General features: G+C 37.1%; 37 protein-coding genes, 1 tRNA gene and 1 pseudogene (1 of these 39 only partly in view). 20 read left to right on the forward strand and 19 right to left on the reverse strand.

The window, feature by feature from the left end:
* The 3 genes in view from ACFINY_RS02460 to ACFINY_RS02470 are tightly spaced (at most 31 nt apart) and all read right to left on the reverse strand, a layout consistent with a single transcriptional unit that may run on beyond the window.
* Positions 1-294: the start of a DUF6421 family protein gene (locus ACFINY_RS02460; protein ID WP_375611509.1), read on the reverse strand. 324 nt of this gene lie to the left of the window's left edge; only the first 294 of its 618 coding nucleotides appear in the window; it begins with the start codon at positions 292-294; its stop codon lies off the left edge, out of view.
* Positions 295-325: 31 nt separating this feature from the next.
* A complete protein-coding gene (locus tag ACFINY_RS02465; protein WP_375611510.1) occupies positions 326-883 on the reverse strand; it encodes a DUF6421 family protein in 558 nt (185 codons plus the stop codon).
* Positions 870-1,181: a prephenate dehydratase domain-containing protein gene (locus ACFINY_RS02470; RefSeq protein ID WP_375611511.1), complete on the reverse strand. Its 312-nt coding sequence runs from the start codon at positions 1,179-1,181 to the stop codon at positions 870-872. The genes ACFINY_RS02465 and ACFINY_RS02470 overlap by 14 nt, the downstream gene beginning before the upstream one ends.
* An 894-nt stretch (positions 1,182-2,075) precedes the next feature.
* Between ACFINY_RS02470 and ACFINY_RS02475 the strand changes: the two genes are divergently transcribed.
* A complete protein-coding gene (locus ACFINY_RS02475) occupies positions 2,076-2,858 on the forward strand; it encodes an ATP12 family chaperone protein (protein WP_375611512.1) in 783 nt (260 codons plus the stop codon).
* A gap of 34 nt (positions 2,859-2,892) precedes the next feature.
* On the opposite strand, the gene ACFINY_RS02480 is transcribed toward ACFINY_RS02475, so the two are convergent.
* The 4 genes from ACFINY_RS02480 to uvrA form a co-directional block, all read right to left on the reverse strand.
* Entirely contained in the window at positions 2,893-3,438 is a 546-nt protein-coding gene (locus ACFINY_RS02480) for a hypothetical protein (protein ID WP_375611513.1), read from the reverse strand.
* Positions 3,439-3,594: 156 nt separating this feature from the next.
* Entirely contained in the window at positions 3,595-5,004 is a 1,410-nt protein-coding gene (gene glnA, locus ACFINY_RS02485; RefSeq protein WP_375611514.1) for a type I glutamate--ammonia ligase, read from the reverse strand.
* Between the two features lie 59 nt (positions 5,005-5,063).
* Entirely contained in the window at positions 5,064-5,402 is a 339-nt protein-coding gene (locus ACFINY_RS02490) for a P-II family nitrogen regulator (RefSeq protein ID WP_015856528.1), read from the reverse strand.
* Positions 5,403-6,466: 1,064 nt separating this feature from the next.
* Complete coding sequence (gene uvrA, locus ACFINY_RS02495) at positions 6,467-9,382, reverse strand: excinuclease ABC subunit UvrA (protein WP_375700794.1); 2,916 nt, start codon at positions 9,380-9,382, stop codon at positions 6,467-6,469.
* Positions 9,383-9,712: 330 nt separating this feature from the next.
* On the opposite strand from uvrA, the gene ssb reads away from it, so the two are divergent.
* From ssb to ACFINY_RS02530, 7 genes are all read left to right on the forward strand, one after another.
* A complete protein-coding gene (ssb, locus tag ACFINY_RS02500) occupies positions 9,713-10,219 on the forward strand; it encodes a single-stranded DNA-binding protein (protein WP_375611516.1) in 507 nt (168 codons plus the stop codon).
* A gap of 230 nt (positions 10,220-10,449) precedes the next feature.
* Positions 10,450-13,233 (forward strand): DNA gyrase subunit A, encoded by a 2,784-nt coding sequence (gyrA, locus tag ACFINY_RS02505; protein ID WP_375629047.1) that lies wholly within the window; start codon positions 10,450-10,452, stop codon positions 13,231-13,233.
* Positions 13,234-13,257: 24 nt separating this feature from the next.
* Positions 13,258-13,764 (forward strand): pantetheine-phosphate adenylyltransferase, encoded by a 507-nt coding sequence (gene coaD / locus ACFINY_RS02510; protein ID WP_375700795.1) that lies wholly within the window; start codon positions 13,258-13,260, stop codon positions 13,762-13,764.
* A 2-nt stretch (positions 13,765-13,766) separates the two neighbouring features.
* Positions 13,767-14,360, forward strand: coding sequence for a peptidylprolyl isomerase (locus ACFINY_RS02515; RefSeq protein ID WP_375621402.1), 594 nt, complete (start codon positions 13,767-13,769; stop codon positions 14,358-14,360).
* Positions 14,361-14,378: 18 nt separating this feature from the next.
* Complete coding sequence (locus tag ACFINY_RS02520) at positions 14,379-14,891, forward strand: peptidylprolyl isomerase (protein ID WP_375700796.1); 513 nt, start codon at positions 14,379-14,381, stop codon at positions 14,889-14,891.
* A gap of 1,451 nt (positions 14,892-16,342) precedes the next feature.
* Positions 16,343-17,461 carry a tRNA guanosine(34) transglycosylase Tgt gene (gene tgt, locus ACFINY_RS02525; protein ID WP_375611521.1) on the forward strand — a complete coding sequence of 373 codons (1,119 nt, stop codon included), beginning with the start codon at positions 16,343-16,345 and terminating at the stop codon, positions 17,459-17,461.
* A gap of 1,289 nt (positions 17,462-18,750) precedes the next feature.
* Positions 18,751-19,950, forward strand: coding sequence for an MFS transporter (locus ACFINY_RS02530; RefSeq protein ID WP_375700797.1), 1,200 nt, complete (start codon positions 18,751-18,753; stop codon positions 19,948-19,950).
* A 44-nt stretch (positions 19,951-19,994) separates the two neighbouring features.
* Here ACFINY_RS02530 and ACFINY_RS02535 read toward each other — a convergent pair whose 3' ends face one another.
* From ACFINY_RS02535 to ACFINY_RS02545, 3 genes are all read right to left on the reverse strand, one after another.
* Positions 19,995-21,422 carry an MFS transporter gene (locus ACFINY_RS02535; RefSeq protein ID WP_375629058.1) on the reverse strand — a complete coding sequence of 476 codons (1,428 nt, stop codon included), beginning with the start codon at positions 21,420-21,422 and terminating at the stop codon, positions 19,995-19,997.
* A gap of 118 nt (positions 21,423-21,540) precedes the next feature.
* Positions 21,541-22,755 (reverse strand): NADP-dependent isocitrate dehydrogenase, encoded by a 1,215-nt coding sequence (locus tag ACFINY_RS02540; protein WP_375611524.1) that lies wholly within the window; start codon positions 22,753-22,755, stop codon positions 21,541-21,543.
* Between the two features lie 792 nt (positions 22,756-23,547).
* A tRNA-Glu gene (locus tag ACFINY_RS02545) sits at positions 23,548-23,622 on the reverse strand.
* 1,336 nt (positions 23,623-24,958) lie between these two features.
* Here ACFINY_RS02545 and ACFINY_RS02550 point away from each other — a divergent pair.
* Positions 24,959-26,275 carry a homoserine dehydrogenase gene (locus ACFINY_RS02550; RefSeq protein ID WP_375611525.1) on the forward strand — a complete coding sequence of 439 codons (1,317 nt, stop codon included), beginning with the start codon at positions 24,959-24,961 and terminating at the stop codon, positions 26,273-26,275.
* A 144-nt stretch (positions 26,276-26,419) separates the two neighbouring features.
* Positions 26,420-27,406, forward strand: coding sequence for a class II fructose-bisphosphatase (gene glpX, locus ACFINY_RS02555; protein ID WP_375611526.1), 987 nt, complete (start codon positions 26,420-26,422; stop codon positions 27,404-27,406).
* A 105-nt stretch (positions 27,407-27,511) separates the two neighbouring features.
* On the opposite strand, the gene ACFINY_RS02560 is transcribed toward glpX, so the two are convergent.
* Positions 27,512-28,618, reverse strand: coding sequence for a branched-chain amino acid aminotransferase (locus tag ACFINY_RS02560; RefSeq protein ID WP_375700798.1), 1,107 nt, complete (start codon positions 28,616-28,618; stop codon positions 27,512-27,514).
* 310 nt (positions 28,619-28,928) lie between these two features.
* Between ACFINY_RS02560 and ACFINY_RS02565 the strand changes: the two genes are divergently transcribed.
* Positions 28,929-29,204, forward strand: a complete 276-nt coding sequence (locus ACFINY_RS02565) for a hypothetical protein (protein WP_375611528.1) — start codon at positions 28,929-28,931, stop codon at positions 29,202-29,204.
* Positions 29,205-29,381: 177 nt separating this feature from the next.
* Here the strand turns inward: ACFINY_RS02565 and ACFINY_RS02570 are convergent, their stop codons facing one another.
* The 3 genes from ACFINY_RS02570 to ACFINY_RS02580 form a co-directional block, all read right to left on the reverse strand.
* A complete protein-coding gene (locus tag ACFINY_RS02570) occupies positions 29,382-31,898 on the reverse strand; it encodes an SPOR domain-containing protein (RefSeq protein WP_375700799.1) in 2,517 nt (838 codons plus the stop codon).
* 151 nt (positions 31,899-32,049) lie between these two features.
* Positions 32,050-33,807 carry an arginine--tRNA ligase gene (gene argS / locus ACFINY_RS02575; protein ID WP_375611530.1) on the reverse strand — a complete coding sequence of 586 codons (1,758 nt, stop codon included), beginning with the start codon at positions 33,805-33,807 and terminating at the stop codon, positions 32,050-32,052.
* Between the two features lie 30 nt (positions 33,808-33,837).
* Positions 33,838-35,040 carry a deoxyguanosinetriphosphate triphosphohydrolase gene (locus ACFINY_RS02580; RefSeq protein WP_375611531.1) on the reverse strand — a complete coding sequence of 401 codons (1,203 nt, stop codon included), beginning with the start codon at positions 35,038-35,040 and terminating at the stop codon, positions 33,838-33,840.
* A gap of 108 nt (positions 35,041-35,148) precedes the next feature.
* On the opposite strand from ACFINY_RS02580, the gene ACFINY_RS02585 reads away from it, so the two are divergent.
* From ACFINY_RS02585 to glmS, 5 genes are all read left to right on the forward strand, one after another.
* On the forward strand, positions 35,149-35,472 hold the full coding sequence (locus ACFINY_RS02585; protein ID WP_375606652.1) for a HesB/IscA family protein: 324 nt from the start codon (positions 35,149-35,151) through the stop codon (positions 35,470-35,472).
* 39 nt (positions 35,473-35,511) lie between these two features.
* Positions 35,512-36,501, forward strand: coding sequence for a carboxypeptidase regulatory-like domain-containing protein (locus ACFINY_RS02590; RefSeq protein ID WP_375611584.1), 990 nt, complete (start codon positions 35,512-35,514; stop codon positions 36,499-36,501).
* A gap of 44 nt (positions 36,502-36,545) precedes the next feature.
* Positions 36,546-37,334, forward strand: coding sequence for a cytochrome c biogenesis CcdA family protein (locus tag ACFINY_RS02595; RefSeq protein WP_375611585.1), 789 nt, complete (start codon positions 36,546-36,548; stop codon positions 37,332-37,334).
* A 14-nt stretch (positions 37,335-37,348) separates the two neighbouring features.
* Positions 37,349-38,698 (forward strand): bifunctional UDP-N-acetylglucosamine diphosphorylase/glucosamine-1-phosphate N-acetyltransferase GlmU, encoded by a 1,350-nt coding sequence (glmU, locus tag ACFINY_RS02600; RefSeq protein WP_375611532.1) that lies wholly within the window; start codon positions 37,349-37,351, stop codon positions 38,696-38,698.
* Between the two features lie 173 nt (positions 38,699-38,871).
* The gene (glmS, locus tag ACFINY_RS02605) at positions 38,872-40,695 is read left to right on the forward strand and encodes a glutamine--fructose-6-phosphate transaminase (isomerizing) (RefSeq protein WP_375611533.1); all 1,824 of its coding nucleotides are present in this window, start codon (positions 38,872-38,874) and stop codon (positions 40,693-40,695) included.
* 356 nt (positions 40,696-41,051) lie between these two features.
* On the opposite strand, the gene recG is transcribed toward glmS, so the two are convergent.
* Complete coding sequence (recG, locus tag ACFINY_RS02610; protein ID WP_375650537.1) at positions 41,052-43,160, reverse strand: ATP-dependent DNA helicase RecG; 2,109 nt, start codon at positions 43,158-43,160, stop codon at positions 41,052-41,054.
* Between the two features lie 402 nt (positions 43,161-43,562).
* On the opposite strand from recG, the gene dnaE reads away from it, so the two are divergent.
* On the forward strand, positions 43,563-47,030 hold the full coding sequence (gene dnaE, locus ACFINY_RS02615) for a DNA polymerase III subunit alpha (RefSeq protein WP_375611586.1): 3,468 nt from the start codon (positions 43,563-43,565) through the stop codon (positions 47,028-47,030).
* A gap of 191 nt (positions 47,031-47,221) precedes the next feature.
* Here dnaE and ACFINY_RS02620 read toward each other — a convergent pair whose 3' ends face one another.
* A complete protein-coding gene (locus ACFINY_RS02620) occupies positions 47,222-48,469 on the reverse strand; it encodes an FAD-binding protein (protein WP_375700800.1) in 1,248 nt (415 codons plus the stop codon).
* A gap of 52 nt (positions 48,470-48,521) precedes the next feature.
* Positions 48,522-48,770, reverse strand: a complete 249-nt coding sequence (locus ACFINY_RS02625; RefSeq protein ID WP_375611536.1) for a zinc-finger domain-containing protein — start codon at positions 48,768-48,770, stop codon at positions 48,522-48,524.
* A 325-nt stretch (positions 48,771-49,095) separates the two neighbouring features.
* On the opposite strand from ACFINY_RS02625, the gene ACFINY_RS02630 reads away from it, so the two are divergent.
* Entirely contained in the window at positions 49,096-51,276 is a 2,181-nt protein-coding gene (locus ACFINY_RS02630) for an RNA degradosome polyphosphate kinase (protein ID WP_375611537.1), read from the forward strand.
* Between the two features lie 6 nt (positions 51,277-51,282).
* Positions 51,283-52,800 carry an exopolyphosphatase gene (gene ppx / locus ACFINY_RS02635; protein WP_375611538.1) on the forward strand — a complete coding sequence of 506 codons (1,518 nt, stop codon included), beginning with the start codon at positions 51,283-51,285 and terminating at the stop codon, positions 52,798-52,800.
* A 273-nt stretch (positions 52,801-53,073) separates the two neighbouring features.
* On the opposite strand, the pseudogene ACFINY_RS02640 reads toward ppx, so the two are convergent.
* Positions 53,074-53,259 (reverse strand): annotated as a pseudogene (locus tag ACFINY_RS02640) (helix-turn-helix transcriptional regulator).
* 643 nt (positions 53,260-53,902) lie between these two features.
* Positions 53,903-55,057: a ribonuclease D gene (gene rnd, locus ACFINY_RS02645; RefSeq protein WP_375611539.1), complete on the reverse strand. Its 1,155-nt coding sequence runs from the start codon at positions 55,055-55,057 to the stop codon at positions 53,903-53,905.
* 132 nt (positions 55,058-55,189) lie between these two features.
* On the opposite strand from rnd, the gene aspS reads away from it, so the two are divergent.
* Positions 55,190-56,983 carry an aspartate--tRNA ligase gene (gene aspS / locus ACFINY_RS02650; protein ID WP_375611540.1) on the forward strand — a complete coding sequence of 598 codons (1,794 nt, stop codon included), beginning with the start codon at positions 55,190-55,192 and terminating at the stop codon, positions 56,981-56,983.
* Positions 56,984-57,671: the final 688 nt, after the last annotated feature.

The following is a 57,671-nucleotide window of genomic DNA, read 5'->3' on the forward strand; positions in this document are numbered from 1 at the left end:
TATGCGTTCTAATAGGATAAATTCAGTTATTTCTTTCCAAAATTTTGGATGATTTTGTAGCATAATACGCACTGTAATTAAATCAACTTTAGTTTCTTCTAGAAGACCTGTAAACCAATTTAATTTTATATACAGATTTTTATCCAATGGCCGCGGTCCGGTATGATGTGCATAGTCATGATAATAGCCCCACAAACAGCGAGCATCGTAAATGTCTTCTTTAGATAAGTTACGACTATGCAATTGACCGAACAGGAATTTACTATCTCGACCGAGTAAACGTTCAGCTTCCACAATTGTTTGCTTGTTGTAAATATCAAAGAATTTACTGAAAAAAAAACAAAGCAAATGCTTGCTTATCAATTTTTTGAGCAGCTGCTACAGATTCTGGGAATAGAACAATGCAATTGCCTTCTAAAAAACCTCTTGATGCTATTCCCATTTTTATACATTGAAATGGTGATACATAATTATTTGTATATTTTGAGGCGTCAGCAAGATAGGCCGTTTCATGACGATATCCTGTAACTAATTCCAGCCGGAATCCTTCTGGATCAGGTCCATTTTTTGCACGCATTGGAGCCAAGAAAAACAAGGGCGCATCTGGTAATGGGGCTTTGAAAGCAGCCAAAGTGTTATCAAATTTAGGAGGGGTCGTTAAACCGCTGATCATCCACTGATGAAGATCATCAGAAGTGGTCGCTAAAAGTTTTGGAGATAATCCGTCAAGAATATTGGCATGGTGGTTCAGCAGAGTGATCAATTCATTGATCATATTATTATCTGCTGAAGTTGGTTCTTTAATGCTCCCATCTCGTTCTTGGCGCATACGGAATTTGTCAACCAAGTTAACAATGGAAAGAAGCGCTTCAGATTTTTTCATGATGAGTTGACTTTAGTGAGTGGAGCAAAAAGGCCATTGGCACTTGTCCAAAATTTTCGACAATACTCAGCCTATAGCGATTTGCCGCAACCGATGTTGTGATACAAGCATCTGCTTTTTCAGCCTTACAAAGAACGGCTGCATCAGCATTGCTGTTGGCAAATACTTTGTCATATTGATGAGCTACCAGAGATTGCGGGGCAGGATGAGACGCTATGGTTTTAATTTCATCAGCGTTATTGCGTTTAGCTAAAACCATAGAGTGAGTAGGCATGATAAAGCTGTCAAATAATTGCATATCACCTAAACGGGTAAATATGAGTGTATGCAAATCAGGGTAAGCAGCACAACTTAAGAGATAAGCATCTTTTTTTTGAGCAAGTTCATTAAATGCTTCTTCAAGAGTTGCGTATTATATAATACGGGATCTCGAGTCAGTGGACAAAATATTTTTATTGTGATTGTCAAGCCACCACTGTGTTGCTGCTGCACAGTTAGTATCTGCAGGGCCAAGTGTATAGATAAATGTATTATTTTCAGATTGCATGATCTCTATTCTTTATAATTATATGCCTAAATTTAAACTAGTGTAATATGTAGAGTATATCAAGCACAATGCGTTAAGTAATTTAGTGCTTTATAAAATAATGTATATGTGAAAAAATTTAAGATATAATTTTGTTTGTTCATTATTCTATCATGCCGTAAAACATCGTCGTTTAGGGGAGTGATTGAGCAGGAAAGTTCTATGCAGGGTATTTATTGGATATGTTAGAGAATTATTGGAATGGTTAAACAAAGGTAAATGATACGTAAAGCACACTGCTCTATCATTTTTTAGATGATCAGCGTTTTTGAATCTATTCATATTGATAATACTATTATAGGTGAATAATAAGCAAATTGGTAAGGCATGAACATCTTTGCCATAAAACTCAATATGTTTAATTTCTTAATTAAGATAATACTTTTAGAAATTGTTTTACTATTATGATTGTATTAAATATATAAAAGGCAATCATCATTGTCTTGTTTGTAAAAGAAACATGAAATATAACTCTTAAGTTAGATTGAGATTGGCAAGATTTTTTTCTTCTTTGGAATCGTTAAGAAGGTCAGATTAAACCTTATTCAAGCTACAGAACCTAAAGAAACAGTCGTTTTTTTTTGAAAAGATCAGAGGTAAACAAATATGCGTGAGATTTTGGATCATGTTGATATGCCATTGAATAAGAAGAGTTCTATTCAAAAGGTTCAAAATCTTTCATTCCAATCACACCCAAAACGGTTTTATAAGCAAGTGAAGATCGCTTGTGAGGAGGGCGGCTTTACGATTTTGTTGGATGAATGTCCTGTAAAAACGCCCGCAAGGCGTCATTTTCATGTGCCAACAGAAGTGTTTGCTGAATATGTTGCTCAGGAATTTGAGAACCAAAAGCACGTTGTTGATCCTGCAAAAATGCCGATGACGCGTTTGGTTAATACTGTTATTGATGGTATCGCTGATGATATGCAGGCGGTTTTTGAAGATTTATTGCGTTTCGTTGCATGTGATATGATCTTTTATCGTGCACAAACACCTAAAGAGTTGGTGCAAAAACAATCTGAACAATGGGATCCTTTATTAGATTGGGCTGAAAAAAAGCTAGGTGCAAGGTTTTATTTGACAGAAGGGCTGATGCATGTGGAACAATCACCAGAAGCACTTCAAGCTGTGAGTCATTATTTACGTAGCGTTGAGTCTGCTTATATGCTTGCTGCACTTCATATGATGACAACCTTAACGGGATCTGCTCTCATTGCTCTTGCTGTTGCTGCGGGAAACATTGATGCTGATCATGCTTGGTCTATTGCCCATTTAGATGAAGATTGGATGATGGAACAATGGGGAACGGATAAAGAAACAATAGCACGCCGTTCTCATAAAAAAGTTGAATTTAAGGCTGCTGCTACAATTGTTACAACTTGTTTATAGGGGAAAATCTTTTATTTACGTGCATTCTTTTCGCTCAGAGTATTTTTGTGACTTTTTGAGGATTGGTTTTTACTTTATCAAGTCCAGGAAATAGTTCATTGGTTATGGTTAAGAGCGCTTCGTCATTACCACGGATAAAATACCATTGGTTATCGTGAAGTAGGGCAATAATTTCAGTTTGAATAGAGCATTTTTTTCCAGCATTTGTTGTGGTTACAAGCTCCACGGGTATAACAAAATAAGGGGTACCATTATCAAGGGTACCTTCACGTTTTTGTTTTTGATCAATGTTGATCGTTTCAATCTTGTAACTTTCTGCCAACCGTTCTATTTGGCTTTTCATGATTTGTAGAAATTGCGATTGATTAAGATTTTTTTTGGCGGTTAAGCGGTTGATGACTTGGGGAGGAATAGCATTTAAGATGGCATTTGCATCGGCATTTTTAAGTGCTTTACTATAAGCAGATGTTGCTTTCTCAAGAGTTGTAAGTTTTTGGTTGGTTATTGTATGTGCTTTAGTTGTTGATGTGATAAAGACAATGCATAAAAGAACGGAAACGAGAAAACAAATTCGCGGCATTAGAAACCTTTGTTAATTCATTTGAAGAGATTCAACACATTATAAAGGAAAAGCGGATGAGCAAAAAGCCTCTTGCGCTTTTGCATGAGAAGAATATCCACAAAAATGGAAGCTTTTGCCTCCATTTTCAAAATCAAAAGAATGCGTATTGATTGTTTAAACAGAATAGTACATATCAAATTCAACAGGATGTGGTGTTGTTTCGTAACGCAAGACTTCTTGCATCTTTACTTGAATGAAGGAATTAATCTGATCATCATCAAAAACGTCGCCAGCTTTAAGAAAGCCACGATCTTTGTCAAGTGCTTCAAGCGCTTCACGCAGGCTTCCTGAAACAGTAGGGATTTCTTTAAGTTCCTTTAAGGGAAGATCATAAAGATCTTTATCCATAGCATGTCCGGGATGAATTTTGTTTTTGATACCGTCAAGACCAGCCATTAAAAGGGCTGCAAATGCCAAATAGGGATTTGCTGTTGGGTCTGGAAAACGAACTTCTACGCGTTTTGAATTTGGTGAGGAGCTCATAGGAATACGGCAAGATGCAGAACGATTACGTGCTGAATAGGCAAGAAGAACAGGAGCTTCATAACCAGGAACCAAACGTTTATAGGAGTTTGTGGATGGGTTGGTAAAAGCATTTATTGCTTTTGCGTGCTTAATAACACCACCGATAAAAAACAGACAGGTTTCTGATAGTCCAGCATATTCATTTCCTGCAAAAATGGGTTTGCCATCTTTCCAAATGGAAATGTGGACATGCATTCCAGAGCCGTTATCACCAAAAACTGGTTTTGGCATGAAGGTTGCTGTTTTCCCATAACTGTTTGCTATTTGATGTACAACATATTTAAAAATTTGCATCTTGTCAGCCTCGCGAACAAGTGTATCAAAACGAATACCCAATTCATGTTGGCCTGCTGCTACTTCGTGATGGTGTTTTTCGACCTGTACGCCCATATCCTTGAGTGCTGTGAGCATTTCAGAACGCATATCTTGGCAGGAATCAATCGGCGGAACAGGAAGGTAGCCTCCCTTTATTCGTGGGCGATGCCCTAGATTTCCTGTTTCATATTCCGTATCATCATTAGAGGGAAGTTCACTTGAATCGAGTTTAAACCCTGTGTTGTAAGGGTCCGTTTTATAGCGCACATCATCAAAGATAAAAAACTCTGCTTCTGGACCCACATTGATTGTATCTCCAATGTTTAAAGATTTCATATACACCTCAGCCCTTTTGGCGATAGAACGAGGATCTCTACGATAAAACTCACCAGAGACAGGGTCAAGTACATCACAAAATATGACCAAAGTAGATTGAGCAAAAAAAGGATCAATATGTGCTGTTGCTGGATCTGGCATTAAAACCATGTCAGATTCATTAATTGTTTTCCAACCAGCAATTGAAGAACCATCAAACATGACACCATCACTAAAAGTATCCTCGCTGATCTCTGCGATATCCATTGTAATGTGATGCAATTTTCCTCGTGGATCAGTAAAACGTAAATCAACAAAACGGATTTCGTTGTCTGTAATCTGTTTGATAATATCTGATGCGGTTGTCATATTCAATTTCCTTAATATGGCGTTGAGGTGGATAAAAAAGTGAATTTTCTCGTTATTTATTAAAGGGCATCGATACCGGTTTCGTCCGTGCCTATACGAATTGCATCATCAATGGAAAAGACAAATATCTTTCCATCCCCTATATGTTTGGTTTGAGCTGCTTTACGTATTGCATCAACAGTTTGTTCCAGTTTTTCATCGGACACAACAATTTCAATCTTTACTTTAGGTAGAAAGTCAACAACATATTTCGTACCACGATAAAGTTCTGTATGTTCCCTTTGACGACCAAAACCTTTCGCTTCTGTTACTGTAATACCATGTAACCCAATTTTTTGAAGCGCTTCTTTCACTTCATCAAGTTTGAAAGGTTTTATAATGGCTTCAATTTTTTTCATGCTGAAATTATCTCCAACGTTATTTTGTCTTTTTAGACTGCATCACATTATATTGACAACTGTAAGATGTCCAACAGATACTTTGTGCACAAAAAGTCGAAAATAATGACACTCTATGCTCTGTTAGGAGAGTTTCTTTTGTAGAATACAGCCAAATACTGTTTTTTGGGAAAAAAACTTACAATTCTTATACAGAATTCAAATAATATAATAAAAGAGTTTTGTTTCTTTTTTATTAGATAATATCTTGACTTATAAGGATAATTAGACGCTCTCCACATTGAATGAGAAACTCTAATAGCGTAAGATTTTCTCATTTTAGATCTTTTTATCGTCAATCAATCAAAACGATACTTTTATATATCATAAATAGTTATGAGTGTGTGGATAACAACATTTGAAAAAAGAAATAAAATGCTTTTTATGAAAGCTTTCGATAATTAAAGGCTTTACAATATTAGGGAGTAGGGAAGACAAATATTGGAAAAGAGTGTGATGATGCCGATTCATAAATGTAAAGATGGTGGTGTACAATAATGAGTTTATCATTATAGCATTCATAGGAGCCGTTGTGAAATGGGCTTGAGAGCATTGAGAAATGTTTCTTTAAAACAGATGTGGGAATTGGCAACGCAAATATATTCCGTTTGGGGCGTTTTGTTCCTTCGTGAGGAATGTGATCTTCATTAAGGAACGCGATAAATAAAAGTGTGAAGCAATGGCAATCTTCATTATAAGATATTGCTGTGGATGCCTTGGAAAATCATAAAGATAAATTAAAAGGAAATGGAAATATAGAAATTTATTTATACCCTTAAAACTTCATATTCTTCCCAGTTTAGGTTGTCTGGTCGTTTCAGGTATAAACAAAACAGAGAATAAATACGCAATTATGTGCGCGTTCCTATTTGGCAATACGACAACTGAAACAGCTTATAAAGCGCTAAATTGTTTTTAGTCTTTGCTTCAAACGTGTTGCACCACTGGAATTAGGTGTTGGTTTACAGGTAATAATAAAAGTACAGGCTTTGTTAGTATGCTGTATTTTACAATAGAAAGCGTTTCTAAGAATTGGAATTATAGAGAGATGGGCGCAGTAAAACATGTTTTAGAAATTTTCCCGTATAGGAAGCGGGAACCTTAATGATGTCTTCAGGGCGTCCAATTGCAACAATTTCACCACCGCGATCTCCACCTTCTGGTCCTAAATCAATAATCCAGTCGGCTGTCTTTATAACATCAAGGTTATGTTCAATGACTATAACTGTGTTGCCTTGCTCGACTAGTTCGTGAAGCACTTCAAGAAGTTTGGAAATATCATGAAAATGTAAACCTGTTGTCGGTTCATCCAAAATATAGAGTGTACGTCCCGTTGTTTTACGAGAAAGTTCTTTCGCAAGTTTTACACGTTGTGCTTCCCCACCAGAAAGTGTGGTTGCTTGCTGTCCTACTTTTATGTAACCCAATCCTACTTTAATGAGAGTTTCCATTTTATTATGAATAGCGGGAATAGCTTGGAAAAATTCCTCTGCCTTTTCAATTGTCATATCCAAAATATCGGCTATAGACTGTCCTTTGAATTTTATTTCTAGTGTTTCTCGGTTATAGCGTTTTCCTTTACAGACATCGCAAGTAACATAGACATCAGGTAAAAAGTGCATTTCAATTTTGATGACTCCATCACCTTGACATGCTTCGCACCGTCCTCCTTTAACATTAAATGAAAAACGCCCAGCTTTGTAACCGCGGGCTTTTGATTCTGGAAGATCGGCAAACCACTCACGAATCGGTGTAAAAGCACCTGTATAGGTTGCGGGATTAGAGCGTGGGGTGCGTCCAATAGGAGACTGGTTGATATCGATGACTTTATCAAGAAATTCTAATCCTTTAATTTTGTCATAGCTGGCAGGGCTGTGATGAGAGCCCATGATATGATGTGATGCTGCTTTGAAAAGCGTTTCAATAAGAAATGTTGATTTTCCTCCTCCAGAAACACCAGTTATGCATGTGAAGGTTCCAAGAGGAATATTCGCATTGATATTTTTGAGGTTATTGCCTTTGGCGCCGATGATTTTAAGTGTTTTCGTTTTTGATATTTTGCGTCGCTCTGTCGGCATTTTAACAGCCATTTTTCCTGAAAGGTATTGGCCTGTGAGAGAGGCTGAATTTTCTATAATTTCCTGCGGTGTTCCTTGCGCTATGATTTCTCCACCATGAACGCCTGCGGCAGGCCCCATATCGACAACATAGTCTGCTGTGAGAATAGCATCTTCATCATGTTCAACAACAATAACTGTATTGCCAAGATTACGCAAATGGCGCAGCATTTCCAACAGGCGTTCATTATCGCGTTGGTGTAAACCGATAGATGGTTCATCTAAAATATAAAGAACGCCTGTAAGACCAGAACCAATTTGAGATGCTAATCGAATACGTTGGCTTTCTCCCCCTGAAAGCGTTCCTGAATTTCGAGACAAGGTAAGATATTCCAATCCTACATGATTTAAAAAAGCCAAACGTTCACGAATTTCTTTTAAAATACGTACGGCGATATTACGTTGTTTTTCTGTGAGATGTTGATGAACATTGGCAAACCAATCATCTGCCTTTAGAATAGAAAGATCTGATATTTGCCCAATATGCATTCCGTTGATTTTTACAGCAAGTGCCTCTGGTTTTAAACGATAACCGTGACAAGCTGGGCAGGGCGAAGAAGACATATAACGTTCGATTTCTTCTCGAGACCAAGCAGAATCGGTTTCTTTCCAGCGTCTCTCCATATTAGGGATGATTCCTTCAAAAGGTTGGGTCATTTTATGCGAACCAGAATTATTTTTATAGATAAAAGAAATTTCATCTCTTTTTGTACCGTAGAGAATAGCCTGTTGTGCTTCATTAGAGAGTTCACACCATTGATCTGTGAGTTTGAAACCGTAAGCTTTTCCTAATGCTTCTAAGGTTTGTTTATAGTAAAGTGAATCTGATTTAGCCCAAGGGGCAATGGCGCCATTCTTGAGGGTAAGATTTTTATTGGGCACAATTTTCAGTGGATCCATTGCTTTTTTTATGCCCAGTCCATCGCAGAGAGGACAGGCGCCAAAAGGATTATTGAACGAAAAAAGGCGTGGTTCAATTTCAGGAATAGAAAAACCCGATACAGGGCAGGAAAACTTTTCTGAAAAAATGAGCCGTTTGTGTGTATCATTTTTTGATTTATGAGCAGATTCCTTTGTCGTTTCTTTTTGTGCTAAGGGGTGGTCTGCCATTTCAGCTATGGCAAGCCCATTTGCTAGCTGTAAACAGGTTTCTATACTATCAGCCAAGCGAGAGGTGATATCCTTCTGTACAACAATGCGGTCTACCACGACATCGATGTCGTGTTTATATTTTTTATCAAGAGGTGGAATATCAGCGATTTCATAGAATTTTCCATCAACTTTAGCGCGTTGAAATCCTCTTTTTAAAAGTTCTGTTAGCTCTTTTTTATATTCTCCCTTTCGTCCTCGCACTAAGGGTGCCATAATAAAAATTCGCGTTCCTTCTGGTAAGGCCATAATTTGATCCACCATTTGGCTTACTGTCTGGCTTTCAATAGGAAGTCCTGTTGCAGGAGAATGAGGAATACCAATACGTGCAAAGAGAAGACGCATGTAATCGTGGATTTCAGTAACGGTACCTACCGTTGAACGAGGGTTGCGACTGGTTGTTTTTTGTTCAATGGAGATAGCTGGAGAGAGACCGTCTATGCGGTCGACATCGGGTTTTTGCATGACTTCCAAAAATTGGCGTGCATAGGCTGAAAGGCTTTCGACATAGCGGCGTTGTCCTTCAGCGTAAATTGTATCAAACGCTAAGGATGATTTCCCTGATCCAGAAAGTCCTGTTATAACAATGAGTTTATCACGAGGCAGATCGAGATCAATATTTTTAAGGTTATGCTCACGTGCACCGCGAATGGAGATATATTTTTGATGAGTCATACTTTATCCTTGGCATATGTGGCAAAAATTGAGCACCTAAAATGGAATAAAACTGTTTTTTTAGAATTATAATGTGTTTAACTGCTTTAATGCAAAAGGAAGGTATAAGTTTTGTGAAAAAAATACAAATGAGCAGCTTTTTATTCTCTCGTGGTGGAATAAACTATGCGTTTTTATCATCTTTTGTTATAATTACACTGAATACAATATTGGTAAAGGATAGCAATACCCATATTGATAGTCAATTGCGACATGTAAATTGAAGGTCAAGATGGTTATAACTGTTATAGAACAGAGTATTTTACAAATTAAAATTTTGGAGTTTATGCGATGGCTGGTAGCCTTAATAAAGTTATTTTGATTGGTAATCTTGGTGCGGATCCTGAAATCCGCCGTTTGAATTCTGGTGATCAAGTGGCAAATCTGCGTATTGCTACTTCAGAAAGTTGGCGCGATCGGAATACAAATGAGCGAAAAGAACGCACTGAGTGGCATAGTATTGTTATTTTTAATGAAAACCTTGTCAAAGTTGCAGAGCAATATTTAAAAAAGGGCAGCAAAATTTATATTGAGGGGCAGTTACAGACACGAAAATGGCAAGATCAAAATGGAAATGACCGTTATACAACAGAGATTGTTTTGCAAAAGTACCGTGGCGAATTACAAATGCTTGATGGGCGGGGAGCTGCGAGCGGGGAGCAAGGAGCAAGTCAAGGGGGGAGTTATAGTGGTGGCTTTGCCGATAGTCACTCAAATCAGAGAAATGCTTTTGGTCAAAATAATAATCAATTGGGAGAAAGTTTTTCACACAAATTAGATGATGACGTCCCTTTTTAAGAGTCTTTAAATTGCAGTATTATGATCATTTTATGGTTTGCTTGTTTCAGATTTTTGAAGTTTAGCGAAGTGAAAATTGTTAATTATTATTGGTAATTTAAAATATAAATTAATAACATCTTGAAAAATATTGTTAAATTTCTTTTTTGTCATGGGAGAGAAATTAGCATTTTTGTGTATTTTTCGCTATAAATAAAGTGAAATGATTCTTTTTTGAAAGTTTTGAAATTGTGACCGATCTTACTCCACACCCAGAACGTGATGTGCTAACCGGTATTGAACCAATCAGTATTATTGATGAAATGCAACGCTCCTATCTCGATTATGCGATGAGCGTGATTGTTTCACGTGCACTCCCTGATGTCCGTGATGGTCTTAAGCCTGTTCATCGACGTATCCTTCATGCTATGAATGAGATGGGGCTTTCTTTCAATAAGTCGTATCGTAAATCTGCTGGTGTTGTTGGTGAGGTTATGGGGAAATTTCATCCCCATGGTGATGCTTCAATTTACGATGCATTAGTGCGTATGGCGCAGGACTTTTCTTTAAGAAATCCATTAATTGATGGTCAGGGAAATTTTGGTTCCGTTGATGGTGATCCACCCGCGGCTATGCGCTATACTGAGTGTCGTTTAGAAAAAGTTTCAGAAGAACTTTTAGCTGATATTGATAAAGATACTGTTGATTTTCAGGATAATTACGATGGGCGTGAGCGTGAACCGGTTGTCTTACCAGCGCGTTTTCCCAATCTTTTGGTTAATGGGTCAGGGGGAATTGCTGTGGGAATGGCAACCAATATTCCTCCCCATAATCTTGGTGAAGTCGTTGATGGTTGTATCGCTTTGATTGATAATCCCGATATCACACTCGATAAAATAATTGAAATTATTCCTGGTCCGGATTTTCCTACAGGGGGTATTATCCTTGGCCACTCTGGTGTTCGTGCAGCTTATGAAACAGGGCGTGGCTCAATCATTATGCGTGCTAAAGTTGAGATCGAAGAAATTCGCAGTGGTCGACAAGCAATTATTGTGAGTGAGATCCCTTATCAAGTTAATAAGGCAACAATGATTGAGAAAATGGCTGAATTGGTGCGCGATAAACGCATTGAGGGAATCTCTGATTTGCGTGACGAATCTGATCGTGATGGATATCGGGTTGTTATTGAGCTGAAGAAAGATGTTGTTGCGGAAGTTGTTTTAAACCAATTATATCGGTATACGCCGCTACAAACTTCCTTTGGTTGTAATATGGTTGCTTTGAATGGGGGAAAACCCGAACAGATGACGTTGCTTGATATGCTTCGTGCATTTGTTTCTTTTCGGGAAGAAGTTGTCAGTCGGCGAACAAAATATCTTTTGCGTAAAGCGCGTGAGCGAGCACATGTTTTGGTTGGCCTTGCCCTTGCTGTTGCCAATATTGATGAAATTATAGCGCTTATTCGCAAAGCTCCTGATCCGCAGACAGCACGTGCACAGTTAATGGAGCGACGCTGGCCAGCGATGGATGTCGCGCCTTTGATTAAACTTATTGATGATCCTCGTCATATTATTCATGAGGATGGTACTTATAACCTCTCTGAAGAACAGGCGCGTGCTATTTTAGAATTGCGTTTGCAACGATTGACAGCCCTTGGGCGTGATGAAATCGCTGATGAATTGAATAAAATTGGCGTGGATATCGCTGACTATCTTGAGATCTTGGCATCACGCGTACGCATTATGTCTATTGTTAAGGATGAGTTGAGTGCTCTTCGTGAGGAATTTGCAACGCCGCGACGTACCGTATTTGGTTTTGGTAGCGCTGAGATGGAGAGTGAAGATCTGATCGCACCAGAGGATATGGTGGTAACGGTAAGCCATAGTGGCTATATTAAGCGTGTGCCTCTTAATACCTATCGTGCACAGCGACGTGGTGGTAAGGGGCGTTCTGGTATGTCCACGAAGGATGAGGATTTTGTAACGCGGTTGTTTGTTGCCAATACGCATACTCCGGTTCTTTTCTTTTCATCACGTGGGATTGTTTATAAGGAAAAAGTTTGGCGGCTGCCGCTGGGGACACCCCAATCGCGTGGGCGGGCTTTGATCAATATGCTTCCTTTACAACAAGGTGAGCGTATTACAACGATTATGCCTTTGCCTGAAGATGAAGCGAGCTGGAGTGCATTAGATATTATGTTTGCGACAACACGTGGAACTGTGCGTCGTAATAAATTATCAGATTTCGTTCAGGTTAATCGTAATGGTAAAATTGCGATGAAACTTGATGAAGAAGATGAAATTCTTTCTGTTGAAACCTGTACAGAACATGATGATGTTGTTCTAACAACAGCCAAAGGACAATGTATCCGTTTTCCAGTTGTTGATGTTCGGGTCTTTGCTGGGCGTAATTCTGTGGGAGTTCGTGGTATCAATTTAGCTAAAGGCGATAAAGTCATTTCGATGACAATTTTAGAGCATGTCGAGGCGACGTCCATTGAGCGTTCTGCTTATATTAAACGTGTAATGAATGAACGGCGTGCTTCTGGTGCAGATGCTGATGTTGAAGATGTTATAACTTTTGATGAAGAAGATGGGGGTGCTGAAACAGAGTTAACAGATGAACGTTATGCAGAACTTCATGCACGTGAACAAATGCTTTTGACAGTGAGTGAGTTTGGTTATGGTAAACGTTCTTCTTCCTATGAGTTCCGGATTTCGGGACGTGGCGGAAAGGGGATTCGCGCAACAGATCCATCTAAAACAGCTGAAATTGGTAAATTAGTAGCGGCTTTTCCGGTGAAGGCGCAAGATCAAATTATGTTGGTATCAGATGGGGGGCAGCTTATTCGTGTCCCTGTTGAGGGAATTCGTACTGCTGGGCGCTCAACTAAGGGAGTCACAATTTTTAATACAGCCAAAGGTGAAAGAGTCGTATCGGTTGAACGTATTTCTGAACCTGAAGATGATACGAGTTCATTAGATGATGAAGGTGAGAAGCATTCTGATACAGTTGATATGAGCGAAGAAAAATAATTTTTAAGAGGAAGGAGTAAAGTCATGAAAATTGCTCTTTACGCGGGTTCTTTTGATCCTCTTACAAATGGTCATCTTGATGTTTTGAAAGGGTGTTTTGTGTTAGCTGATAAGGTGGTCGTCGCTATAGGGATACAGGCTGACAAAAAAACACTCTTTAGCTTCGAAGAGCGTGTTGATTTCATTACGCAGGTAGGGAAAGACTTATTTGGTGCAGATTCTAATCGATTGCAGGTTCTTTCATTTAGCAACCTTCTCATTGAGAAGGCGCGTGAAGTTGGTGCTTCATTTCTCATTCGTGGATTGCGTGATGGTACTGATCTTGATTATGAAATGCAAATGGCAGGAATGAATGGTGTTATGGCTCCTGAATTGCAAACTGTTTTTTTGCCGGCAAGTGTTTCTGGGCGCGCGATAACTTCTACATTGGTACGCCAAATTGCCTCTATGGGAGGTGATGTGACACCATTTGTACCGCTCAATGTTGCACAAGCTTTAAGCTCGAAATACCAATCTTTTAGGGGAGAATAAGTGTGTCTCGTAGAATTTTTGCTGTTTTGATATGTGTGTTTTGTTTTTTTTCATTGTCTGCAGTCGCTGGTAATCCTAGCCCAGCAAGTGATGCAAGCCTTCTTGTTTTATCTCTCAAAGATGGTGATGTCATTATTCGTCTGCGTCCTGATTTGGCGCCAAAGCATGTTGCGCAAATCAAAAGATTAACAGAGGAGGGGGCCTATAATAATGTTGTGTTTCATCGCGTTATTCCTAATTTCATGGCGCAAACTGGTGATGTAGAATTTGGAAAAAAAGGCAGTAGAGATTTTGATCTGAAACGCGTTGGTATGGGTAGTTCAAATTATCCCAATATACCGGCGGAGTTTTCAAAACAGCCGTTTAAGCGTGGCACAGTTGGGATGGCACGATCACAAGATCCGGATTCCGCGAATTCTCAATTCTTCATTTGTTTTGATGATGCTGATTTTTTAAACGGTCAGTATACGGTTATTGGAGAGGTTATAAAGGGGATGGATGTTGTTGATAAAATAAAAAAAGGTACGACAAGTAATAATGGATCTGTAAAAAATCCTGATGTTATTAATGCTGCAACTTTACAAGTTGAGAAATGAATCAAGGGAGCTTTCCATATGGCTGAGAATAAAAATCCAGAGAATACTTTAATTCTTGAAACAACAAAGGGCAGAGTTGTTATTGAGCTTTTTGCTGATTTGGCACCTTGTCATGTTGCACGTATTAGAGAACTGGTACGGGAAGGTGCTTATGATAATGTTATTTTCCATCGCGTTATTGATGGTTTTATGGCGCAAACAGGGGATGTGCAATTTGGAAAGAAGGATAGTGAAAAATTCAATTTATCACGTGCTGGTATGGGGGGAGCAGAAAAACCAAATTTAACAGCAGAGTTTTCAAATCTTTCTCATAAGCGTGGTACAGTTTCTATGGCACGGAGTCAGAATCCAAATTCTGCTAACTCTCAGTTTTTTATTTGTTTTGCAGATGCTCCGTGGCTTGATCGTCAATATTCCATATGGGGGCAGGTTGTTGAAGGTATGGAAAATGTTGATAAAATTAAACGTGGTGAACCTGTTGCAGATCCAGATTCAATTACCAAAGCCATTATTGCTGCGGATGTAGAATAGTATAAACTATACTGATTTCAATTGTAAGTTTCTAAGAAAAAGTACTCTTTTCTGATCAATAAAGGCACACGAAACTCTTTTGTAGTATCACGCTTACCTTTTATAATTTCGAGCTAAGCATTGTCCATATATTTTCTTTAATCGGATCTTCCTGAAGAATATAACGCAACGGATTTGTACAAACACCTGTCAGAATAAGAAAACGCAAAGTCTGTTGTATTATGGTTGTTGTTTGGCAAAGTGTTTTATAAAAAATTCGGCATTTCTCTTCAATCCATTGTCGGTCTTAATGGTTTTATGATGTTACTTTCTTAAGAGAGCGTGTGCTTTTGTTTCTGCTCGTAAATCAACATCCAATCCTAATGCAGAAGCATGTTTGAAACACATATTAAGACGGATAAGAGCTTTACTCGCTCATCCAGTTTTCTTAGCAAGGTGGAAAACCAGCATTTATATATATATTGGCGTAATCTTTAAAATAAGAAGACAGTTTAATCTTAGAAGAATATAATAAAGGCGCAGAAGTGAAATAAATGGCTAGTCTTGCCATCTCCTTTTTAACTCAACTTTACTTTTTTAAAAGTATCTAATGCAATATCTTTTAAATAATGAAGATTATGCATGGACTTACGCTTTTATTTTTCTCGTTTTTTAATAGAGGAATGCTCCAAACGGAATACACTTGTGTTGCGTATTTACGTGTTTTTTAAGAAGCATTTCTTAGTACATATCAACGTTCACTTCCACGATGACATTCATAGCATGTATAGTTTTAAAGCTATAAATAGTATAAAATATTATGCACCACCATCTTTAAAGCTTGTGAAGGAGCAAACGGGTACCATCATACGCTTTTTCAGCCTCCAATGTTACGATAGAGCTTTTGGTATTTGAGAATCTTTACAAAAAGCATTTTTAGTTTTTTAAAGTATTTTTATTTACACGTTAATTTCTTTTGTGAATTATCTCTAATGCCAAGAGCTATCTCAATATTGTGAGTGGATAAGTGATTATGCTCATTTGCGCTTTTATTAAGCGTGAGGATCGCTGTGCCCAGTAGATGAAAAATTTTTATCTGTAAAAGTTAAAGAATATGTAAGCTGTACAATGCGTTCAAAATTTTCTTCTATGGGTACAAAGTTACTGCTTATGGAAGTATGTGAAGATGAAATTATTGTGATAATAATGTTGCAGTTCTGTTAAGGATAAGCGTAGGTATTTTGAGGTATGATATTATAAGGATTTTACTATTTTTCTAGAGCTAGATTATCACTTTTATTATGGTGGTTTCTTAACAAGAAATGTTCTTTTATCTCGTTTAATTTTTGATGCTGATTACAATATTGAGCGAATCAAAAATTAATTCATAAAGCTTTTGACAATGCTCGTAAGGGGATATCTTTTTTCTTTCTATAGAGATATGCATTGATGGAATCAAAAAGACGAGAGTTATGATAAAGACATTTCATTATAGAAAAATTGCTCAAGATGGGTATGCACGTCGAGGCGAAATTATAACGGGGCGAGGATGTGTTCGTACACCCGCATTTATGCCTGTTGGGACGGCAGGAACCATTAAGGCTATGTATATGGATCAAATTCGTGATCTTGGTGCAGATATCATTTTGGGGAATACTTATCATTTAATGTTACGTCCAGGAGCTGAACGTGTTGCGCGTTTGGGAGGATTACATGAATTTTCACGCTGGAGCGGACCTATTTTAACCGATTCTGGTGGCTTTCAGGTTATGTCATTGGCGGGAATCCGTAAAATTACTGAACAAGGTGTGATTTTTCGTTCTTACATTAATGGAGCCTACTATGAAATGAGTCCAGAGCGTTCTATCGAAATTCAAGAACTTCTTGGTGCGGATATCCAGATGCAGTTGGATCAATGTATTGCATTACCCGCAACTGAAAAAGAAATGGAAGAAGCTATGGAACTTTCATTGCGGTGGGCGCTGCGTTGTAAAACAGCTTTTGGAGATCAGCCAGATAAAGCATTGTTTGGGATTGTTCAAGGGGGTGATAATATGAAACTGCGTGAACGTTCTGCTCAAGCATTAAAAGAAATAGATTTAAAAGGTTACGCTATTGGAGGGCTTGCTGTTGGTGAGCCGCAGAGTGTTATGACAGCAGTATTGGATACTACTTGTCCGATTTTACCAGAGGATAAACCACGCTATCTTATGGGAGTAGGGACACCTGATGATATTTTACAAAGTGTTGCTCGTGGTGTTGATATGTTTGATTGTGTTATGCCGACGCGTGCAGGACGTCATGGTTTAGCTTTTACCCGCTTTGGTAGAATTAATTTGCGTAATGCGCGTTATGCAGAAGATCCACTTCCTCTTGATCCACAGTCACTTTGTCCAGCAGCACATAATTATAGTTGTGCTTATTTGCATCATTTGATTAAATCTGGTGAATCTCTTGGGGGGATGTTGTTGACGTGGAATAATCTTTTTTATTATCAACAACTTATGCAGGGAATTCGTGATGCCATTGAGGAAGGCTGTTATGCTGATTTTTGCGCTGAAACGCGTGCTCTATGGGCACAAGGACGCTAAAATATTAATCGTAATATAGCACCTCATTTTTTTATTGAATTTATTCTCGCACTTACAAATTTAGCTAAAAATATGAAATTAGAAACATCTTCCAAAATTATAAAATTCCACTATCTTAAGATATAACAGTGCGGTTTTATAGGGTACATATTCTTTTCTAATTACTATATAAAACAGAAACTGTTACTCCGGTACGCGCTACCTGATCCGGAGAAAAACAGTTTTTCTGTTTCTGATGACTGTTTACAGCAACAATGTTAATGAGGCGTTAGCGAACTCTTAAAGAAGTATGAAAATTGTACTTTTATGAGCTACTTTGTGTTTTTTATTACTAAAGGTAAAGAATGGGTTATATACAATCGAACAGATAAATTTTTAGAAAAATTAAAATAAAACTAAAATAAAATTACAACATTTAAAATGTTATAATTTTATTTTTTAAGTTTTTATATATAAATTTAAATATTCTTTAAAATAGATTTATGTAATATTATTAATTATAATAAAACTATAGATATAATGTCATAATAAATTAAATATTAATCACGGTAATTGTCTTATTTATAAAATATCAATAAATATACTTATAAAAAATTTGTTATATTTGTTTTTTGCTTTGTTTATAGAATTTATCTGAAAATAATCATAATATATTTACGTGAATATTTTAATTTACAGATAGTGAGTTAGATATCTGATGCGATTCCTCTGTTAGATGAGGGAGGGGTAAAGATGTCTAAAAGAGGGTATTTAATAAATCTAGAAACCAAGCACTATTATCATGAGAATTTTTAAAAGACTCTATAATAATTTATAAGAATGGCCTAAAGTTGAAATTATAACTTATCGATTTGGGGGATCTGCATTTAGATAGCAAAAATAAAGCAACAATAATTGGGGGAGAGGTTTTATCTTTGTATCAAGATAATGATGAGATATTGTTCACTTGTTTGAAATGCATTATTCAGCAAATTTTAGAATTATTTATAGGGTATATTATATCGTTTTAAAATAAAGTTTTCACTGTAAATTTCAACGGCTAAAAAGAGGAGACAAAGTTTATTATCTGGTAGATCTGATAGAAATAGGTGAATACGTCTATGATCTTGAGGTTTTCAAAGATTTTCCATTAAAGAATCTTACTTAAAACTCCATAAAATGCTTTATATATCAAAATATTTCTAAAACTTTATTGGGGACTATTGGGCATGCGTATAACAATGTTTTGAATTTTTGTTTGTGTGTATTACAGATATTTACAGTTAAAACTCCTATTCAGAAGTGATGATATGAGGGATTCTTATCAACAAAAGGTTCTTGTATTGGGAATTGATTCGAGAATACGACGTTTAATAATTTTAGCTCTTGCCGTGGGCAGTTTTGCTATTGGTACTGCAGAGTTTGTTGCAATGGGGCTACTGCCAGAGATGGCACGAAGTTCCTATGTTGATATTCCTACCGCTGGTCAATATATTTCTGCTTATGCATTAGGAGTTGTGATTGGAGCACCTCTTTTAGCTGTGGCAACAGCTCAGGTATCACGCAAAACTGTTTTGATAGGCTTGATGCTTTTTTATGCTTTAGCAAATATTGCTAGTGCCTTTGTTTCTGATTTTAGCATATTAGTAGTATTACGCTTTCTCAGTGGACTTCCTCATGGAATCTATTTTGGACTTGCGGCTATGGTTGCCTCTTCAATGGTAGAAATGAAAGAACGTTCTAAAGCTGTTGGATATGTTATGCTTGGCTTAACAATTGCAACCGTTTTGGGAGCACCCAGTGCTACTTGGATTGGTCAACTTATTGGTTGGCAGATTGCTTTTGTCCTTGTGGGGATGATCGCTTTATTATGTTGTTTGCTTATTTGGAATTTTTTTCCTTGTGATTCAAGTTTTCCAAAAACGAATCCTTTGCAAGAAATGGGTGCATTAAAGCAAAAGCAGGTGTGGCTTCTTTTGTTGATGGTGTCGGTGGGAGCGTCAGGATTATTTTCTGTTTTCACTTATATCAAGCCAACATTAATGCATATTTCTGGTGTTTCACTTGAGTGGGTACCATTTATTATGCCGTTAGTTGGATTGGGAATGGTGATAGGAAATCTCTTGGGGCCTAAATTAGCTGTTAAAATTGGCATTTCACCGATGATATTTTTCTCTATGCTTTGGAGCGTATTTGTTTTTTTTCTTTTTTTCTTTTTATCCTATGCTCCGTTAACAGCGGCAATAGGATGCTTTTTTGTTGGAACTTCTTTTGCTGCTATGCCTTCTATACAAACAAAAATTATGGATGTTGCACTACAGGGACAGATTTTGGCAGGAGCATTAATGCAGTCTGCTTTTAATATTGCCAACGCTCTTGGTGCTGAATCTGGAGCATTAGTTTTAAAATTGGGCTATAGTTATGAATATACAGCTGTTTTAGGAAGTGTTCTAACTTTGTGTGGATTAATGGTTTTTTGCATCTCATGGTATATGGAGAAGCATGCTTAATATTTTTCATTTTTTTAATGAAGAAGGAATTTTTATATTTATTTTTAGTTATTGGAATGTCCTGTTGGGTTTTTCAATATGAAGTAAGAAATGCGCAGTGCTAATGGAATAGCAAGACAAAATAAAAGACCCATGAGCACTATAAGAAGAGTTTTTGCTGCTAAGATCATTCCTATTGTTCCTCCAGGATTAAAGAGGCCTGCAAGATTGGTGATGACTCCTGCTAGAGTTGCACTTAAGGCTGCTGAAAATAGTTGTACAGAGGTAAGGGATTCACTGGCACGGAGAGCATCTTCATCATTTGCACATTGTAAGATCCTTGTGAGCAAATGTGGCCATGCTATGCCCGCACTGATTCCAATAGAAAACAGTGCTAAGCAAATAATAAAAATATATTCAAGCGCGGAAACTTCTGTTGGGATGAGCCATAAAAGAATCATTATGCCTAACAGTTTTAATAGGGGCGAGTATACAATGATGTTGCGAATTTTTTTTGTGGAGAGACCAGCACTTGAGATGGCTCCACATGTCCACCCTAGGCTCATAAGTGCTGCTATATAACCAGCAATAAGTGGAGCTTGCCCATGAAGCTCTTGAAGAAAAAGTGGAAAATAAAGTTCTATACTGTATACGACTGTTGTCATAACGAGTATCAATGCGTAAACAGAAAAGATTTCAGAAGAGAAAGAAAAGGATTTGCGGGGCAACATAGGATGAGGGGTAGATGATTCGATTTTTGCTAGAACAAAAAGAAGACTAAGTCCGATAACTAATCCGCAAATTTTTGCTATTGTAGACTCCATAGCCCCTCCAACAGAAATAATAAAAATCAATAAGGTGAGTGTGAAAAGCTGGAGAAGAGGAAGAGGGGGTGTTGGAACATCGTTTTCATTCTTTTTTGGTAAAAATTTAAAGGCGATGAGTGAGAAAAATATAGCTAATACGCCAATGATCAAAAAGGATGCTCGCCATAGCCCATAATATACAGAAAGCCCCCCGATTGCTGGTCCTAACAAGGTTGATATTCCCCACATTCCAGAGATAATACTTAATGCATGTGACCATAAAGATGGGCTGAAAACAATCCGTACCATGGAATAGGATAGGGATAACAAAGAACCACTTCCAAATCCTTGAATAAAGCGTCCTATTAAAAACAATGGCATAGATGAAGAAATGCTGCACATAAAAGTGCCTAGGGTGAAGATAAGTCCAGAAATAACATACGCATTGCGAGGACCTAATTTCCCTAATATTTTTGTTGCAAGTGAAGTACCCACGAGTGAAGCTGTAATAAAGACAGTAGCCACCCAAGAATAATATATTTCACTGCCAATATGATTCATAAGAGAGGGTAAAATAGTAATAACAATATAAACGTTGGTGGCGTGTAACACAACTCCACCTGTAAACGTTAAAAAGCAAAGACCATTTTTACCCAATAAAAGCGCAGACCAGCCCTGTTTTTTCACTGTTTTTTGCTATTTAATAAAAATCTATCCTCTTTTTACTTATAAGGTACTTCTTTGAATTTGCCAAGAGAAATTCAAAGCTCTGTTTAGAGCTTTGAATTTTAATTTAAGTAATAACTCAACTGCCCATTGCTTTTTTGAGATTCTCATCAATTTTATCAAGGAAACCTGTTGTAGAAAGCCACTTTTGTTTAGGCCCAATCAAAAGTGCGAGATCTTTGGTCATAAAACCTTCTTCGACGGTTTTAATACAAACTTCTTCCAATGTCGTGGAAAAGTTTTTTAACTTCTCATTGTTATCTAGTTTAGCACGGTGCGCTAGTCCACGCGTCCATGCAAAAATAGATGCAATAGAGTTCGTTGATGTTTCTTCATTCTTTTGATGCTGACGATAATGGCGTGTTACGGTGCCGTGTGCTGCCTCTGCTTCAACAATTTTGCCGTCAGGTGTCATGAGAACAGAAGTCATGAGACCCAGAGAACCAAAGCCTTGGGCAACAATATCAGATTGGACATCACCATCATAGTTTTTACATGCCCATACGTATCCACCTGACCACTTTAATGCAGAAGCAACCATATCATCAATAAGACGGTGTTCGTAATATAATTTACGGTTTTCAAATTCAGTTTTAAATTCCGTATCGAATATTTCTTGAAAGATATCTTTAAAACGACCATCGTAAGTTTTTAGAATGGTATTTTTTGTTGAAAGATACACTGGAACATTCCGTTGTAGTCCATAATTAAAGGATGCGCGGGCAAAATCACGAATTGACTCATCAAGGTTATACATAGCCATGGCAACCCCTGCGCTTGGAGCATCAAAAACATCATGTTCAATAACTTGATTATCATCACCGACAAATTTAATACTTAATTTCCCTTTTCCTGGAAATTTAAAATCTGTTGCTTTGTATTGATCACCAAAAGCGTGACGTCCGATAATAATTGGCTTTGTCCAGTTAGGAACAAGGCGAGGGACATTTTTACAGATAATGGGTTCGCGAAAAATGACTCCTCCTAAAATATTGCGGATTGTGCCATTAGGTGATTTCCACATTTTTTTTAGGTTAAATTCTTTAACGCGTGCCTCATCAGGTGTGATGGTTGCGCATTTTATACCAACCCCATATTTTTTGATAGCATTGGCAGAATCGATAGTTACCTGATCATTGGTTGCATCACGATTTACGACGGAAAGATCATAATATTTTAGATCAATGTCGAGGTAGGGATGGATTAATTTATCTTTGATATATTTCCAGATGATGCGGGTCATCTCATCCCCATCAAGTTCAACAACGGGGTTTTCTACTTTGATCTTTACCATTAGAAATCCTTTTTCTTTTAAGCGATACTACTTGTATAACACTTTCAAGTTTATAATGAAAAGTAAAAACAAGGGAAAAAAGCATTCAAATATGAGCTTTTAGAATATATTATCAATAGAGTGTAAAATTTTGTTGGAGGGTTTAATTTTTGAAAAGAAGTGATGTGTTTGCAAATCTATAATTATTCTATGATTGATGAAGAATCTGTTTAATAGATAAGGTAGTTAGATCACCGAGGGACGGGGATTATGCGTTTTTATTATCAGAGATTCCATTTAATAAGTTGATCGTATTCTGAATTATAGTTTCTTGATTTGTTGTGTTAGGTGAATAAGAAACTATTTTTATATTGCTATTTCAATTCTAAGCTTACGGTCTGTTTGTTTATAAAAAGTTTAATGTGATAACAAAGGCACTGTAATTAGAAATGCTTCATATAAAATGCGTTTGAGATAAACTTCAATTTTGAAGGTTGAAAAAAACGTATAAATGATGCCGGCTGGTTTTAATTTAAAAATTAACAGCATACGCAAGAATATGACTTATAAAATTACCGTATCGCGAGCTAGAATCTTCTAATTCTTATGTTTTATCGATTCTTATTGTTATTAACTATGCGCAGTAAAGCACTATCCTCGAAATGCAACAAAGAAATTAATCACCTAATGATTCTTGTATCCTTTTTACGAAGAGATTCCTTTTAAAATCTTATTCCCTCATTTTTATTTATGCATCCCTCATTTTTAAAAACACAAATAAAATGAATATATTACACATAGAAAAAAGAAACATGGTACGCCCAAGGGGAATCGAACCCCTGTTTCCGCCGTGAAAGGGCGATGTCCTAACCGCTAGACGATGGGCGCAAACCAATGATGAGGCTTATAGAGAGGATCTTTTTACTTCGCAAGCCCTCTGTGTCATTTTTTTTGAAAAAAGTGTGTTTTATTGAATAATTTTTGAGCGCTTCCTGTTTAGATCATTTTATTTTCTAAGATTTTTTGTAGAAAAAATATAAAGTTATCATGATTGATAGAAAATTTTGATGTGGGTATCATCTCAGGGAATGATATTTTCAGTTTGAGGAGTAGGCAAAAATGATCAAAAACAGCATTTTTTATGTATTTATTTTTTGCATATTTTATCGCTTGTTATCTTTGCTCACCACATGAGAATATTATTTAACTTGCTTGAAAGAGCCTTTATACAGAAAGACTTCTCATTTGAGCTTATCATAAAGCAAAAACTGTATAATTTATGAAGTAGAAAGATAATATTTATTACAAAATTAACAAATAATACCAATTATACAAAAGTTTTTTTGAGGAGCAAGCCACAAATTCCTTTCAGTTTAACAAAATATAAAAAGATTCTTTATAATAAGAATATTAAGCAAATTTTACAGAATATATTAAAAATACTTTTCTTATCTTTACTTTTACAGGTTTGTAAGAAATTTAAAATTAAAACCCCTTCATTTGTTCCCTCACATATTGGGAAGGTTATTTATTTGGAAATGAATTAGTTTGGGTAAAGGGCAGATTGAGATTTTTGTCATTTCAATTCGCTAGTTTTTTAAAGAGGTGGCAATAAGTTGAGATAAAATATTCGAATTTTGCAAATTTATTTTCCATATTTATAATATTTTAGAATTATGGTGTGTGCATATTAAGTCTTGTGTTTTACTTTAATGTAAGGTTCTATTTTGATATATGAATGCGTTAAGATTTTTGCATTAAAGATTTATAGTTTAAGCTATGGAATGGTAGGAAGGAATGTGTTATTATTGACTGAACTACTTTATTTTATCCATTCTCTTAATTTATCATATGAAAGAATGTTTTTTGTTCCATATTTGTCGATTTAGAAGAGATATTTTTATTCTTTCTTACTAAGTCTTCAATATTCTTTAACTTGTTATTGATTATTTTTTAGAACTTTTCTTTATGGCAACTTGCATTTATCAGTTTTACAGATTTTCATTCTGAATTAAATATTTTATAAGATTCTGAAATCTTTGAAGACAATAAATATTATATTTTTAGGAATGTTGATTGAATAAGCGGGGATAATTCTATTGGAGAAAATAAAGTGAATAGAGCGGGATATTTCTTTTGTTCTTATGGATATAGATATTCTTTGTGTTGATTGGCACATCATTTAAACGATTCTTCAATGAAGATAGGGATCAGTGGTTAGAATATGGCAGAAGCTTTAAAAGTTGGCGTTGCGGGACTTGGTACAGTTGGTACTTCAGTTGTTCGAACTCTATTTGAAAAAGCGAATAGTTTAGCTTGTCAATGTGGGCGATTCATCAAAGTTGTTGCTGTTAGTGCGCGTGATAAAGGTCGCAATCGTGGAATTGATCTTAGTGGTATAAAATGGTTTGATTCACCTGTGGAGTTGGCTGCTTCTGATGAGATTGATGTTTTTGTAGAGTTAATTGGTGGTGAATTGGATGTGGTGTATACCGCTGTTAAGAGAGCGCTTGAGGCGGGACATCATGTTGTAACAGCCAATAAAGCTCTTCTTGCTCGACATGGAGTAGAGCTGGCTATAATTGCAGAAAAAAAAGGTGTTTTTCTTCATTTTGAAGCAGCTGTTGCAGGGGGGATTCCTGTTATCAAAGCGATGAGAGAATCACTTGTTAGTAATCGCATATCGCGAATTTATGGTATTCTCAATGGAACCTGTAATTATATATTAACACGTATGTTTACGGAAGGTCTTTCATTTAAAGATTGTTTAGCAGATGCACAGAGACTTGGGTATGCTGAAGCAGATCCAAGTTTTGATATTGAGGGAAATGATACTGCTCATAAATTAGCTTTGTTGACAAGCTTGGCATTTGGAACTGCTGTTTCGTTAGATGATGTTTATGTTGAAGGAATTCATAATATTTCGCAAATTGATATTCGAGCAGCTGATGAATTGGGGTATCGGATTAAGCTTTTAGGGGTTGCATTAAAAACGGATTCTGGAATAGAGCAACGCGTTCATCCAACAATGGTACCAACATCCTCAATGATTGCACAGATAAATGGTGTAACCAATGCTCTTTCTATTCAAAGTGATTTATTAGGTGAATTACTGTTTTCTGGTCCTGGCGCCGGAGGAAAGGCAACAGCATCAGCCGTTATTGGTGATTTGGCTGATATAGCAAAAGCGCGTTCTGGTTTTCAGTATGCACCTGTTTTAAGACGTCCAGCATTAGAACTTGCTCCTCATAAAAAAGCACGTATTTCGCATCATGCAGGTGGTTATTTTATTCGTTTAAATGTTCATGATCGTACTGGTGTTTTTGCCGCTGTCGCAAGGCATATGGCTGATAATCACATCTCATTGGAGTCGATTGTTCAAAGATCTTTTGTAGAAGATCAAATTGAAAAAACAATTATTTTAATTACGCATGAAACAACAGAGCTGAATGTACGACAGGCACTTGCAGAAATTGAAAAAGATGGACATCTTGTTGCAAAATCTCAATTTATTCGTATTGAACCTATGACAGAGAATTGATAACTTTCTTGATAATGACAAAAAGGAACGCTTGAGTTCTTTTATCTCTTGTGGAAAATTTTCATCTTTGCCAAAAAACTTTATTCTTAGTATTTAATAAGGACTCATATTTTTTCTGGTATTCATTCGGTAGGATTTTTTCATATGCCCACAACTCAGAAGATTTTAAATGGACTTGATCGTATTTTGACGCTTGAATTGGTACGTGTTACTGAACGTGCTGCTGTTGCTGCTGCACGCTGGCGCGGACGTGGCGATGAAAAGGCAGCGGATCAAGCTGCTGTAGATGCAATGCGGCAGGAACTTAATCGATTGCCTATTGATGGTACAGTGGTGATTGGTGAAGGTGAGCGGGATGAAGCGCCTATGCTTTATATTGGAGAAAAAGTAGGTCTTCAAAGTGGATTGGCGATCGATATTGCACTTGATCCACTAGAGGGAACAACACTTTGTGCTAAAAATATTGCCAATTCTTTGGCAGTAGTTGCAATTGCTGAAAAGGGTAATCTCCTTTATGCTCCTGATGTTTATATGAACAAAATTGCTATTGGTCCTGGTTATCCAAAGGGAGTAGTCGATATAGATGCTTGTCCTACCGATAATATACATGCTCTTGCGAAGGCTAAAGGAGTAGCCGTTAATCAGATTACTGTTTGTATTATGGATAGACCTCGTCATGAAAAATTGGTTAATGAAGTACGAGCGACAGGGGCGTCGATTCGCTTGATTGGGGATGGAGATGTGGCTGCTGTTATTGATACAACTGATCCAGAAGAAACAGGTATTGATATCTATATGGGGATTGGTGGAGCACCTGAAGGTGTCTTAGCTTCTGCTGCTTTGCGCTGCATTGGAGGACAGATGCAAGGTCGTTTGCTGCTTGATACAGAAGAGAAAATTGCTCGTGCAGCTAAAATGGGGATTAGTGATCCCGATAAGGTTTATACAATGGAAGAAATGGCAAAGGGTGATGTTTTGTTTTCAGCAACAGGGGTGACAGATGGCAATATGCTTTCTGGTGTTAAATTTACATCTCGTTACATTCAAACGGAAACTCTCGTAATGCGCTCCCATACGGGTACAGTCCGTAATATTAAAGCAAAGCATAGAAATCATTCGAAATTTGATTAATGCTTTCTTTTTTGTCACTAAAAATAGAGGGAGTTTTTCTAGGAAAAACGCTTCCATGAATCTACTTTCATGGAAGCGTTTATAGATATGAGAATACCTTAAATATTATGAGATCTGGACAGAATGTACCCAGCCATTTTTATCTTCTATGTTCCCTTTTTGAATGCCAACCAATTGTGTACGAAGCTGCTTTGTAACTTCTCCAACTGTTTCATTTCCAATAATAAATTCTCCCCCTTTATATCTAAAACGACCAATTGATGTGACAACGGCAGCTGTACCACAAGCAAAGGCTTCTTTAAGGTGTCCACTCTTTGCATCTTCTTGAAGCGCTGTAAAAGAATAAGGACGCTCTTCTATTTTTAATCCCATTTGTTGAGCTAACCTTAAGATTGAATCACGGGTTATCCCTGGAAGGATAGTTCCATTAAGTGGGGGGGTTACAAGTGTATTATTGTCCATAATAAAGCAGACATTCATACCACCAAGTTCTTCAATCCATTTATGTTCAATCATATCAAGGAAGAGTACTTGGCTACAATTATTTTCAGTTGCAGTTTTTTGTGCCAGTAAGCTTGCTGCATAGTTTCCACCACATTTGGCAGCCCCTGTTCCTCTTGGACCGGCACGACTATAATCTGTTTCAATCCAGACGCTGACAGATTTTTCTTCTCCTTTGAAATAGGATTCAACTGGAGAGGCTATGACACAAAAAAAATATTCTTGAGAAGGGCGGACTCCCAAAAAGTTTTCATTGCCAAACATAAATGGACGGATATAGAGGCTAGCGTTGGGCTGATCAGAAACCCATTTTTGATCAATCTTTACTAATTGATGAACGGCATCCAGAAAAATATCTTTTGGCAATTCTGGCATAGCTAAACGCCTCGCTGATTCTATAAAGCGTTGTGCATTGGCATCAGGACGGAAGAGCAAGATGCGTCCATCTTTTGCACGATATGCTTTTAAACCCTCAAAAATTTCCTGTCCGTAATGTAAAACGGTACTTGCAGGGTTAATTTCTAAAGCTTTGTATTGAGAAATGACGGCATTGTGCCAGCCTTTGTCTTCAGTCCATTGAATAGTACACATGTGGTCTGTAAAAAATTGACCAAAACCGGGACTTTTTAAAATTTCTTCATATTTTTCTTCTGACAGAGGAGATGGGTGTTTTTCTATTTTAAAGGGAAGCGATGATATGGGAGATTTCATAAAAAACCTTTTGAGTATGTTTCATTTTTATTAATAAAAATAATGAAATATTTTGATTATAACTCTATTATTAACAAAACCTTTGTGTCAATGTTTTATTATAGAATACAAAGGGGTTTATTATAGAATTCAAAGGCTAGAGTAGGGTAGATATTTTAATTCTATCCTCGCTTCTTTTTCTCAACTTTATGAAGTAAACTGGAACTTTTGTTTATAATTATCGTTTTCTCACAATAAGTATCTGAATAATTGCATATATGCATATTTTCTAGAAATTTAAAGGTAAGGGAATTGAGAAAAGGAATCCACTATGATTGATAAAAATTATCACACATATGAAGAACGTATGGCCGCAGAAAGAAGAGGTCGTGAACAACCTGTTTCAATCGCTAAGGGTATTTTTGCTATTCTTCTTGCGATGGTTATTATCTGGTTTATTTTTGGTTTTTTAGGATCTTTTTTTGCAAAATCTCCTGAACATAGTTCGCGTTATAATACCCCAGAAACAAGCCAAAGTGTAACAACGCCCAAAAAAGATTTAAATTCGCTTCCTCCTGTACCTTATACCTATAAGGGTACGGAGTAATTTTTTCGTAAATATAATCTTTTAGATAGGGCGAAAATCGACGTAGATTAAGGAATAAAGTCAGCACAAAGACATAAAAAAGAGAGGAATGATTTTAATTTCTGAAGTTTTTGATAAGTAATTAAATGGTATGGAAATAAATAATGCAACGGTTGTTAAAACCGTTGCATTATTGGTTTAGCGTGTGATGAAGCAGCTTCCACCAGAACTTTTAATGGATTCACAAAGGATTATGGCTTCATTACGGTCTTGCGCTTGAAGCCGAACACGGTAATAAGTACCTTTTCCTGGTATAAAAGCGGATTGAATATTTAAAGAACGGGCACCGATAAGGAATCCAAATTTAGATTTCATATTTTTTAAAGAATTTCTAGCGAGCTCATACGTTGGTTGAGATGCAAGTTGTACGTAATAACTTTCTGAATTTTGTGCTGCGACTCTGTTTGGTGATATGGGGTGAGACGCGGCTGGTGTTTCAACTTGTGTATTTCTTTCTGCATGAGAAGGGATAGGGATAAATTTTTCTTCAATATTTGAGCTAGAATTATTTTCTGCGATTATTTTATCAATATTATTTTTGAGATCATGATCTCTTTCTTGGTCGTTTATATCAGAATCATGCGATGAAACAAGGGACGAATCTTGAAGTTCATTAGAAGTTTGATCAATGCTTTCTTCAGATTGAGCAGCAGTTTTGCTGTTTGTTTGATGCGCGGGGGCTAGTGTAACTGTACCATCTTGATTGACAATAACAGTTTGTACTTCTCGCATTGGAATAGTATGGTTTATGGCTTCTGTGACTGCATCTTCAACATCAGATTCATTTAAAGACGATGAGGAAACGTTTGAAGATTCTTCAGGGTTTAATTCTTTTAAATTTTCAGGTTGTTCAGAGTTATCAATAAGAAATTGTTGTGTATTTTCTTGTTTCTCATTTTGTTCAGTTGTTTGTTTATAGATATCTAAATTATGTGCAACATCATTTTTCGTTTCAGTTGTTTCTGGTTTGAATTTAAAAGGCGTATTATCAGCGTGGATAATGACCGTTTCTTCATTTTTTTGTGATGGCATAAAAAAATGAGAATAACCAGCAAACCCAAGTCCTATTAAAATAAGTATAAAAAAACCTTTAATGAAAGTTTTACCAAAAATAAAACTTTTAAAGGGAGGAAGAGCTGATGGATGCGTGGGAACCTCATCTGAGCTTGTGTATGATGAATTCTCGCTAAAAGAGGGAAAATTATATTCCATATTGGCAGAAGAAAAATAGTCGGAATTTTGTTCTTTAGAGTTTATATAAACACCTTCTTTTGAATTTTGTATAGACTGATGAAAAACTTCACTAAAAACCTCATTTTTCTGTTGTTTTTGAGAAAAATTATCCGTTGGGACATTCCCTACATTGAGTACATCAGCAAATTCTTCTTCTAAACCACCATTAGTTGGCACATCATATTCTGGCGCTTCGTACGGGACTTCTGGAACCATAATAGGACCAGTTTTTTCTACGATTTCCTCTGAAAATTTATAAGTATCAACATTGGGAGGGGGAGTATCTCTGTGCGTATAGTTATGGGCAAAAAAGCCATCCGTTTGTTTTGTATTTAAAGAGGGGGATGAGGAAAGAAACTCATCTAAATTATTTTCATTATATGAAATTTCTCTATTTGGGTTAGAGGCACCTTCGGCGTTATTGATGTATTGGGCTCGAGCCTCATCATATATCGGAACTTTTTCGCCATAAGTTTCTTGTTGTGAGGGGTTTTCTGCAAAAAAATGGGGATAATTGGTTGTATGATCTTCTTGTGAAGCCCCCTTTAAATAAGATTGTCTATCAACTGGTGGAGAATCTAAAGGTGAGGAGAAGGTACTTGTTGTTTGATTTCTTGCAGTGTTTTGTCTTTCTGACACAAGATTAGAAGATGAGAAAAACTCATTTTCCTCTGTAGAAGAGGAGACATCAGGATAATCCTTTTTAATCCAATTTTCTTGATCAGCTGAAATTTTATAGGGATGGTTTATAGGAGTGTCATAGAGGCTTTGATTGTCCTCATAAGTTTTTTGTATATTCGTAGTCTCAGGTTGTTGTGAATTTATTTGTGAAAAACGATTGGTTTGTTCAACATCTTCTGGCGTCTCTCTCTTATTTTCGTGCCTTTCAGATTTATCAAAAAAGAAATTTTCTGATTCTGATTGTGACATAAGATTACTTTTTTCAAGAAAAGGATCAGCACTGGTTGCTGTTTTTTTCTGTTGATGTGATTGATTTTTTGGGATTGGTAATGGAGAAAGCGCATCTAAAATTTGTTCTTCATCATGACTGCTAGGTGAAGAATATTTCTCTTCAGATAAATTATTTTGTTTTGAATGGTTGAAAGAAGCAGCTTGTGCAATATTTGAGGCTGTTGCGTTGCTGGTTGCATACAAGTCCCATTGTTTTTTTTGATCATCAAACGGTAAGTCATGTGCTAAATTATTTTCAAGTTCCTCTTCTAGAAAGGACAAATCAAAATCATCATCATGGGATGATATTTCGGGGTGAGATGTTGATCGATCTGTTTTTAAAGAAGATTGCTCATTTTGGTTTCCGCTTTGTTTGTGCGGATTAAAAATGCGCGTAAGCCTTTCTAAAGGATCATGGTGTTCATGATCGTGTTTTGTTTCGTGTAGATTTTTGCGATCGTTATCGCTCATAGCTTTTCTCACATGATGGTTTGCACTTACGTGCAATCAATGGTTGATTTTGATTTGTTATATTAAAATTATAAATTTTCCCCCTCTCATGCAAGGATACATGAAAAAGTTTATCAATAGAGTACCTATTGTATGTATTTATAGAACTTTTTCAACGCATTTCTATGGGTGATTCGACTCCTATGATGGTAAGCCCTGATGATAAAATATTGATAACAGCTTGTATCAATCCTAATCTTGCAAAGGATAACTCTTTATCATCAGGTTGAATAAAGCGTAAATTGAGATTTTCACTCCCTTTATTCCAATGGGTGTGAAAGCTGGAGGCAAGGTCATAAAGATAAAACGCTAATCGATGCGGTTCTTTATGAATTACGGCCTGTTCAATGATACGTGGATATTCAGAAAGTTTGCGTATTAACAATATTTCATGGTCATCTGTTAATCGATGAAGATGGGCAATCAATGTATCATTTGAAAAGCTTTTAATATGAAGCGCTTCTTGTGCTTGACGAAAGACTGAGTGACAACGTGCACTTGCATACTGTACGTAAAAGATGGGGTTATCTTTTGATTGTTCTGTTACTTTTGCAAAATCAAAATCAAGAGGTGCTTCACACTTACGGTATAGCATCATAAAACGCACAGGATCACGCCCAACCTCTTCGACAACATCCCGTAGAGTGACAAAAGATCCTGCTCTTTTTGACATGCGTACAGGATGACCGTTGCGAAAAAGTTTTACCAATTGACACAAGAAGACACTTAATTTAGCTTTACCCCCAGAAATTGCTTTTGCCATTGCCTCTAGCCGCTTTACATAGCCAGCATGGTCTGCGCCTAGAATATAAATCATTTCATCAAAATGACGATTAAATTTATCCCGAAAATAAGCAACATCAGCAGCAAAATAAGTGTAAGAACCGTCAGATTTGACTAAAACACGGTCTTGGTCATCACCGACATTTGTTGAACGGAACAAAGTTTGTTCGCTTGGTTCCCAGTCTTCTGTATTTTGTCCTTTGGGAGGGGGGAGTTTTCCTTTGTAGATATAACCATTTAAAGTGAGGTCGTTGATGGTGTTACGAATGGCGCGTGCATTATCTGCATAAAGCATTCGCTCAGAGAAAAAGATATCATGATAAATATTAAGAGCAGCCAAATCTTCGCGAATCATGGACATCATTGCATGAATTGCACGTTCTTTCACAAGAGATAAGGCTTCATCTTTATCCATCGTGAGGAGTTGGTCACCAAACTCTTGAGCAAGCGATTGACCCAATGGTATCAAGTATTCTCCAGGATAGAGTCCTTCTGGAATTTCATTAATTTTTTGCCCAAGAGCTTCACGATAGCGCAATAGTACCGAATGGGCGAGGACTTCGATTTGTTGACCCGCATCATTGATATAATACTCTTTTGTAATGTTATAGCCCGTAAATTGTAGCAAATTGGAGAGAACATCCCCAACAACCGCTCCGCGGCAATGTCCTACATGCATTGGTCCAGTGGGATTTGCTGAGACATATTCAACATTGACGCATTTTCCTTGTCCCATTGGAATACGACCATAAGAAGTGCCTAATTCAAGCATAGATTTTATAGCATCTTGCCAAAATAATTTTGTAAGCTTTATGTTTATAAAACCAGGACCGGCAACATCTATATTTTCGATAGAGGAATCATTTTTAAGAAGTTCTATGATTTTATCTGCAAGTGCACGTGGATTGATTCCAATAGATTTTGCAAGCACCATAGCAGCATTGGTTGATAAATGACCATGGGAGGAATCACGCGGAGGATCAACAGTGATTTTTGATAAATCTAGAGCTTCTCCATTTTTTCCTTTTATATCAGATAATTCAATTGATCTCTTAATTTTTTTTTCGAAGTTTTTAAAGATATTCATATTTAGCTTCCATGATGATGCCAAAAGCCATTAAACGAAATTATCTGTATGGTCAAATAAACGCTGATATTCACGTAGAGCGTAGTGATCCGTCATGCCTGAAAGAAAGTCAGCAATCAAACGTGCTAACTCTTGATTTTTTAAGTGCACTGTTTTGCTCTGCCAACTTTCAGGCATTGTATTTGGATTTTCATAATAACAATTGAATAATTTTTGTACAATGCATTTTGCTGCATTGCGACGACTAAGAACTTGTTCATGGTAGTAAAGATTTTTAAATAAAAAGTTTTTTAGTTCTTTTTCATAAACGGTCATTGTCGGTGAAAAGGTGACAATAGTTTGTTTTGCTTGGTGAATATCGTTTATGCTTGTTGGTTTGATGCGTGCTAAATTTTTTTGTGACTGTTTGATAACATCTTCAACCATGGTTGTTATTTGTCTTCGTACAAGCGTGTAACCGCGACGCGTTTGGTCGAGGTGGGGATGCTCATCTGTTATATCTTTTAATATTGCTGCTGTTAGTGAAACATGTTCAAATTGATCGAGTGTTAAAAATTGCGAACGTAGACCATCATCAATATCATGCGCATTGTATGCGATATCATCTGCAATAGCAGCACATTGCGCTTCTAGCCCTGCAAAACAATCGAGTGCAAGGTCTTGCTTTGCATTGTATTGTAAAATATCGATAGGAACCTCCTTATTCTTTGCGTGAGGACCTAAAAGGGGACCATTATGCTTTACAAGTCCTTCGAGGGTTTCCCATGTAAGGTTAAGTCCATCAAAATTTGCATAGCGCTGTTCTAGTTTTGTTACAATGCGTAATGCTTGTGCATTATGATCAAAGCCGCCATAATGTACCATGGCTTCATTAAGAGCATCTTCTCCTGCATGGCCAAAGGGTGTGTGTCCAAAGTCGTGAACGAGGGCAATGGCTTCGGCAAGGTCTTCATCAAGACACAGGGCACGGGCTAATGTTCTTGCAATTTGAGAAACCTCTATGGAATGGGTTAGGCGAGTACGGTAATGATCGCTTTCATCAGCAATAAACACTTGCGTTTTATGTTTAAGACGTCGAAATGCATTAGAATGGATAATACGATCTCTATCTCGTTGAAAAGGTGAGCGTGTGGTGCTCATCGTTTCATGGTATAATCGACCACGGCTTGTTTGTGGATGAGCACTGTATACTGCTCGAGATTGGTAATTGAAGTCGATATTTCCTATATCCATTGCAAGCTGTCTATTATCATCTTAAAATTGAGAGTGGTTTATGACAAATAAACTGCTCTTTGAGTGTAGGATACTCTTTCTTGATGGTTTAATGCAAGGATATATAAAATGAATGTGAAAATTTCAGATGTTGCTGCCAAAAAAATTGCACAGATACTTTTGCGTGAACCCGATAAAATAGCATTACGTATTTCTGTTGAAGGTGGTGGGTGTTCTGGTTTTTCTTATAAATATGACTTGGTTTCTGAAATGTGTGAAGATGACCTCGTTCTCAAAAAAGACGGGGCAGTTGTGTTTATTGATTTACTATCACTTCCTTTTATGGAAGGAGCTGAGATTGATTTTGTTGATGATCTTATGGGGCAGTCTTTTCAAGTCCACAATCCCAATGCTGTTTCATCATGTGGTTGTGGTGTAAGTTTCTCAATTTAAAATGATGGCTGTGTGATATTGTTTCTTGAAAAAAAGATCATGTTGGTCAACAATGCAAAAATGGGTATTCTTATAAAAATAGTGCACCGATGTGTATGGTTGTGCGTGGCGCTTTCTTTATTGACTTGGAGCCACTGTGCTTTTTCTGAAGCAGGAGAAGGGCAAGATCAGCAGCAGAGACAATCAAGGAGTTTTATTGTAAAGACTCAAAAGCAGGAGAACGAAAACTTAGCATCTCAAACACAACTCATTTTGAATGCTCGATTAACAAATAGTCATCCGGATATTGAAAAAGGGCTTGTCTGGCGGGTTTATGCTCCTATTCTAGGGATTGATAATAAGTTACCATTAGTGGCAACCTATAAGGGGGGAAGTGCACGTTTTGATCTCGAACCAGGAAATTATCTTGTTCATGTCTCATTTGGTCATATGAGTGCTGTGCGCCATATTCGTTTAGAAAATGGGCAGAGTCTTGTAAAAAACTTTAATCTTGAGGCTGGTGGTGTCATTTTAAATGCAACACTGCTCAATGGCGTAATGAATGAAAAGGAACTCCGTTTTACCATTTATGAGGATGAAAAAGAAAATGATGATACGGGAGTAATTATATCAAATGTTAAACCCCAATCAGTTGTGCGTTTAAAAGCTGGCCGCTACCATGTTGCTTCCCATTATGGTTCTATTAATGCGACGGCTCGTTCGGATATTCAAGTGGATGCGGGTAAAATAACAGAAGTTACTCTTGAACATCAGGCCGCTCAGATTGTCTTAAAGCTGGTGCGACAAGAAAGAGGAGAAGCGCTTGCAGATACAAGTTGGTCTCTTGCCAATGATTCTGGTGATATCGTTTATGAAACAGTAGGTGCGTATGTTTCACTCGTGTTAGCGGAGGGAGAGTATATTGCAATTGCTAAAAATAAAGATAAAATCTATCAAAAAGTTTTTTCAGTCGTTTCTGGTCATGATGAAGATATAAGTGTGATAGCGAATGAAGAAAATATGCAGCGAGTTGATGAAGATGTGGATTGATTGTTGTTCATGGGGGGTAAACTATGATGAAAGACGGGGTATGAATTTTGATTGAAATTTCAACAGTTGGTGTGTTTTTTGCTGGGGCACTCTCTTTTTTGTCACCATGCGTTTTGCCGTTAGTTCCTCCTTATTTGTGCTATATGGCAGGGGTTGGTATTGATGATTTTCGTTCAGAAAAGCCTGATGAGAAAGTCTTTATCCGGTGGGCTTTATTATCTTCTGTTATTGCTTTTGTTCTTGGGTTTACGACTGTTTTTGTTGCTTTAGGTGCCAGTGCTAGTACAATTGGGAAATTCATCGGTTATTATCGTGATTGGTTTGCCCTTGCTGCTGGAATTGTCATTATTATTTTTGGTTTAAATTTTTTGGGGATTTTCAAGATCGCTTTTTTATTTCGTGAGGCGCGTTTTCAGACCCAAAAAACACCTGCTGGTCCTTTAGGCGCGTATATTATCGGTTTAGCTTTTGCCTTTGGTTGGACACCGTGTATTGGCCCTATTTTAGGTCCTATTATAACGCTTGCTGGAACAAAAGAAACTGTGGGAGAGGGAGCTGTTCTCTTAGCGGTTTATGCATTAGGTCTTGCTATTCCTTTTATGTTAGCAGCTTTATTTTCGAGCAGTTTTATGCGATTTTTAGGAGCTTTTCGTATTCATTTAGGAAAAGTTGAAAAAATCATTGGTGTTTTTCTTATTCTTACAGGGATTTTGTTTTTAACAGGTTCTATGCAGGATCTTTCATTTTGGCTTTTAGAACATTATCCTTCGTTGAGTTATATTGAAGATATTCGTTGGCACAATATTATGATTTTTTTTGGATTTTCTCGTTAGTCTTATGTGTTTTTATGGTTAGAAGTTGTCTTTCTATTGTTCTTGCCGCAGGTGAGGGGACGCGCATGAAATCGTCTCTGCCTAAGGTACTTCATAAAATTGCTGGATTGCCTCTTATATGCCATGTTCTAAAAAAAATAGAATTGGCAGGCTCTTCACAATTAGCGGTTGTTGTGGGATATGGTGCTAAGGAGGTTACGCACGTTGTTCAGTCATTTGTAAAAGATGTAATGATTTTTGAACAAAAAGAGCGTTTAGGAACTGCTCATGCTGTTTTGTCTGCTCGTTTAGCTTTGCAAAAGGAGGTGGATGATGTGCTCATTGTTTTTGGGGATACTCCTCTCATTCAGCAAGATTCATTGCACCAAATGCGTGCACAGCTTGCTGATGGAGCAGATGTTGTTTTTGCAGGTTTTCATACCAAACATCCAACAGGTTATGGGCGTCTTCTCGAGAAAAATGGTCAATTGATTGCAATTGTAGAAGAAAAAGACGCTAGCGATGAAGAAAAAAAGATTTCTTTTTGTAACGGTGGAATACTCGCTATGCGTGGAAAACATGCACTTTCTCTTTTAGAGAAAGTTGGTAATAATAATGTGAAAAAAGAATATTACTTAACAGATATTGCTTCTCTTGCAACACGCGAAGGATTAGATGTGCGTGTTGTTGAAGTTCCTTTTGAAGATATTGTAGGAATTAACAACGGTCTTGAGCTTTCTGAGGCTGATTCTTTGTGGCAAAAACGTAAAGCGCGCGATTTAATGTTATCGGGTGTTACACTCTTGAAGCCAGAAACACTCTATTTTTCTTATGATACAGAAATTGCACCAGGGGTGGTGATAGAACCAAATGTTTATTTTGGGTTAAACGTAAAAGTACAATCTGGTGCGGTTATTCATGCATTTAGTTATCTCGAAGGTGCTGTGGTTGGTAGAGATGCACAGATTGGTCCCTATGCACGTTTGCGTCCTGGAACAGAGTTGGCTAAGTCCGTAAAGATTGGAAATTTTTGTGAAGTCAAACAAGCTAAGGTAGGAGAATCTTCTAAAATCAATCATTTAAGTTATATTGGTGATGCCGAAATTGGTGCACATACCAATATTGGAGCCGGTACGATTACTTGCAATTATGATGGATTTAACAAATATAAAACCATGATTGGTGATCATGCTTTTGTTGGGTCTAATACGGCACTTGTTTCCCCATTGGTAATAGGGGATGGCTCTTATGTTGCTTCAGGAAGTGTTATTACTGAAAATATTCCTATGAACAGTATGGCTTTTGGGCGTGCACGACAGGTTATAAAAGAGGGCTATGCGACAAAATTTCGAGAGCGTTTGTTAGAAAACAAACAGAAAAAATGATTATTTTCAGCTTATTCTTTTGTTTCGTGTTAATCTAACGATGGATGGAAGATTTATTCTTAAAGATTGCCGTATTCCATGTTTGAATTATTTTTATTATTTATAGTTTTAAATAAAGGCTGTTGGATTGTTTTGTAAAATTTGAATCTTAAGATGTGGGTTGGAGCTTTTTAATGTGTGGAATTATTGGAGTTCTTGGAAAGAGGTGTGTTACGTCCTCTTTGGTTGAGGGGTTAAAACGTCTTGAATATAGAGGGTATGATTCATCTGGGGTGGCAACGGTCCATAATGGGCATCTTTATCGTGTACGTGCTGAGGGGAAGCTTGTTCATTTAGAAGAAAAATTAAAAAAAACACCTCTGGAGGGAAGTTTAGGGATTGGTCATACCCGTTGGGCTACGCATGGAATTGCTGTTGAACGCAATGCGCATCCCCATGTGACTGAAAAGCTTGCGATTGTTCATAATGGTATTATTGAAAATTTTGTAGAACTGCAAAAGGAACTCATAGAGGATGGTTGTATCTTTGAAACAGAGACGGATACGGAAGTTATTGCACATTTAATAACGCGTGCATTAAAAGATGGTCTTTCTCCGCAAGAAGCCATACGTACCAGTTGGAAAAGGCTGCAGGGGGCTTTTGCTATTGCTCTTATTTTCGAAGGTGAAGATAACCTTATGATTGCGGCTTGTTCTGGTCCACCTCTGGCAATTGGTTATGGAAAAGATGAATTTTTTGTGGGGTCAGATGCCATAGCTTTGGCACCATTCGTTGATTATATTAGCTATATGGAAGATGGAGATTGGGCTGTTCTCACACGGGAAGGTGTTACAATTTATGATGCTAACAACCAACCGGTAAAACGTCCTGTGACGACATTACTCGAAGGGGCTTTATTGATTTCTAAGGGTAATCATCGTCATTTTATGCACAAGGAAATGTTTGAACAACCTGAAGTGATTTCTCATAATTTGGCGCATTATCTTGACCTTGGAAATTATGCGGTTCGACCGCTTGAGAATTTGATTGATTGGAAAAATATTCATCGGCTTCTTTTTGCGAGTTGTGGAACGGCATATTATTCAACCTTAGTTGCGCGCTATTGGTTTGAGAAATTTGCCGCTTTAAGTGTTGATAATGATGTTGCTTCCGAGTTTCGTTATCGTGAACCTCCTATAACGTCTGATGTGTTATCGCTGTTTGTTTCTCAATCTGGTGAGACAGCTGATACATTGGCTTCTTTGCGTTATTGTCGTGAGCGGGGTGTAAAAACAGCAACAATTGTGAATGTAGAGCAATCAACAATGGCAAGGGAGGCTGATTTTATTCTCCCAACACTTGCCGGACCGGAAATAGGTGTTGCTTCAACAAAAGCTTTTACCTGTCAATTGGCAACGCTTGCTTCACTCGCTCTTAGTGCGGCTAAACAACGTGGCTATCTCTCGGCTCAAATAGAAAAGCAACTGGTTCAACAGTTGGCAGAAGTTCCACGTATTTTAAATGAGGTCTTAAAATTAGAGAGAAAAATTGAATGTATTTGTCGTGATTTGGTGAATGCAAAAAGTGTTCTTTATCTGGGACGTGGAACTTCTTATCCGATTGCTTTGGAGGGAGCTCTTAAACTGAAAGAGCTTTCTTATATTCATGCTGAAGGTTATGCGGCAGGTGAATTAAAGCATGGACCAATTGCTCTGGTGGATGAGACAATACCCGTTATTGTTGTTGCACCTTATGATCGGTGGTTTGAAAAAACTTTTTCTAATATGCAAGAAGTGGTAGCGCGTAATGGTCGTATTATTTTAATAACCGATAAAAAGGGAGCAGAAGTAGCTTGTCTTAAGACTTTATCAACGATCACTTTGCCAGATGTTCCAGAATTTATTTCTCCTATTATTTATGCACTCCCTGTTCAGTTAATCGCTTATCATACAGCTGTTTTATTAGGAACAGATGTTGATCAACCCCGTAATTTAGCAAAATCAGTCACGGTTGAATAAAAGTATATTTCTGAATCTTTTGGAGAATAATCAAGTGTAAGAAATTGATTTATAATGAAACTTATTTTTTCATTTTTCTCTGTTGAACGAGAATACTGAAGAAAGGTTTTTTATTCCTAAATCCTTTACGATAAAACAAAAAATATTTTCTTACCTATCAAAAAATAGATCAGTTATGTGAATATAATGGTAAAAAAAGACGCAATATTGCTTCTACTGTTTTAATGCAGTTGATTTGTTATTCGTTCATGAAGCATAAAGATGGTAAGAGACTGCGTAGATCATTTATGGGTAATTCTAAGAGAAAATCATATTTGAACAGAGAGGTATTTAAGTTTTTTATTAGAGGGTTTTTGTTATCCTGCTCGTAAGAGGCGTGCAGCATCGTTGTGTCCGAAAAGATAAAGGAGCAACCGTAAAGCTTGTCCTTGCTCAGAAGAAAGATGAGGATCGCGTTGTAAAAATAAACGAGCATCTTTTCTTGCCATTGACAAAAGATCGCTATGAACTGCAAGGTTTGCTATATGAAATTCAGGGACTCCGGATTGTTTTGTACCTAAAAGTTCTCCTTCGCCTCGTAGGCGCCAATCTTCTTCAGCAATTTCAAAACCATCTTCTGTATTGCGGATAATATTAAGGCGTGTTGCTGCTGTTTTAGTCAGTGGATCTTTATAGAGCAAAATGCAGGAAGATTTTTTATCGCCTCGTCCTACACGTCCACGTAATTGGTGCAATTGTGAAAGGCCAAAATGTTCCGCGTGTTCGATGATAATGATCGAAGCATCTGGAATATCTACTCCCACTTCAATGACGGTGGTTGCAACTAAAATACGTGTATTTCCACATTTAAAAGATGCCATAGCGGCTTCTTTTTCTGCTGTAGACATTTTTCCATGGATCATACCAACGTGTGCTCCAAAGCGCTCATGGAGAAATGCAAAGCGGTTTTCAATTGAAGTGAGATCAAGAGCTGTCGATTCCTCTACTAAAGGACAAATCCAATAGAGCTTTTCTCCTTTTTCTAATGCAATTGCGATTCTCGCTATAAGCTCATGAAGACGTTTCAAAGAAAGCGTTGCTGTTGTAATGGGTTGTCGTCCCATTGGTTTTTCGGTAATTTTAGAGACATCCATATCACCAAAAGCTGTTAAGACAAGTGTGCGCGGAATGGGCGTGGCGGTCATAACCAGCATATCAGCTTTATTGCCTTTTTCTGTAAGAGCGATACGTTGATGGACACCAAAACGGTGTTGTTCATCGATAATGGTTAAAGCGAGATTATTATAAGTAACGCTGTTTTGTATGAGAGCATGAGTTCCGATAACAATAGAAACTTGACCTGACAGAATATCATTCACGATATTTGTCCGCAATTTTCCTTTTTCTCGTCCTGTTAAAAGCGTTGTTTGTAATCCGACCTTTTCGGCAAGAGGAGCGATGGTGGCAAAATGTTGCCTAGCAAGCACTTCAGTTGGTGCCATTAAAGCTGATTGTCCTGAATTTTCAGCAATTTGTGCCATTGCCATCAATGCAACAACAGTTTTTCCTGCGCCTACATCACCTTGAAGTAGTCTTAGCATCGGTTCTGGTGAAGCAAGATCATTTGCGATATCTTCTACTGCTTTTTTTTGTCCGGTTGTGAGTTGAAAGGGGAGGATATTGAGTAATTTTTTAGTATAAATTCCTGTTGATGGTCGAGAAGTGCCAACAAGAGATTTAGTTTTCAAACGCACGAGTCCTAGTGCCAATTGACAAGCGAGCAATTCATCATAGGCAAGACGTTTGCGTGCTGTACTTTCTAAGGATAGATCATTGGGGTTAATGGGTGCATGGATACGGCGTAAAGCAACGGAAAAAGAAGGAAAATTTTGCTGCTTTTTTACATTTTCATCTATCCATTCTGGTAGAAGAGGAATAAAATCAAGAGCGTTTTGTATGGCGCGTCTTAGTGTCTTTACAGTTAGTCCGGCAGTAGAGGGATAGACAGGTTCGATCAGAGGTATCTGATTTGATTGTTCGCTTGGGGCAATATAGTCTGGATGCGCCATTGAAAGCTGTCCATTAAACCATTCAACTTTTCCTGATATAATGACTTTTTTTCCTTCGGGGAGTTGTTTTTTTAGCCAAAGAGGTTGAGCATGAAAAAAGACTAAATTTATTTTTCCTGTGTGATCATGGGCAATAACACGATAGGGAATTCGGTTGTGACCACGGGGTGGTGGTTGATGTTGATCGATGATAATTTCGAGCGTAACAGTATCTCCTTCTTTTGCAGAAGCAATGTTGGGACGCATTCTGCGGTCTATAACGGAATGGGGCATTAATTGAAGAAGGTCAATAAGGGTTGCTTCGCGTTGTGTGGGATTAACATCTAAGAGTTTGGTCAATAAACCATAGACTTTAGGTGTAATACCAGAAAGAGTTCGGATAGAATTAAAAAGTGGGGTAAGAAGACTTGGAGGCATGAGCAAATTTAACCTGCCCTTTTTGTTTTTTCTAGACCTTTAGAAGAGCTTTTTGGGGATAAAGTCATAAAGACAAGGTTGCTTTATTTACACATTGAACTTTAGGAAGAGAAATTAATATTTAAAGAAAAATACAATTAAATGGTCAAAAATTAAAGTACTTAGATGAGGTATATTGTTTTTCTTTTTATTTTAGGTGTTTATTTGCTGTGAATAGAAGCATTTTCTTGATAGAACTCTCTTATAAATATTAATAAAATTGGGATATTGCTCCTATGTAGGATGATGAATTTATAGCTTTAAAGTTTGATGATGAACAGAAGTTTTTTCTTTTATAAGGGGTGCTGTTTAGCATTTATTTTGTAGTGGGAAATTGTGAGAGTGGTAAAAAATAAAATGCAAATGCAAGAGAACAAAAATTCTCTTCCTCGCTTTATTCATTTGAGAGTGCATTCAGCTTATTCCTTGCTCGAAGGGGCTTTAAAAATCCCCCAAATTATTCAACAGACGATTTTAGATCATGCACCAGCGGTTGCTATTACCGATACCAATAATTTATTTGGTGCTTTGGAATTTTCACAGCATTGTCTTTCTCATGGGGTCCAACCTATTATTGGTTGTCAGCTTACTGTTGATTTTTGTGATGAAAATGATCATTCACGTTTGGCTAAATGGCGTAATCCTTCTGATTTTTGCTCTATTGTTCTTTTGGCTGCTAGCGAAACCGGTTATGCTCATTTGGTTCGTCTTGTGAGCCGTGCTTATCTTGATAAGTGTGATACTGATCCTCCTCATATTAAAGCTGATTGGTTGTCAGAACACAGTGAAGGCATAATCGCTTTAACGGGTGGAAAGGGAGGACCTATTAATCTTTCTTTGGCAGAAGAGAAAAAAGAACATGCTGTTGAGCGCTTAATTTATTTGAAAAAATCTTTTGCTGATCGTCTTTATGTGGAGTTACAACGGCATGGCTCTTATGACCGGAGAGTAGAAGCTGATCTTATTGAATTGGCTTATGCGCATGAAATTCCTCTTGTAGCAACGAATGAAGCTTTTTTTCTGCAAAGAGAAGGGTATGAAGCGCATGATGCGCTGATGGCTGTTTCAGAAGGACAAATTGTCTCTAATCCAGATCGCAAACGTGTGACACCAGATCATTATTTGAAGTCACAAGATGAAATGGTTACACTGTTTTCTGATCTTCCAGAAGCTTTGGAAAATAGTGTTGAAATTGCATTGCGTTGTCATATTGCCTCGCCTCTTCGAAAACCGATATTGCCTCGTTTTATAGAACAATCTGTTAATTCAGAAACTACTTTAGAAATAGAAGATAGTGAGTTATTAAATCAGGCTAAAGATGGTTTGAAGATTCGGCTTGAAACAATAGGGTTGGCTGAAGGGTATACGATTGCAGATTATGAACAGCGGCTTGATTATGAAATTTCAGTTATTACGCGTATGCAATTTTCTGGATATTTTCTTATCGTTTCAGATTTCATAAAATGGGCAAAGGTTCATGACATTCCCGTTGGACCAGGCCGGGGTTCTGGTGCTGGTTCACTTGTTGCTTATGCATTGACGATTACTGATGTGGATCCCTTGCGGTTTTCTCTTCTCTTTGAACGTTTTCTGAATCCAGATCGTGTTTCGATGCCAGATTTTGATATCGACTTTTGTCAAGAGCGGCGCGAAGAAGTTATTCAATATGTTCAAAAAAAATATGGACGTGATCAAGTTGCTCAAATTATTACTTTTGGTAAGTTACAGGCACGTGCAGTTTTGCGTGATGTGGGGCGTGTTTTAGAAGTTCCTTATCGTCAGGTGGATTATCTTACAAAATTAATTCCTGCCACCCCAGGAAGTCAGGTAGAATTAGCAGATGCTATTAAGGATGAACCTAAATTTGAAGAAGAAAAGAAAAAAGATCCCGTTGTTGGACGCGCATTAGATATAGCGCTTCAGTTGGAGGGACTTTATCGTCATGCTTCAACTCATGCTGCTGGGATTGTTATCGGAGATCGTCCACTTTGGGAGCTTGTCCCGATGTATCGTGATCCTCGTTCTGATATGCCTGTTACACAATTTAACATGAAATATGTTGAACAAGCGGGGCTGGTAAAATTTGATTTTCTTGGATTAAAAACGCTTACTGTTTTGAAAATGGCAGTCGATTTTGTTGCCAGAAAGGGGATTAAAATAGATTTATCAAATATTCCTCTGAATGATGAAGCAACCTACGCTATGATGGCACGTGGTGAAACGGTTGGCGTGTTTCAGGTGGAAAGTTCTGGTATGCGCAAGGCGTTGATTGGAATGAAGCCAGACCGTATTGAAGATATTATTGCGCTGGTTGCACTTTATCGTCCAGGTCCAATGGAGAATATTCCAACCTATAATGCACGCAAACATGGGGAAGAGGAAATTGCTTCTATTCATCCTAAAATAGATCATCTGATCAAAGAAACACAAGGTGTTATTGTTTATCAAGAACAGGTGATGCAGATTGCTCAGGTGCTTGCTGGCTATTCGCTTGGGGAAGCCGATTTATTACGTCGTGCTATGGGGAAAAAAATTCATGCTGAAATGCAAAAACAGCGTACGCGTTTTGTCAATGGAGCTGTTGCAGGTGGCGTGGATAAAGATCAAGCTGATATTATCTTTGATCTTTTAGCGAAATTTGCCGATTATGGTTTTAATAAATCGCACGCTGCTGCTTATGCAATTGTTTCTTACCAAACGGCTTATATGAAAGCAAACTATCCCGTTGAGTTTTTAGCTGCTTCAATGACATATGATATGACGAATACAGATAAGCTCAATGATTTTCGGCGTGAAGCATTAAGGTTGGGTATTGAAGTTATTGCACCTTCTATACAAACATCTCATCGTGTTTTTGAGGTTGGTGATAATTGTATTTATTATTCTCTTGCTGCCATTAAAGGTGTGGGAGAAACTGTTGTAGATCATATTGTTTCTTGTCGTGGGAGTAAGATTTTTAAGGATTTGGAAGATTTTTGTGCGCGTGTTGATCCTCGTATTGTTAATAAGCGTGCGATGGAAAGTTTAGTTTGTGCTGGTGCTTTTGATTGTTTTAACATTGCACGTGAGGTTTTATTAGCCAATCTTGGAACCCTTCATGCGCGTGCACTTCGTATTCTCGATGACAATTCTAGCGGGCAGGTTGATATATTTGGAATGGCAGGCGGATTAAAAGAACCATTGATTTTATCGCAAACAACCCCTTGGTTGCCGGCTGAGAAACTTTATCGAGAATTTCAAGCTATAGGTTTTTACTTTTCTGCGCATCCTTTGGAGGAGTATCAAGCTATTCTGAACAAAAAACGCATTCAGACTTGGGGTAATTTTGCCAATGCCGTTAAAGGGGGAGCAACGGCTGCACGGCTTGCTGGAACTGTTGTGGCAAAAAACGTGCGCAAAACAAAATCTGGTAAAAAAATGGGAATTATTCATTTTTCTGATACAAGTGGACAATATGAAGCAGTTCTCTTTTCTGAGGCACTCTCGGATTATGAAGAGATGCTAGAACCCGGAAAATCTTTTATTATTACGGTGAGCGCAGAAAATCGTTCTGAAGGAGTTAGTTTGCGAATTGAAACAATTCAGTCTTTGGAAAATGAATCATTACAACAGCATAAAATGATGCGTCTCTTTATAAAAACAGTTGATATGCTTCCACAAATTGAACAAAATTTAAATCTTGGGGGGAATGGAGAGGTTGGGCTTATTTTAATTCAAGAGGATGGATTGCGAGAAGTCGAAATTGCACTTCCTAAGCGATATAAGGTAAATTCACATGTCGCAAATGCTATGAAATTAATTCAGGGTGTTGTTGATGTAGAATTGAGTTAAAGAAAGATTAAAGATGGGAGCTGATTTTGAGTGGTGTTTTTGCTTTTAGGAGAGCTAAAAATGGAGCTTTTAAAATCGGATTGTAGGTTTCGAAAAATATTGCTTTTATTAGAGTAAATTATGATATTTTTTAGTGTCATAAAATTAAAAAAATCTCGTTCTTTCGTAATATTCAAAGTGCCGGAAGAATTTTATAAGTTTTTATCATTATTTTTTATAGAATTCATCGCATCATACATGTAAAGCCAATTGAGATCTGACATAATGCTCTCTGGTGTACGAATTTTCATCATGAGATTGCGTGCAATTGCTATGGGACCGGTTGCGTGATAGGCTAATCTATTGAAATCTCCGCGTTTTTTTACTGCTGCAATACGCGGGGTGCGTGTTGTTTCGTAAAGCGAAAGTGCTTTCGTTAATGAAAAATCTTTCAATGAAAGTGCTTTTGCTAATGTGGCGGCATCTTCGATTGCCATAGCGGCACCTTGTGCTGCAAAAGGTAAGGCAGCATGTGCGCAATCGCCAACAAATACTTGTCTCTCTAAACCGATAAAACGATTTTGTTTCATTTGAAAAAGTGGCCAATAACTCCATTCATCAATATGATCGAAGATTTGTAAGATTTTTGAATTCCAATCTTTAAAAAGAGATTTGAGTTTTTCTTTATCTCCTTTATGGGCCCATCCTTCTTTTGAACTTTCTCCATGCGTAATGGCGACAAAATTAAAAATTTTTTCTGACGATTGAATGGGGTAGACAACAAGATGATTTTTTGGTCCCATCCAAGCCCTAATTGTCTTCATATTTTGCAATGAAGAACGAAAGTTTTGAGGAAGATTATCAGATGTTGTTGTTGCACGCCAAGCAATAAAGCCACTAAAATTTGCTTTTTCATGAAAAGGAGATTGTTGCCGTAATGTTGACCAAATGCCATCACATCCGATCAAGAGGGGCGTTGAATAAAGCTGTTCTGTTGCCGTATCTGTTTTTATTGTCGTGATTTTAATGTTGGTTGCCGATTGGGTAGAAGATACAATCGTTTCGCCTGCTTTGTATTTGATCAAAGGATTTTCAATCACTGCATTATATAAAATTTTTTGTAAAGCCGCGCGGTGAATCGTCATATAAGGGGCTTTCCAATATTTTTCTGTTAGATTAATAAGATGAGCCCGTAGATGTATTTTTAAAGATAATCCATCTTTTAACTCAAGAAAATATGGGATTGTCGCGACTTCAGTGAGTTTGTTAAGAAGTTTCCAGCGAGCAAGAATAGATGTTGCATTTGGTGTCAGTTGAATACCAGCGCCTATCGTTTCAAGTTGCTTACACTTTTCGATAATGGTGCTTGCAATTCCTTTATGAGCGAGTGCTAAAGCAGTGCTTAAACCAGCAATTCCTCCTCCAACGATGATGGGTGATTGTTCCACAAATGATTTCATATTAAACAAGCAGAATTAAAAGAGGGGTTATTAAGAAAGCCAAAAAACGCAATTATAATAGCTTTTCTGGATGATATAAGCATCCTGTTGGGTTTGTTTGATCGTATGATAGCGAGGGAACATAACGATAAAGGGTTGAGCAGTAAGGGCAAATTTTCTCATCTGCTGCTCCCATATCGATAAAGATATGAGGATGATCGAATGGGTGTGTAGCGCCTACACACATAAATTCTTTCACACCAATTTCGATTGTTTTATATCCAAGGTCATTTTGGAAATGAGGAATATTGTGATCAGCCATGGCATACAAACTCCAGAATAAATTTTCTCATCAGCTATGATTGGGCTCTTCTATTTTATAGGCGTGAGTTTGTAATAAAGCGTATAATAATGCAAGATGCTTTTTAAGACAAATTTCTCTTCTTTTATGCTATATTAGAATAGTTGTCTTACTTTTAGTGCTTTGCGCATAGCAATAATTCCAAGTACTTTTAAATATTAAATGGAAAAATGATGAGGGAAGTTAGGTATTGATATATTATTATGATGATAACATATTATCAAATGTTATGTGAGATATTTCGTCAAGGATTTTAGAAAATATAAAAGAAAATTATTTAGGATATATGGAACAGAGGGTGGTAAATAAAATTTCTATATCGAATATAACAATGAAAAATCCGGTACGGTTTATTAATCGAGAGTTTTCATGGCTACAATTTAATAATCGTGTTTTGATGGAAGCGGCTAATTCGAAACATCCTTTATTAGAACGTCTACAATTTCTTTCTATTTCAGCTGCAAATCTTGATGAGTTTTTTATGGTTCGTGTTGCAGGACTAGCAGCTCAAATTCGTGCTCGCGTTACAGCGTGCAGTGCAGATGGGCACACTCCACAGGAACAACTTGATATTGTATTAGCTGAGATTTCAAAGCTGCAGGCTCACCAACTACGAGAATTGAATGTTTTACGTGATGAATTAAAAAAGAATGATATTGAAATTATTTGTTCTGATGATCTTTCAGAAATTGAAAAATCATGGCTTGAAAAATATTTTCTTGAGACAATTTTTCCTGTTTTAAAACCTTTACCTGTTGATTCTACTCATCCTTTTCCGTTTATTCCTAATTTAGGGCTTTCTATTGGGCTTCAATTGTCTGGAGAAACTGATCAGAATTCACACACAGTATTGTTGTCTATTTCAATGCTTTTAAGGCGTTTCGTTCTTCTTCCTCAAGAAGGTAATCATTTTCGTTTTATCGCATCTGAAGATGTTATTTGCCTTTTTATTAAACATGTATTTCCTAACTATGAGGTTAAAGGAATTGGTACATTTAGAATAATCCGAGATAGCGATATTGAAGTAGAAGAAGAAGCTGAGGATCTTGTTCATTTTTTTGAAACTGCTCTAAAAAGGCGGCGCCGTGGGCAGGTTATTCGAGTTGAGTTTGACGCAAAAATGCCAGAGAGTTTACGCCAATTTATAGCGAATAGTCTCGCTGTTCCTGATAATTGTATTAATGTCCTTGACGGATTTTTAGCGCTTAATACGGTATCAGAAATTGTTTCTATTCCCCGCGATGATCTTAAATTTATTCCTTATATTTCTCGTGTTCCAGAATGTATTCGTGAACATCATGGGGATTGTTTTGCGGCTATTCGTGAAAATGATATTGTGATTCATCACCCTTATGAGACATTTGATGTTGTTGTCCAATTTTTACGTCAAGCTGCTTGCGATCCTGATGTTGTAGAAATAAAACAAACACTTTATCGTACATCAAATGATAGTCCAATTGTTGGCGCTTTGATTGAAGCAGCTGAACAGGGAAAGTCTGTGACTGCTTTGGTAGAACTTAAAGCACGTTTTGATGAGGAAGCAAATATTCGTTGGGCCCGGGATCTTGAATGTGCTGGGGTTCAAGTTATTTTTGGTTTTATTGCATTAAAAACGCATGCTAAGATGTCATTAGTTGTGAGACGTGAGGGAAAACGTCTTCGCTCTTATGTTCATCTTGGAACAGGAAATTATCATCCCATTAATGCTAAAACTTATACCGATCTTTCTTTTTTTTCCACGGATGATGATATCGCTCATGATGTTGCGTTATTATTCAATTATATTGCGCAATATGAGCGTCCAAATGAAACAATGAAGATTGCTTTTTCACCCTTAACACTGCGTGGTCGTATCTTAGAGCATATTGAGGGAGAAATTGTTCATGCACAACAGGGAAGGTTTGCTGCTATTTGGATGAAAGTTAATGCATTGGTTGATCCTGAAATTATTGATGCTTTATATCGTGCCAGTCAAGCAGGGGTGCAAATTGATTTGGTTGTGCGGGGGATATGTTGTTTACGTCCTGGTATTCTAGGAATTTCGGATAATATTCGTGTAAAATCAATTGTCGGGCGTTTTCTTGAACATAGTCGCATTTTTTGTTTTGGGAATGGTCAAGATTTGCCTAATGAAAATGCACTCGTTTACTTAGGCTCTGCTGATATGATGCCTCGTAATTTGGACTATCGTATTGAAATATTGGTTCCGGTTTTTAATAAAATAGTGCGTCAAAAAATTCTTTTACAGATTATGTTAGCTAATATCATTGATAATCAACAAAGCTTTGATATACTTAAGGATGGAACATCAAAACGTATTACACCGCAGATAGGTGAAAGTCTATTTAATGCGCAGGAGTATTTTATGGCCAATACAAGTTTTGCGGGGGAAAATGAGTCTTTTGAGTCTTCTGTTTCGCGCTTGGTTGCGTTGCATCGGCAACAAGCCGAAATACATAAAGACTAAAATCCAATGACATATAGAGATGCTCAAGGTCGGTTAAAAGGGCGTAAGCCTGTTGCTGTTATTGACATTGGCTCAAATTCTGTTCGGTTGGTTATTTATGAGGGGCTTGTTCGATCACCAACAGTTTTATTTAATGAAAAGATTCTTTGTGGTCTCGGTCATGGTGTGGCGAAAACAGGATTTTTAGAAGAAAAATCGATGAAAATGGCGTTGCAAACACTGAAACGGTTTCGTACGCTTTGTCGACAGATTGGGGCAGATGAGGTCTATACTTTAGCAACAGCAGCAGCACGAGATGCACAGAATGGCGTAGCATTTATTCAGCATGCTGAAGATATTTTGCAAAATAAAATATATCTTCTTTCAGGAAGTGAAGAAGCTATGTATTCAGCATATGGAGTTGTGTCTACTTTTTATCAACCAAAAGGTATTTCTGGGGATCTTGGTGGTGGAAGTCTTGAGCTGATTGATATTGATCATTCTGATGTTGGTGAAGGGATAACGCTCCCATTGGGTGGTTTAAGGCTACAGTATATGTCAAATAATGATAGTGCTGTAGCTACAAAAATTGTACATGAGCAATTTTATAAATCGTCTGTTGTTCGTGCTCGTAAAGGTATAGCACGTTATTTTTATGCAGTAGGGGGGACATGGCGTAATTTGGCAAAACTCCATATGGCAATGAAACACTATCGGCTCCCTGTTATGCATGGCTATGAAGTTGATGCTGTTGAAATGGAGAACTTTTTACGTCTTGTAGCACGTGGCAATATTGATAATATGAGAGGGATTGCAGCGGTTTCTCAGAACCGTCGAAAACTTTTATCTTATGGGGCAATAGTTCTTATTGAACTCATTCAGTGTATGGAGTTTGAAAAGATAATCTTTTCTGGTGCTGGCGTTCGTGAAGGTTTTCTTTATTCACGATTGCCGCAGGCGATTCGACTTTCAGATCCTCTCATTGCAGCATGCACAGAAATGGCTATTTTACGGGCACGTTCACCAAAACAAGCAGAAGAACTCATTGATTTTACGACGAATGCTTTTGAAGTTTTTGGAATTTCAGAAACCGAAAATGAATGCCGTTATCGTCAAGCCGCTTGTCTTCTTGCGGATATTGGTTGGCGTATACATCCAGATTATCGAGGCAATGAAGCAGCAAATCAAATAGCTTTAGGATCTTATCCAGGAATTTCTCATGAAGGGCGCCTTTATGCGGCACTTGCTGTTTTTTTTCGCAATACGAGTTTATTGGTTGATAAAGAATCTCTTCCCATTTTTCAATTAGCAACTCAAAATATAATTGAAAAAGCACGTATTCTTGGCGAAACTATGCGTATTGCTCATCTTTTTAGTGCTTCTGTTGCAGGAATTTTACCTCATTTATTGTGGCATAAAAAAGCAGATCATATTATCCTGCAGATCCCAAAGAATTACGCTGGGTTATTAGGAGAACGTCCTCTTGGACGATTACAGAAGTTATCAAAAATAATAAAACAACCTCTCGCTTTTGAAATTTTTTGATTTTTTTCCTAATTTATTCGTGTTTTATGTCTTAATAATAGGGCCATTGACGAGGGATAAACTAGGTAGCCTATCATCATGAGCTGGACAATAGGACTTGTTCCATAACGCCCATGCTAGACACCACGCAAAGCATTTGTAATACCTGAGCATTCATAAAAGAAAACATAATTTTTTATTCTGTTACTTGCATCACAGGATGGATTTTTCACTTCATAAGCTTCATGTGAAAATGAAAAGTTTTGTCCATTTTTACGTGAAAAGGTTTTCTTTTTATGCTGCGTCGTTATAACGTTTTTGTTTAGCTTGCTCGATTATCTTGATAAGATTACGATTGTAACCAACGCGATAAAAAACAAGTTTTAAAGATTTTGGGAGAGATCCATTGGTTACATGACGCTGGAATGTTGAAATACTCATATGAAACAGTTTTGCACTTTCACGGTCTGTCAAAAGAATATCATTTCAGTCATTATAAAATCCTTTCACTATAAAAAATAGAAATAAATCACAACTATTTATTAACTATGATTTTCGAATCCTTTAAAAGGTGTTTAATTTATAAAAAACAGCGCTTTATCATATAATTTCTTATGTGAAACTTTATGAGTTTTATTGAGATGGAGTGAGAGGATCTTACGATATTCGGAGGTCTAATTCAATATAAATAACGCTAGATTATCGTTAGAAATCAATATATTGCTTTTGTTAGGTATTTTAGTTGTTATGCTGGCTCGTTTTTGATTGTTAGATTGCAATCTTGGTAGTTTTTAATACGATATGGTGACGTGAGGCATTATATCTTTGTTTGTTCCTATTTCTAGGCTGCTATTTTTGTAATGAATGCGCTTTTATTATCAGAACTTTTTTTTTCAAAACTTTTAAATAAGGAACTGTCTGTTTTTTTAGATTATTTTTAATGGGATTTCTATTTAATTGACCTGATAAAGATTTAGCTATCATTTTAATAAGAGTTTACTATTTAATTTTTTAACTTTGTCAGAAGTAGGCTTTATTTATCCTGTTTGCGTTGGCCTATAGGGCATACCAATTGATGTAGATAATGAGTAGCGTAATGGATTTTTCAAAATGAAAATGTAAATTAAAGCTGTTTTGTGCTTATTTTTCCATCGTTAAAGTAAAACCCTATCTGGCCCTTTAGCAGTTGTTCGGCTTTTTTACCAAATATTTCATAGCGCCAGCCATTCATAGCGGGAATATTTTTCTTTATTCCTCCATTGGCAATTTTTTCTAAATCATTAGATGTTGCAATAATTTTAGGGGCAATGCTGTTTTCATTTGCAACAATTTTTAATAACACTTTGAGCAGATCGATAACAGCGGCTGTCGTATCATTGAGTGGATTATGTTTAGGAATGGGGGGTAAAGTAGAAAGATCCACCTCTAATCCTTCGTGGACAGCTTTGATTAATGATTGAGCAATTGAGAGTTTATCCCAGTTCTTATTAAGACTGCGCAACCGTTTTAATGCAGATTCATCTTTTGGTTGTTGGGTTGCTATTTCTATAAGACATTCATCTTTTATGATATGACGACGTGGCATATTGTATTTTCGTGCTTCACGTTCCCGCCAAGCTGCTATCTTTTGTAATACAGCAAGTTCACGTGGCTTTTTAATTTTTCCTTTCACTTTTTTCCATGCTTCATCTTCTGGCATATCATAGGTTTTAGGATTTAAAAGGATTGTTATTTCATCATCCATCCAGTGAGCTCGTTGATTTTTCTCTAACCTTTTTTTCAATAACAAGTAAACATCTCTTAAGTAAGTTACATCGGAAAGTGCATAGAGCAGTTGTTTTTCAGACAAAGGGCGGTAACTCCAGTCTGTAAAGCGGGAGGATTTATCAAGATGATGCCCTGTACAGCGTTGTACAATTTGATCATAGGAGATAGAATCACCAAATCCACAAATGGATCCTGCTATTTGCGTATCAAAGAGAGGGGAAGGAATAACACCTCCAAGGTGATAAATTGTTTCAATATCTTGGCGCGCAGCATGAAAAACTTTTACAACTTTTTTATCGACCATAAGGTCAAAAAATGGTTGTAAATCAATATCTGGTGCTATGGGATCAATCAAAACTGTAACATCTGGTGAGGCGAGCTGTATTAAACACAGTTGAGGCCAAAAAGTTGTTTCGCGGATAAACTCAGTATCGACTGTTACAAAATCAGAGGTACGTAGAGCGTTAAGTGCAATTTCAAGATCTGTTGTTTGTGTAATAAGATTCATCATTTTATTATAATTCGATAAATTAAATTTGTCCTTTGTTGACTTTATTTTTGAGTTTTTATTCTCATATCTTGACAAATGGTTATTAAAAAGCGTTTGTAGCGCATGTGAATATTATAATCAAAGGCAAAAAACATGCATCGTTATCGCAGTCATCATTGTGCGGCTCTCCGTAGATGTGATGTAGGAACACAAGTTCGTCTTTCGGGGTGGGTTCATCGTGTTCGTGATCATGGAGGGATTCTTTTTGTGGATTTACGTGATCATTTTGGAATCACACAAATTGTTGCTGACCCTGCTTCACCAGCTTTTAAAGTTATTGAAAAAGTGCGTTCTGAATGGGTTATTCGTGTGGATGGGGAGGTATGTGCTCGTTCTGATGAGGTTATTAATGCAACGCTTCCAACAGGTGAGATTGAAATTTTTGCACAAGAGGTAGAAATTCTTTCAAAATCTGATGAGCTTCCTTTACCGGTTTTTGGTGAGCCTGATTATCCAGAAGATATTCGATTAAAATATCGTTTTCTTGATTTGCGTCGGGAGACTATGCACAAAAATATCATGCGTCGGACTGAAATTATTGCGGCTATGAGACGAGCTATGCAAAATAATGGTTTTACGGAATTTACGACGCCACTTTTGACAGCTTCATCGCCGGAAGGCGCACGTGATTTTTTGGTTCCAAGTCGTGTTCATCAGGGAAAATTTTATGCGTTACCGCAAGCGCCACAGCAATATAAACAGTTGTTGATGATGTCAGGTTTTGATCGTTATTTTCAGATTGCTCCATGTTTTAGAGATGAAGATCCAAGGGCCGACCGTCTTCCTGGTGAATTTTATCAATTAGATGTTGAAATGAGTTTTGTTGAGCAAGAAGATGTTTTAGCAACTATGGAACCTATTATGCGTTCTATTTTTGAAGAATTTGCAGATGGAAAGACTGTGACACAAAGCTTTCCTCGCATTTCTTATGATGAAGCAATGCGAAAATATGGTTCTGATAAGCCTGATCTGCGTAATCCGATCATTATGGAAGATGTTTCTCAGCATTTTTATAATTCTGGTTTCAAAGTCTTTGCTCAAATTTTAGCGAATGATGAGAATGCACAAGTGTGGGCTATTCCAGCTAAAACGGGTGGAAGTCGTGCTTTTTGTGATCGTATGAATGTATGGGCACAAGGCGAGGGGCAACCAGGGCTCGGCTATATTTTCTGGCGTGAAGAAGAAGGAAAATTTGAAGGAGCAGGGCCTATCGCCAAAAATATTGGTGAACAGAGGACTGAAGCAATCCGTATACAGCTTGGTCTTGAAAGTGGGGATGCCTGTTTTTTTGTAGCTGGCGATCCAAAAAAGTTTTCATCTTTTGCCGGAGCAGCACGCACAAGGGTAGGGGAAGAATTAGATCTTCTTGATAGAGATAGTTTCTCTATGGCGTGGATTGTTGATTTTCCATTTTTTGAATGGAATGAAGATGAAAAAAAGATTGATTTTGGACATAATCCTTTTTCCATGCCTCAAGGGGGAGAAAATGCCCTTGCCTGCCAAGATCCTCTTACTATTAAAGCTTTTCAATATGATCTTGTTTGCAATGGTTATGAAATTGCATCAGGTGGAATTCGTAATCATTTACCAGAAATGATGCTTAAAGTTTTTGAACTTGTAGGACTTTCTAAGGAAGTTGTGAAAGATCGTTTCGGTGGTCTTTATCGTGCATTCCATTATGGGGCTCCGCCACATGGTGGCATGGCTGCGGGAATTGACCGCATTATTATGCTGTTACAAGGTGTTAAAAATTTGCGTGAAGTTGCTTTATTCCCTATGAACCAACAGGCGCTTGATCTTTTAATGAGCGCTCCGTCTGATGTTTCTCCTACACAATTACGTGATTTAGGAATCCGCATGGCTCCTACTCACAAAAATAGCTCATAAAGTTGATAATGGATTGGTTTCATCTTTTCTACGTAGAGTGAAGTTTTGATGCCTTTCAAGAGTCAACGGTGTGTGCGTGTACTGTTTGTGAAATTTAGATAGGCAAAACGCTATTGTGTTGATTCTTTACGAGGCATTTTTATTCCTTGTTTCTATAGTGGCTTTTCCCCTTGTGATAGGTGAGGAAATAATTATAATTGCTTGATCATGAATAAATTAGAAATAAAAGAATTCTATAATATTCGGGAGCCTCATTTTAGTTGAAAAAAATTAATTATCTTTATATGTCAATATATTATTTATTTTTTATTGAAGTTTTTACAACGTTGTAGCAGAGAATTGTGTCTCTTCGTTTTTATGAGAATAATGTGGTTTTCCATTCTATGGACTTACTCTGAAAAGTTTAAATTTCATAAGCTTTGAACATTTTTTTGGTTTTTCGTAGAAAAACTGAATGGGGTTGTTATACAATTTATCTTTATAATAAAAGATGATGTTTGAAAGGTGCTTTTGTCATTTCAGAAAAGATGAAATAACTCTTTGTGGGCAGTTAAATTATCGTCGAATTTGACAAAGCTTTCAATAAATTACTTAGGACAAGGGGGAAGGACATGTATAAATTTTTCAAATTGATATAATTTTCTGTTCATGTTCTAATTGCAGCGTTTGTTTTTATGTAATTGACTTT

The sequence above is a fragment of the Bartonella sp. AA23NXGY genome (genome assembly GCF_042197165.1).
Classification (GTDB): Bacteria; Pseudomonadota; Alphaproteobacteria; order Rhizobiales; family Rhizobiaceae; genus Bartonella.

What these genes read in the sequence shown, in the direction of transcription:
- ACFINY_RS02465 (WP_375611510.1), bottom strand. Translation starts at nt 883, where the DNA reads ATGAAAAAATCTGAAGCGCTTCTTTCCATTGTTAACTTGGTTGACAAA.
- ACFINY_RS02470 (WP_375611511.1), bottom strand. Translation starts at nt 1,181, where the DNA reads ATGCAATTATTTGACAGCTTTATCATGCCTACTCACTCTATGGTTTTA.
- ACFINY_RS02475 (WP_375611512.1), top strand. Translation starts at nt 2,076, where the DNA reads ATGCGTGAGATTTTGGATCATGTTGATATGCCATTGAATAAGAAGAGT.
- ACFINY_RS02480 (WP_375611513.1), bottom strand. Translation starts at nt 3,438, where the DNA reads ATGCCGCGAATTTGTTTTCTCGTTTCCGTTCTTTTATGCATTGTCTTT.
- glnA (WP_375611514.1), bottom strand. Translation starts at nt 5,004, where the DNA reads ATGACAACCGCATCAGATATTATCAAACAGATTACAGACAACGAAATC.
- ACFINY_RS02490 (WP_015856528.1), bottom strand. Translation starts at nt 5,402, where the DNA reads ATGAAAAAAATTGAAGCCATTATAAAACCTTTCAAACTTGATGAAGTG.
- uvrA (WP_375700794.1), bottom strand. Translation starts at nt 9,382, where the DNA reads ATGACTCATCAAAAATATATCTCCATTCGCGGTGCACGTGAGCATAAC.
- ssb (WP_375611516.1), top strand. Translation starts at nt 9,713, where the DNA reads ATGGCTGGTAGCCTTAATAAAGTTATTTTGATTGGTAATCTTGGTGCG.
- coaD (WP_375700795.1), top strand. Translation starts at nt 13,258, where the DNA reads ATGAAAATTGCTCTTTACGCGGGTTCTTTTGATCCTCTTACAAATGGT.
- ACFINY_RS02520 (WP_375700796.1), top strand. Translation starts at nt 14,379, where the DNA reads ATGGCTGAGAATAAAAATCCAGAGAATACTTTAATTCTTGAAACAACA.
- tgt (WP_375611521.1), top strand. Translation starts at nt 16,343, where the DNA reads ATGATAAAGACATTTCATTATAGAAAAATTGCTCAAGATGGGTATGCA.
- ACFINY_RS02530 (WP_375700797.1), top strand. Translation starts at nt 18,751, where the DNA reads ATGAGGGATTCTTATCAACAAAAGGTTCTTGTATTGGGAATTGATTCG.
- ACFINY_RS02540 (WP_375611524.1), bottom strand. Translation starts at nt 22,755, where the DNA reads ATGGTAAAGATCAAAGTAGAAAACCCCGTTGTTGAACTTGATGGGGAT.
- ACFINY_RS02550 (WP_375611525.1), top strand. Translation starts at nt 24,959, where the DNA reads ATGGCAGAAGCTTTAAAAGTTGGCGTTGCGGGACTTGGTACAGTTGGT.
- glpX (WP_375611526.1), top strand. Translation starts at nt 26,420, where the DNA reads ATGCCCACAACTCAGAAGATTTTAAATGGACTTGATCGTATTTTGACG.
- ACFINY_RS02560 (WP_375700798.1), bottom strand. Translation starts at nt 28,618, where the DNA reads ATGAAATCTCCCATATCATCGCTTCCCTTTAAAATAGAAAAACACCCA.
- ACFINY_RS02565 (WP_375611528.1), top strand. Translation starts at nt 28,929, where the DNA reads ATGATTGATAAAAATTATCACACATATGAAGAACGTATGGCCGCAGAA.
- ACFINY_RS02570 (WP_375700799.1), bottom strand. Translation starts at nt 31,898, where the DNA reads ATGAGCGATAACGATCGCAAAAATCTACACGAAACAAAACACGATCAT.
- argS (WP_375611530.1), bottom strand. Translation starts at nt 33,807, where the DNA reads ATGAATATCTTTAAAAACTTCGAAAAAAAAATTAAGAGATCAATTGAA.
- ACFINY_RS02580 (WP_375611531.1), bottom strand. Translation starts at nt 35,040, where the DNA reads ATGGATATAGGAAATATCGACTTCAATTACCAATCTCGAGCAGTATAC.
- ACFINY_RS02585 (WP_375606652.1), top strand. Translation starts at nt 35,149, where the DNA reads ATGAATGTGAAAATTTCAGATGTTGCTGCCAAAAAAATTGCACAGATA.
- ACFINY_RS02590 (WP_375611584.1), top strand. Translation starts at nt 35,512, where the DNA reads ATGTTGGTCAACAATGCAAAAATGGGTATTCTTATAAAAATAGTGCAC.
- glmU (WP_375611532.1), top strand. Translation starts at nt 37,349, where the DNA reads ATGGTTAGAAGTTGTCTTTCTATTGTTCTTGCCGCAGGTGAGGGGACG.
- glmS (WP_375611533.1), top strand. Translation starts at nt 38,872, where the DNA reads ATGTGTGGAATTATTGGAGTTCTTGGAAAGAGGTGTGTTACGTCCTCT.
- recG (WP_375650537.1), bottom strand. Translation starts at nt 43,160, where the DNA reads ATGCCTCCAAGTCTTCTTACCCCACTTTTTAATTCTATCCGAACTCTT.
- dnaE (WP_375611586.1), top strand. Translation starts at nt 43,563, where the DNA reads ATGCAAGAGAACAAAAATTCTCTTCCTCGCTTTATTCATTTGAGAGTG.
- ACFINY_RS02620 (WP_375700800.1), bottom strand. Translation starts at nt 48,469, where the DNA reads ATGAAATCATTTGTGGAACAATCACCCATCATCGTTGGAGGAGGAATT.
- ACFINY_RS02625 (WP_375611536.1), bottom strand. Translation starts at nt 48,770, where the DNA reads ATGGCTGATCACAATATTCCTCATTTCCAAAATGACCTTGGATATAAA.
- ACFINY_RS02630 (WP_375611537.1), top strand. Translation starts at nt 49,096, where the DNA reads ATGGAACAGAGGGTGGTAAATAAAATTTCTATATCGAATATAACAATG.
- ppx (WP_375611538.1), top strand. Translation starts at nt 51,283, where the DNA reads ATGACATATAGAGATGCTCAAGGTCGGTTAAAAGGGCGTAAGCCTGTT.
- rnd (WP_375611539.1), bottom strand. Translation starts at nt 55,057, where the DNA reads ATGATGAATCTTATTACACAAACAACAGATCTTGAAATTGCACTTAAC.
- aspS (WP_375611540.1), top strand. Translation starts at nt 55,190, where the DNA reads ATGCATCGTTATCGCAGTCATCATTGTGCGGCTCTCCGTAGATGTGAT.